Source organism: Mesorhizobium sp. M1088 (genome assembly GCF_040318575.1).
Lineage (GTDB): Bacteria > Pseudomonadota > Alphaproteobacteria > Rhizobiales > Rhizobiaceae > Mesorhizobium.
This window is the reverse complement of the sequence record NZ_JAMYMO010000009.1, coordinates 53718-109568: the sequence shown is the minus strand read 5'-3', so window position 1 is coordinate 109568 and position 55851 is coordinate 53718. Positions and strand designations below refer to the sequence as shown.

Here is a 55851-nt window from a genome sequence, read left to right as displayed (position 1 = left end):
AGCAAGCCATGACAATGAACGTTGCCGACTATGCCCGCGAATGCGCGGCGCGAGGTCTTCGCGGCGATTATTCGGTCTGCCGTGCCGATTTCACCGTGGCGCAGGGCTACAATTATAACGACGAAGAACAGGCGGTGTGGCGCACACTGTGCGACCGCCAGACGAAGCTGACCAGGAAGCTCGCCCATCATTCCTATCTCGATGGCGTTGCGGCGCTCGGCCTTCTCGACAAGATCCCGGATTTCGGTGCGGTCAGCGAGAAGCTGCGCAAGTTCACCGGCTGGGAGATCGTCGCCGTGCCGGGGCTCATCCCCGCCCAGCCGTTCTTCGACCACCTCGCCAACCGCCGCTTCCCGGTCACCAACTGGCTGCGAACCCAAAAGGAGCTCGACTACATCGTCGAGCCCGACATGTTCCACGATTTCTTCGGTCACGTGCCGATCCTGACGCAGCCGGTCTTTGCCGACTTCATGCAGATGTATGGCAAAAAGGCCGATAGCGTGATTGCGCTCGGCGGCGACGAGATGATCACCAGGCTTTACTGGTACACCGTCGAATACGGGCTGATACGCGAGCCGGGCCAGCCGCTGAAGGCTTTCGGCGCCGGGCTGATGTCATCCTTCACGGAGCTTCAGTTCGCGGTCGAAGGCGGCGAGGCGCACCATGTCCCGTTCGACCTGGAAACCGTGATGCGCACCGGCTACGAGATCGACAAGTTCCAGCGTGCCTATTTCGTGCTGCCGTCGTTCGACGCCCTGCGTGATGCTTTCGAGACCGCCGATCTTGCGGCGATCGTGGCGCGCCGCAAAGGCGAGCCAGCGCTCGACCCGGCGAGCCTATAGGCTGTCGGCTGTTTCCAAAGCCTCGGCCTTCAGCCGGGCCAGCTGGTCGCGCTGAAGGTCGAGCGACGCCGTGACGAAGCGCAGGATCGTGGCGAGTTCAGTGTCGCTGAATGTGGCGATCACCTTTTCCCCCTCCTGCGCGATCGCGCCATAATAGCGCGTCGATAGTTCTCGCGTGAGTTCCGTCGCCTCTATGACCACCTTGCGCCTGTCCTCGAGGCTGCGCGTTCGTGTCAGCAGGGCGCGTGCCTCCAGCCGGTCGATCAGCGCGGTGACCGCGGCCGGCGTCAACCCTGTTGCGGCCGCGACCTCGCCAGCCGATCGCGGGCCGCCATAGAGCAGCGCCAGGCAATGGCGTTCCGCCATACTCAGCCCAAGCTTATCGCCCACTGCCTCGTCATAAGCCTGCGTCGCGTCCTGCCAGCCCATAATGGCAAGGCTGATGGCGGTCTTCATGTCGGCCCGATTCATGCTTGACGAATTTATTTCGATCATCTAACTATCAAACTGCCTAACATTATGGCTATTATAGTAATATGCTGCATCAGGCGCAAGGCAAGGCCTGTCGCAGCCTGCAAGGAGTGAAACATGAATCAGACCCCGACGCGCGGCCCACTCACACCGGCCGAGGAGTTCAAATATGCCAAGCTGGCGATGGAGTGGTATGGCTGGGGCTCTCCCATTGGCCTTGGCATCGCTCTGGTGGCGGTGGCGGCGGCCGCCCTGCTGTTCCGCATCGCCATCTTCGGATTTTGACAGTCTGGCAGCGGCGCGGTTGAATGCAGCAGAAGGCTTAGGGCCGAGCTCAGGCGGCTTCGGAAATATCGCGGTCGATGATCGACAGATTACGGCCGCGATGCTTGGCCTCGTAGAGCCGCTGGTCGGCGGCGCGCATTAGCTCCGACACTGCGGCGTCTCTGCCGCAGGTGATGCCGCCAATACTGACTGTCAGCGGAACCGTTCGTTCGTCGACGGGCCGGAAACGGATACGCTCGACTTCACGGCGGATGCGCTCGGCGATGCGCCTGGCCTCGTGTTCGGTGGCACCAATCAGAAGGGCGCAGAATTCCTCGCCGCCGATGCGGCCAAGCACGTCGCCGCTGCGCACGCCACGCTCTATCGCGTTTGCAATCAGGAGCAGCGCATCGTCGCCGATCAGATGGCCGTAGCTGTCGTTGATGGTCTTGAAATGGTCGGCATCGACGATCAGCAATGCCCCGCGATCGGATTTGCGCCGGGAGCCGTCGAGAGCGGCAAAGAAACTTTCGCGGTTGAGCATGCCGGTCATGTCGTCGCGGCTCGCCTTTTCCGCCAAGCGCCTGTGCGCGGCGGCGAGTTGGGCATGGGCGCGGGCGAGCTCGCGATGCGCGGTCTGCAACCTTTCGCCCTGCCAGAACGTATAGGCGCCGACGCTCCAGGCCAGCGCGAGCGGGCACACGGTGGATGTCAGCCAGATGGTGCGATTGATCGGAAACCCCATTGCCGGCACGACGATCAGCGTCAGCAAAAGCGAGACCGCGACGGAGGCGAAAGCGATGGCGGCAGACTTTAGAAATATGCGATTCATCGCTTGCTCCCACTGGTCCGTCTTGGTTCCAGCAAAGCGCTGAATGTCACCTTTCGGCGATGCTTAAGATTTTAATCATGGCGCCATTTTTACCACCCAGGGCGCGCATAGGTTGTGGATAAACCTCCTGTTAGAAAGATCGTTTCGTGCCATAAGGACGTATGACGACACTTCCCGACCCCGCCCGCTTTGCCCATGTCACCGACTGGGTGTTCGATCTCGACAACACGCTTTATCCGCATCATTCGAATCTGTTCTCGCAGATCGATGTGAAGATGACCGCCTACGTCGGAGAATTGCTGACGCTGCCGCGCGAGGAAGCACGCAAGCTGCAAAAGGAGCTCTACCGCGAATATGGCACGACGCTGAACGGATTGATGACGCGCCACGGCATCGACCCCGACGATTTTCTCGAGAAAGTGCACGATATCGATTATTCCTGGCTGGTGCCCGATCCCGTCCTCGGCACCGCCATTCGCCAGCTTCCCGGCCGTAAATTCATCTTCACCAACGGGGATCGCCGGCATGCCGAACGCACCGCGCGGCAGTTGGGCATTCTCGAGCATTTCGATGATATTTTCGATATCGTCGCAGCCGGACTGAACCCGAAGCCGGCGCGGCAATCCTATGAGAAATTTGCCGAACTCCACGCCGTTACCGGACAAAATGCGGTGATGTTCGAAGATCTTGCCCGCAACCTGTCGGTGCCGAAATCGCTGGGCATGACCACGGTGCTGGTGGTGCCGCGCAATTTCGAGCCGACCTTCTCGGAAATCTGGGAACGCGACCCGGCCAACGAGGACGATGTGGACTTCGTCACCGACGACCTCGCCAGCTTTCTCACGGCGATCGTGGAAGTCCCTGCTTGAGGCAGCCGGCGCGCTTCAGGTCCTTGCTTGCATGTCAAAGTTTATAGAAGCGGCTGACGATCCCCCAGGCCTCGTCAGCGGTGTCGACGAAATCGATGATATCCTGATCGCCGGGTGTGATCGTGCCTTGCTCGGCGAGGAAATCGAGGTCGATCGCCTTTGCCCAGAAAGCCTTGCCGAACAGAATGACCGGCACGCGTTCCATGCGGCCGGTCTGGATCAGGGTCAGCGTCTCGAAGAACTCGTCCATCGTGCCGAAGCCGCCTGGAAACACCGCAACGGCCTTGGCACGCATGACGAAATGCATCTTGCGGACCGCGAAATAGTGGAAGTTGAAGCAGAGTTCCGGCGTCACGTAGGCGTTTGGCGCCTGCTCGTGTGGCAGCACGATATTGAGACCGATCGACGGCGCGCCAACATCGTCGGCGCCACGATTGCCGGCCTCCATGACACCCGGCCCGCCGCCGGTCACCACGACGAATTCGCGATAGTACGAGGTGGCCGACTGCTGTGAGCAGAGGCGGGCGAATTTGCGCGCCTCCTCGTAATATTTGCTGTTTTGCTCGAGGTTCTTCTTCTGCGTCTCGTTCTTGGCCGCCCAGGCTTCGCCGCCGGGCTCGGGAATGCGGGCGCCGCCGAACAGGATGACGGTCGATTGGATGCCGCGCTCGGCCAGGATCATCTCCGGTTTAAGCAGTTCGAGCTGCAGTCTGACCGCACGCAACTCGCGCCGCGTCATGAAATCGGGATCGTTCCAGGCCAGCCGATATGTCTCCGCGCGCGTTTGCGGCGTGTCCGGCACGCTTCTCGACCGCTCCAGATCCTCGTCCGAATGCGGCAGCGGCGTCCATCCCGCCTTTTCCATGGGAGTCATATTTGCTTTACCCGTCCAATCATTCACCTGCGCCGTCCCGTGACGCTGCCGCGATTGACCCTCCCCAAGCCTTCACATAGGGTCCGCGCGACTTTCAAACAGGTTAAGGCGCCGGCCCTTAACAGCTTGGTAATGGAGCGAATTCATGTCGAAGCCCGATCTCGCGAGCCTCGAGGAGATCATCGAGAACGCCTTCGAGGAACGCGACACGATTTCGACCGCAACCCGCGGCGAGACGCGCGAGGCCATCCAATCGGCGCTCGACCTGCTCGACCGGGGCGTCGCCCGCGTCGCCGAGCGGCAGGCCGACGGCAAATGGCACGTCAACCAGTGGCTGAAAAAAGCGGTGCTGCTGTCGTTCCGGCTCACCCCGATGGAGATCATAAAGGGTGGTCCCGGTCAGGCGGTATGGTGGGACAAGGTGCCCTCAAAATTCGACGGCTGGAGCGCCGTCGATTTTGAGAAGGCGGGCTTCCGCGCCGTGCCGTCGTCGATCGTGCGCCGCTCCGCCTATGTCGCGCCCGGCGCCGTGCTGATGCCGTCCTTCGTCAATGTCGGCGCCTATGTCGACAGCGGCACCATGGTCGACACCTGGGCTTCGGTCGGCTCCTGTGCCCAGATCGGCAAGAATGTGCATCTGTCGGGTGGCGTCGGCATCGGCGGTGTGCTGGAGCCGATGCAGGCCGGCCCTACCATCATCGAGGACAATTGCTTCATCGGCGCCCGTTCCGAAGTGGTCGAAGGCTGCATCGTTCGCGAAGGCTCGGTGCTCGGCATGGGCGTCTTCATCGGCCAGTCGACCAAGATCGTCGACCGTGCCACCGGCGAGATCTTCTACGGCGAGGTGCCGCCTAATTCCGTCGTCGTCGCCGGCTCGCTGCCGGGCAAGCCTTTTCCAAACAACGAGCCCGGCCCCAGCCTCTACTGCGCCGTCATCGTCAAGCGGGTCGATGCCAGAACCCGTTCCAAGACATCGATCAACGAATTGCTGCGCGATTGATCTTTCTCAACGAATACGGACGGAATTCGCTTGCCTGATAGATCAGACCTCATCTGGCTTTTCTTCAAAGCTTCGGGCCGCGTCAGCCGCGCGGCCTATTTTCTTGGAGGACTGCTGGTGGCCATCATACAGGCCTTCCCGCTCTACCGTTTCACGCTGGTGCCGGAAGGCACCACCGAGAGCAACATGTGGTCGTTCATTTTCTTCATCGCCTTCATTGCCTCGCTTTGGTCGAACGTGGTGCTGGCGGTCAAGCGGTTGCACGACCTCGACAAGCCGGGCGTTGCGGCGCTGGTGCTGTTCGTGCCGGTTGTCTCGATCATCGCTTTCCTCGTGCTTTGCCTGTTTCCAGGGCAACCCGGCCCCAACCGCTACGGCAAGCGCACCAACGCCCCGGCCGAACCCTGAGCACCGATCGGACATTTCGTCATGCGCTACCGCTCGCTTGATCCGAAACTGATCCTCGAAACCGCCGAACGGCTGGAAGGGCGCGTCGCCGAGCGCTTTCCCGATGCAGGCTTGCGCGGCGTCGCCGCCGAGCTCGTGTCGCTGTCGCGCGATCTGGCAAAGGCAGCCAAGGCGCTGGAGGCGCCGATCTGGTGGCTGCGCGGCCTCATCATCGCCGCCTTCGTCGTCGGAGCGCTGATGTTCCTGTTCGTCGGCACAATCCTGCCGCTCGGCCGCATCTCGGGAAACCACGATGCCTTCCAGTCGGTGCAAGGCATCGAAGCCTCCCTCAACATGATCATCCTCGCGGTGCTGGGCTTCCTGGCCCTGATTCGCTCCGAGGAGCGGATCAAGCGCAAGCGGGTGTTTCGCCAGCTCCACGGGCTGCGGTCGCTGATCCACGTCATCGACATGCACCAGCTGACCAAGGATCCGGCAACGCTTTCAGCCAGTTTCAAGCCGACTGCGCATTCGCCAGCCCGCATCACCAACGCCGCCGACCTTGCCCGCTATCTCGACTACTGCTCCGAAATGCTGTCGATCACCGGCAAGATCGCCGCGCTGTTCGCGCAATCGGTGAATGACGCCGTGGTCATCGACGGCGTCAATGACATCGAGAACCTGGCTTCGAACCTCTCGCGAAAGATCTGGCAGAAGATCACGCTGATCGAAACCCCTCATGGGCAGCCGGCACGTGCGGCGAAGACCGATCCCGAGCCGGGCCCGCCGCGCCGGCCTGCAGTCCGCAGACGACCGGGGCCGGCAAGCTAAAACCGGCAACCCGGCGGCAGATCCGCTAGAGCGGTTCATCGTTTCGCAGAAACGCCGAACCGCTCTATCTTTTTTGTTTTGACGCAATTCCGGACGGAAAACCGCTTCACACTTTTCCTGGAATTGCTCCAGAGCGGCGGAGCGGGGAGTTCCGAAAGCCCGGTTTGCGCCGGATGCTCTAAGCGAATGTTAATCACCCTGGCCCAGCATGCCGGCGAAGACTGTGTCGACCGGCACGGAGCGCTCGACTGGCAAGCGACCTATCCCTGATCACCAAGGAGCCGCGCAAAACGTGGAGCGCCGCCGCTCGCCTCTTTGCCTGGTTCTCTTCGCCGATGAAATTGGAACCGGAAGCTGTCCGCGCCCGGCTTCTCGACACCACCTTCGACCGCAAATTCGCAGTCCTGTTCGGCACCATCAGCGTTCTGTTGGTTGCAGTCAGCGCCGCTCTTGCCACCGGGGATTGGTGGCCCTACGCCTGGATTGCCGCCGACCTGATGCTTTTCACCGTCCGCGTTCTGCTGATGCGGGAATGCGAGCAGGCCCGCAGGCGCGGCTCGAAAGGGCCGCTGGCGGGCCTGATGGCAGCCAGCGGCGTCTGGTCGGTCGTTTTCGGCCTCGGCTGCTATGGCTGTGTTGCCAGCGGGAATATGGCGCTTTCCGTACTTGCCGCCTTGAATGTCGCAGGCGTCGTCGGCGTGGTGTCGTCACGCAATGCGGCGACCCCGCGCTTCGCCATATTCGTCATGTTGGCCGTAAGCCTGCCTTACGTGGTCGGTGCATTGTTTTCTGCGGCGCCCGGAATGCCGATCGTCGGAATTCAAACGCCGTTCTATGTGGTCGGCGTCATCATCGTGCTGCTTCAGAACCACGCAATCAATGCCCGCATGATCCGCGCCGAACTGGACAATCGCGACCTGGCCATCAAGGACGCGCTGACCGGCCTGCCAAACCGCATCTTCCTGCAGGAGAAATTGCGCGACATGTGCCGCGACCTTGCGGCGCCGGCCGCTAATGGCGGCAAGCCGTTTGCAGTGCTCAGCATGGATCTCGACGGTTTCAAACACGTCAACGACCGTTTTGGCCACGCCGTCGGCGACGTGCTGCTGCGCAAGGTGGCCGAACGATTGAAGCGGGGCTTCCGTCCGGGGGACGTGGTCTTCCGCATTGGCGGCGATGAATTTGTCATCCTTTTGCCCGCAACCTCGGAGATCGAGGCCACCTACCTGGCAAAGCGGGCCATCGAAAAGGTCTCGGTGCCTTTCGACCTCGGGGTCGGTTCCGCCATCCATGTCGGCTTGAGCGTCGGCAGCGCCTTCGCACCCGCCGACGGCGGCGATCCGGAAATCCTGCTCACCTGTTCCGACCATGCGCTGTACGAAGCCAAGCGCACCGGCAAGGGCCGTTACTGGGCGCCTGTGCGGGCTACGATTTGACGGACGCGACAACGGCTTCCGGCGACAGGCAGGGCGATCCGCCTCTTTCCTGCTCGACCGCGCGCACCAATGCCGTCACGCGCTTCAGCAACGGCGCCGGCGTGCCGGCCTTTTCGGCCAAACGCAAGGCCGCGCCTTGCAGTTCGCCGATCTCCGAGGGCCGGCGGCGCTGAAGGTCACCCCACATCGACGAACGCGCGGCCGGATCGATGGCAAGCATCCGACGCGCCAAGAACTTGAACAGCCAGTCGGGCAGGCGAAGCACTTTCGGCAGCAGCGCGGGACGCAGGCCGGCGATGCGAGCGGGTTCGATGCCTGTCGCCATCATTGCCGCCAATGCTTCGTCGATCTGGCCGGCCAGGATCAGCCGCCAGCGGCGATCGGCAAGCTCTGCCGCCAGCGGCAGGCCGGAAAGCGCCACCAGCGCGTTGTTGAGGTTGAGCAGCAGCTTGCCCCATAGCACCGCTTCGATGTCACCATGTGTGGCGACGGCAAAGCCCTCGACGTCGAGCAGTTCGTCAAGGCCTGTCGCGCCCTTTCGATCATCACCTTGCCGCCGCTGGCGCGGTGCAGGCGAAGCGGCAATTCGCCCTCCGGTGATTGGACCACGTTGAACGGCACCATGCCCGCGAGCACCCGCCGGGCGGTGAGATGGGCTCGCAACTTATCGGCATTGTCGACGCCGTTCTGCAGACTGAGTACCACCGCATCCGGTCGGGCATGGGCCGCAATAAGCCCGGCCATGTCTTGCGTCGCGCCGCTCTTGACCGTTAGCAGGATGACATCGGCACCGGGGAATGCCGCGGCCGGATCGGCGGTGACCGACAATGCCTCCGGCTTGACGGATCGGTCGCGGCCATCACGGTCGGTGATGCGCAATCCACCTTTTTGCAGCGCCTTCTCGATGCGAGGCCGCGCCAGCAGAACCACCTTTCGCCCGGCAAGTATCAGGCAGCCGCCGGCGTAGCGCCCGATACTGCCGGCACCGGCGATTACGATCGTCCTGCCATGCGTGATCATGCGATGGCCCTGTCCTGGTTGAGAGGCCTTGCCGCAACTTATACGGCATGAAAACCATAATGTCGGCGGCATGGCTGGCCCTTATGTCTGGCCGTGACAGGCCTTGCGCTTTCGACTATCGCTTTTGCCCATGACGCTGCCTACCGATCCGACCAGAAATCTGGCTGCTCTCATCCGCTGCGCTTCCGTGACGCCCGCCGAAGGCGGTGCGCTGAGCGCGCTGGAAGAAATGTTGAAGCCGCTCGGCTTTGCCGTCGAGCGCCCGGTGTTTTCCGAATCCGGCACACCTGACATAGAGAACCTTTACGCGCGGCGTTCCGGCAACGGCCCGCATCTGATGTTTGCCGGCCATACCGATGTGGTGCCGGTGGGCGATGAAACAGCCTGGACGCACCCACCCTTTGGCGCCGAGATCGCCAATGGCGAGATGTTCGGCCGCGGCGCCGTCGACATGAAGGGCGGCATTGCTTGTTTCGTCGCGGCGGTAGCGCGACATATCGCGCAGAAGGGCGGCCCGAAGGGGTCGGTCTCGCTGCTGATAACCGGCGACGAGGAAGGGCCGGCGATCAACGGCACGACGAAGCTGCTCGAATGGGCGGCTGCCAAGGGTGAGAAATGGCATGCTGCGATCGTCGGCGAGCCGACCAATCCCGACGCGCTCGGCGATATGATCAAGATCGGCCGGCGCGGCTCGCTCTCCGGCACGGTCGTCGTCAACGGCCGCCAGGGCCACGCCGCCTATCCGCAGCTAGCCGACAACCCGGTGCGCGGCCTGGTGACGCTGGTCGACGCCTTGCTTCACCCCGTCTTCGACAACGGAACAAGGGATTTCCAGCCGACCAATCTTGAGGTCACCTCCATCGACGTTGGCAACCCTGCCACCAACGTCATCCCGGCGAAGGCGGCGGCTACCTTCAATATTCGCTTCAACGACATATGGACCGCCGAGACGATCCAGGCCGAGATCCACAACCGCCTCGACCGGGCGGCGAAACGCAAGAAATACCGCGCCGGCAAGAAGACGCCGGTCGACTACGAGATCGTCTGGCGCGACGGTCCGAGCCACGTTTTCCTGACACGCGACGACAGGTTGATCGAGACGCTTGGCGGCTCGATCAAGGCGGTGACCGGCAGGAAGCCGGCGCTCTCCACCTCCGGCGGCACCTCCGATGCCCGCTTCATCAAGGATTATTGTCCGGTGGTCGAATTCGGACTGGTCGGCAAGACCATGCACATGGTCGACGAACGCGTGGCAATTGCCGACCTCGAGACGCTGACGCAGATTTATCTGCGCTTCGTTGAAGACTGGTTTGCGCAGGACATATCCTAGTGATGCTTTCAGCGGATGAAACCTACGCTTCGCTTGCCGGTGCCTGGCGGCTGATGCTCGGCAAGGCCGACGGATTTCGCCTGCTCGACCTTTCGGCGGACGGTTTCTGGAACTCCTTTTTTGCCATCGTCGTCGCGGCGCCGGCACTGATCGTCGGCTGGGTCGGTATTGCCAACGAGATCGGCGATCCCAACGCATTCGTCGGCCGTTTCAGCATGTTGATCCGCCTGGCCACCGTCGATATCGGCGCCTGGGTGCTGCCGCTCATAGGCCTCGCCCTGGTGGCGCCGCGGGTCGGCGTCGGCGGCCGTTTCGTCCATTATGTCGTGGCCAGCAATTGGGCCTCGGCGATCATCGCCTGGATGATGCTGCCATCGGCGTTGATCCGGCTTTTCCTGACGTCGGCCAGCGAAGTCTCCGGACTCGTGTCGCTGCTGTTATTCGCGCTGTCGATGGTATTGACCTGGCGGATGACCAACGTTGCGATCGGCAGGGGTGCGGCCACCGGCAGCGCCGTTTTTGCCGGCATGTTCGTGGCGTCGCTGATCGTCCTGTTCGGCCTGCAGGCGCTGCTCGGGATCAGCGTTCCGGATCAGCCAGGCGTCGGATAATCGACGCCGACGAGAAACAGCCCGTCGGGCGGCGCCACCTGACCGCAGGCCGCACGGTCGCGCGCCTCAAGCGCCGCCTTGAGGTCGGCAACAGTCCAGCCGCCTTCGCCGACACGTTTGAGCGAGCCGACCATCGAGCGCACCTGGTTGTGCAGGAATGACCGCGCCGAAGCGCGGACCTCAATGAAATCGCCCGCCCGGCTGACATCCAGCCGGTCGAGCGTGCGGACGGGGCTGGTGGCTTGGCACTGGGTCGAGCGGAAGGTGGTGAAATCATGCCGGCCAAGCAGCACCTTTGCCGCTTCGTGCATGGCACCGGCATCGAGCTGCTTCGGTACCCACCAGATCTTGCCCTTGTCGAGCGCCGCCGGCGCGCGGCGATTGACGATGCGGTAGAGGTAATGGCGGCTGATCGCCGAGAAACGCGCATCGAAGCCATCCGGCACGACGGCGGCCTTCAGGATGGCGATGCGCACCTTGGCCGCCTGCAGATGCGCGTTGACGGCGTCGCGCACCTTGTCGCCGGGCCATGCCTTGATCAGATCGACATGCGCCACCTGAGCGGTCGCATGGACGCCGGCGTCGGTGCGGCCGGCGGCGCGCAGCGAAACCTGCTCACCGCAGAAGTTCTCGATCGCCTGCTCGATCGCCTGCTGCACCGAAGGCTGGTTGGCCTGGCGCTGCCAGCCGGCGAAGAGACTGCCGTCATATTCGATGTCGAGGCGAAAACGCGGCATTCCCGGATCGAGGCGAAATCAGGCGGCGAGGGCTGAGCCGAAGGCCGAGGCGTAGACCAGCCTGCCGGTCTCGGGCGCCTCGCCCCAGGCAAGCGCCTGCAAAGCCTCGCTTTGGTAGTCGCTCTCGAATTTCGCTGCACGGGCGCGGCTGTAGCCGAAACGGCCATAGTAAGCGGGATCGCCGAGCACCACGGCGAGCGTCTCGCCAGCAGCCTTCAGGCGGATATGCGCCTCGCGGACCAGCGCACCGCCGATGCCGGTGCCGTGGAACGACGGCTCGACCGCCAAAGGAGCCAAAGCCACCGCCGGGAAGCTCTTGCCGCCATTCCGCACGAAAAGCCGTGAAAACAGGATATGGCCGACCACTTGCCCGTCTTCGTCCGCCACCAGTTCGACGACGGCATCACCGCCGGTGACCAGCGCGTCGACCAGTCCGGCCTCGGTCTGCTGGCCGAATGCGTGTTCTTCGACAAGGCGGATCGCCTCGCGGTCCCGCGGCGTCGCCGCGCGTATGGACATCATGCTCATGACAATTTCATTCCTTTTTCGAGCCTGGCCCCGCGCAGAAACTCCTGCGCGGCAATGGGCCTTGCGCCCGCACGTTGAACTTCGACCGGCCTGATCGCGCCTGACCCGCAGGCGACCGTCAGCCGGTCATCGAGAATTCCTCCCGGTTCGCCGGCGCCTTGCGAGAGCGTCGAGCGAAGCAGTTTCAGCCGTTCCACGCGGCCGCCGATTTCGGCCTCGCACCATGCACCGGGAAAGGGCGACAGGCCGCGAATCTGGTTGTGCACGTCGCCGGCAGGTCGCAGCCAGTCTATGCGAGTCTCCGATTTATCGATTTTCTTGGCGTAGGTCACCCCCACCTCCGCCTGTGTGGTAAATGTCAGCGTATTCCGCTCCAGCCGTTCGAGCGCTTGCACTATCAGCGAAGCACCCAAGACCATCAGCCGATCGTGCAGATCGCCGGCCGTCATGTCGGGTCCAATGGCGCATTTTTCAACCATTGCCACCGGGCCGGTGTCGAGGCCTTCCTCCATCCGCATCACCATCATGCCCGTTTCGGTATCGCCGGCCATGATGGCGCGCTGGATAGGGGCAGCGCCGCGCCAGCGCGGCAGCAGCGATGCATGGCCGTTGAGGCAACCGAGCCGCGGCGCCTCGAGAATGGGTTTGGGCAGAAGCAGCCCGTAGGCGACCACCACGGCGACGTCGGCACGCAACGCGCGGAACGCCTCCTGCTCCGCCTCGCCCTTCAGCGACACCGGCGACCGCACCTCGATGCCAAGCCGCTCGGCCTCGCGCTGCACCGGCGACGGCGTCAGTTCGAGCCCGCGCCGGCCGCCGGCGCGCGGCGGCTGCGTGTAGACGGCTGCCAACTCGTGCCCGGCCCCGGCAATCGCCCGCAGCGTCGGCACGGAGAATTCGGGCGTACCCATGAAGATGACACGCAGGGGCATTCGTCGACGCCTACCCCACCATCTTGCCCGGCGCCTTGTCCCTGGCGAGCTTCTTGAATTTCTTGACCACCATGTCGCGCTTCAGCTTGGAGATGTAATCGATGAACAGCACGCCGTTGAGGTGGTCGATTTCATGCTGCAGGCAGGTCGCCATCAGCCCCTCGGCCTCGATCTCCTGCAGCTTGCCGTCGCGATCGAGATATTTCACCCGCACCGCGGCGGGGCGCTCGACTTCCGCATAGTAATCGGGGATCGACAGGCAGCCTTCCTCATAGACCGAACGCTGGTCGGAGCTTTCAAGGATTTCGGGATTGATGAAGACGTGCGGCGCCGGCGTCTCGTCCTCCTTGGCGAGGTCGATCACCAGCATGCGCAAGGGTTCGCCGACCTGGATCGCTGCGAGGCCGATGCCGGGCGCGTCATACATGGTGTCCAGCATGTCGCCGGCCAGTTTGCGCAAATCGCCATCGACACGCTCGACCGGTTTTGAAACCTGGCGCAGGACGGGATCGGGGAGGATGATAAGCGGCTTGATCGACATGGCGTCTCACCTAAGACCTCGCAGGAAAAGCGTCAACCGGGACGCCTTCGGGTCGTTCACGTTTTGATCTGTGCCGGCAGACCGAATCATCTATGCTGTCGGCATGAACGATCTGGCCACCATCCTGTCCGAACCTGTCGCCCGCCTCGGCGCCACCACGCTCACGCTCGGCCATGCCCTGGGTTTCGGCGCAATGCTGTTCCTTGGACTGTTCGTCGCGCTCGTCGTTGCGCTGTGGCGATCGGCCAAGGCGCGTGCAGTGGCGGCCGCCGAAGCCGCCGACCACGCCCGCGACGCCGAGGCGCGGATGGCCGGCATTCTGCAATCCCAAGCGGAAATGCAGGGCCGCATGGGCGCCATCGCCGAAGTGTTCGGGGCGCGCCAGGCGGAACTGACACAGTCGATCGGCCAGCGTCTCGATGCCATGACCGGCCGCCTGGGCCAGACCATGACCGAGCAGACGAGATCGACGCATGAGAGCCTCGCCAAGCTGCAGGAACGGCTGGCGGTCATCGATATTGCGCAAGGCAACATCCAGTCGCTGGCCGGCCAGGTCGTGCAATTGCAGGCGATCCTTTCCAACAAGCAGACGCGCGGCGCCTTCGGCCAGTCGCGTATGGAAGCCATCGTCGCCGACGGATTGCCGCACGGCGCTTATGAATTCCAGGCGACCTTGTCGAATGGCAGCCGGCCCGACTGCCTGGTAAAGATGCCGAACGGCGCGCCGTCGCTTGCCATCGACGCAAAGTTTCCGCTCGAGGCGTGGAATGCCATCCGTGCCGCCGAAGGCGCCGACCTGCAGAAGTCCGCCGCACAGGCTTTCCGCCGCGACATCGAGGTGCATGTCCGGGATATTTCCGAAAAATACCTGATCCAGGGCGAGACGCAGGACACCGCCTTCATGTTCGTGCCTTCGGAATCGGTGTTCGCCGAAATCCACGAGAATTTCGAGGCCGTTGTCCAAAAGGCGCATCGATCGCGGATCGTCATCGTCTCGCCATCGCTTTTGATGCTGTCGATCCAGGTCATCCAGGCAATCCTCAAGGATGCCCGCATGCGCGAGCAGGCACACCTGATCCAGGGCGAGGTCATCCGGCTGATGGAAGACGTCTCCCGGCTCGACGAGCGGGTGCGCAAATTGCAGACGCATTTCGGCCAATCGGCCAAGGATATCGACGACATCCTGGTCTCGACATCGAAGGTGACCAGGCGCGGACAAAAGATCGAGGCGCTGGAGTTTGGCGTGCAGCCGGCGGAGGACACCGCTGGTTCGAATGGCAGCGGAGCAAAAGCGGAAAGCAGCCCGCGCGTCGCCGATTCGAAAACCGGGCAGTTGAGACTAAGGGTCGTCGAAGGCGACGATTGAGAGCTACGCCGGAACCGGAGGCTTCGCCCGGGTCTGGCGCTACTGCTCCTCGATGATGGTTGTGCCTTCGAATTCCGGCAGCCAATGCAGCGCCGAGCGGTGCCAGATCTGCTTTCTCGGCACCAGTTGCTCGCGCTGCCGTGCCGTGCCGACCCTGATACCGTAAACCTTCGGTCCCTCGCCCGCCGACGTGGCGTAGAGATGCGAGCCGCACTCACCGCAAAATGCCTGGGCGCGCTTGGCGCCGCTCGAACCGGTCTTGATATAGATCTTCGGCGTGCCCTTGGTGATCCTGTAATTGTCCTCGGACGCCGGCACGGTGACGCGAAAAGCCGTTCCGGTTAGCTTCTGACAATCGATGCAGTGACAAATGGTGGTCTTTTCCGGATCGACTTCGGCCTCGTAAGTGATAGCGCCACAATGACACGCGCCGTCGATTTTCATCTTCGTTCCTCCTGGAGCTTTTGCCTGCGATCATAGCCGGGACTGCCCGATGGCGCATCGATTTCCTCAAGCCATTTTCCTTAGGCCGGTTCTTGTCCGGATGCCCCCGCCAAGGCCTTGCTCCGGCGTTCCCAGGTGCCGGTGGTCTGCGGCTTGACGAACAGCCGCGTCACCTCCGGCATCTCCGCCTTCAGCCGCGTCTCGAGGCGCTCGACACAGGTCTCTATCTCGGGCGCCGACAAATGATCCTCGAACTCGATGCTCAAAGCGGCGACGATCTCCTGCGGACCCATATGCAGCGTCAGCACGCCATTTGCCCGTTGCACCGCCGGGTCCTGCTGGATGATGGCCAGCACCTCTGTTTGCACCTCGGGCGAGGCCGGCTCGCCGAGCAGCAGGCTCTTGCTTTCTCGCGCCAGGAAGATCGCGGTCGCGCCCAGGATCAGCGCGATGCCGATCGACGCGGCGCCGTCGAGCTTCGGCATGTCCAGCAATTCCGCCGCCAATATCCCGGCGAAGGCGACAACGAGGCCGAGAAGTGCCGCGCTGTCCTCGAAGAGTACGGTGTAGACACTCGGATCCTTGCTGAGCTGCACCGCCTCAAGCCAGCCGTGGCTGCCTTTTTGGTGGCGGAATTCCTTCAGCGCCACCAGCCAAGAGGTGCCTTCGAAGAGGAAGGAAAGGCCAAGGACAGCGTAGTTCACCTTGGCGTTGGCGATCGGCTCCGGCACCATGATGTGCGTCACGCCTTCGTAGAACGATATGCCGGCACCCAGTGCAAAGACGAGGAGCGCGACGATGAAGCTCCAGAAGTACAGCTCGCGGCCATGGCCGAGCGGATGCGTGCGGTCGGCCGGCCGGGCGGCACGGTGCATGCCGTAAAGCAGCAGGCTGCCATTGCCGGTATCGACGAGCGAGTGGACGCATTCCGAGAGCATTGCCGAGCTGCCCGTGAACAAGGCAGCGGCAAATTTGGTCAGTGCGATCGCAAGATTTCCGGCGAGCGCCGCATAGCTCACTTTTTTCGACCCGCCATGCGCCGCCATGGTGTGCTGCCTTGGTTGATGCACCGAGATTGGCGGAGCGCCCGCCCACGCTCCACAGTCCCCCACAACGCCCGAAGTGCCCAGTTGTTCACAAGGTCAGTTGTTCAAAAGGGCGGCGCGGGGCTATTCGACGACCTCGTCCGTCCAGACCTTGAAGCCAGCCAGCGCGCCCGGCCCAAAAATGTGGGTCAGCGGCACATCGGCGGCATCGCGTCCGGAGGCAATCAGGATGCGGCCGATGCGCGGCGCGTTGTTGCGCGGGTCGAACGCTTGCCAGCGGCCGCCGAGATAGACTTCCATCCAGGCGGCGAAATCCATGTCCGACCACGGCTTTGGCAGGCCGATATCACTGATATAGCCGGTGCAGTAGCGGGTCGGAATGTTCAGGGCGCGGCAGAAGGCAACAGCGAGGTGAGCAAAGTCCCGGCATACACCACTCTGCTCGCGATAGGCCTCGGCGGCGGTGCGCGTCGGCCGCGCATTGAAATAGTTGAAGACGATGTGGTTATGGACGAAGTCGCAGACCGCCTGGACGCGCGGAATGCCGAGCGGGGTGCTGCCGAACAGCCGCCACGCTTCATTCGACAGCACGTCGCTCTCGCAATAGCGGCTGGGCAGCAGGAACAGCAGCGTCTCCGACGGCAGATCGCGCACCTCGTGCTGCCACGCCGTCAGCTCGCGCGTCTCGAAGGAACCGGGGTCGCGGATCACCGCGTCCGTGCCGAACGCAAAGCGCCCGGCCGGCGCAACGAAACGGTTGCACCAATTGCCGAAACTGTCGCGGTAGCTCTCGATCGGCACCGGCGGGTTCGACGTCAGGAAGTCCGGCCGCTCAAGATCGGATGCGCGCGAATAATGGACATTTAGCATCGCGATCAGCGGTGTTTCCTGCGGGAAGTCGAAGCTCATCTGGCAACCGATGTGGATCCGCATTGTCGTCCTGACCGGCCTGCCTGATCATCAGCTGGCGAAACGCGAGGGCTGATGCTGCAGTGCGAAGAAGACCATGGCACGGACCGCTGCGGTTTACGAGGGAATTAGAAACCGGTTGACAGCCCATCGGCCAGGCGACTGCACGGCAGCGGCCTCTTGCAGTCGAACGTTTTCTCTTGTTTCACTTCGCCAGATATCAACTGGAGGAACGAATCATGGCTAAGGGTGCGATGAAGGCAGGCAAGGAGGCCCGCAAGCCGAAGAAGGACGCGAAGAAACCGGCTCCGGCGCCGGCCCTGAAGGCACCGCCGGTGAAGGCGATGAAGCTGAAGGACAAGTAGAGCCGCAGCTACCGGCTTATTTCGACCGGCCGCAAACGCGGCCGGTATGATTGTTCATTAAGCTCACGCGCATCCCCTTGGATGCGGCGAAGGCAATTTTTGCGCTTTTCAAGAAATCGGCCGAAAGCCATCGAAACGGAGCGTTCCGATGTCGTCGGTTTTCCTGTTCCTCGCTGGCCTGTTCGAGATCGGCTGGGCGATCGGCCTCAAATACACCGACGGATTCTCGAAGCCGCTACCGACCGTCCTGACGGTTGCCTCGATGATCGTCAGCCTGACCTTGCTCGGCCTGGCGCTGAAGGCGTTGGCGGTCGGCACCGCTTACGCGGTGTGGACCGGCATCGGCACGGCGCTGTTGGGGATATGGCTGCTCGGCGAGCCAGCGACGGCGATCAGGCTGGCCTGCATCGCGCTAATCGTCTGCGGCATCATGGGACTGAAGCTCGCGGCTTAGCCGATTCTGACAGACGAACGCGTTCGGGGCCGCTGCAAGGCGGCCCTGATTCTTGAATTCGGCTGATCAGTGCCGGAAGGCGCTATCGCGCGGAGAAGCCGGGCGGCGTCCTGCCGGTGCGCTGCTTGCGCGCGGCATAGCGTGCGTCACGCTTGGCCTTGCGTTCGGCCTCGTCGGCAAGAAAACGGGCGATGCGCTCGTTCTCTTCAGCTTCCCGGATCTTCGCTTCGGCCTGTGCTGCTTCTTCCGCGGCGATGCGTGCCGCTTCGGCAGCTGCCTCGCGCTCGGCTTTTTCGGCCGCTTCGCGCGCCAGCTTTTCCTGCTTCAGCTTGGCCTTTTCGGCCTCGCGTATTGCGCGGGCCTCGAGGATCGCCTTGCGCTCGGCCTGTCGTGCCAGCACCGCTGGATCATCTGCCGCCGGCTTTGCCTTGAAGCGCTCCAGAAGCGCCTTCTTTGCCTCGTTTGCGGCATTGCGCCGCTCGAAAACGTCTTTTTCCCTATAGATAGCCAAGTCCACTTCCCTGAAGTCAATTTGCGACGCTTACATACGCGTGAAAACCGAGAGTTCAAGCGCCAAAACGGTATGCCAGCCATGAAATTCTGATCTGTTGCAACCGGGAGACGCCATTTCGATTGAATTCGGCCGAAAGCACCCGCACTGTTCACCATCCAGGCATCTGGCGGGGCGGCGGACTGATCGCTACGTCTAGCGCCAAGACAAAACGCTGAGATGACAGTATGGAACTCGGTCTCTACACCTTCGCCGACGTCAGCCCGGAACCGGGTCCCGGTGCGATCGGTGCGCATGAGCGGTTGCGCAATTTGATCGAGGAGATCGAGCTCGCCGACCAGGTCGGGCTGGACGTCTTTGGTCTCGGCGAGCACCACCGTCCCGACTATGCTGCCTCGGCTCCGGCGGTGGCGCTGGCGGCGGCGGCCGAACGGACCAAGCGCATAAGGCTGACCAGCGCTGTCACCGTGCTGTCCTCCGACGATCCGGTGCGCGTCTTCCAGCAGTTTGCCACCCTCGATCTTCTGTCCGGCGGCCGTGCCGAGATCATGGCCGGGCGCGGCTCGTTCATCGAATCCTTTCCGCTGTTCGGCTACAATCTCGAAGATTATGACGAACTCTTCGCCGAGAAGCTCGACCTGCTGCTCGCCATCCGCGATCATGTCAAGGTGACCTGGTCGGGCAGTCTGCGCGCGCCGATCAATGATCGTGGCGTCTATCCCCGGCCCTTGCAGGACAAATTGCCGATCTGGATCGCCGTCGGTGGAACACCGCAATCCGTCGCCCGCGCGGGCGTGCTCGGGTTGCCGCTGGCACTGGCGATCATCGGTGGCGAGCCGGCGCGGTTCGCACCACTGTTCGACATCTACAGGGATGCAGCCAGGCGCACCGGCAACGACCCGGCAAGCCTTGCCACCAGTCTCAACGTGCACGGCTTCATTGCCGACAGCACGGACCAGGCAGCCGAGGATTTTTACGGGCCGCAGGCCGAGGTGATGAACCGCATCGGCCGCGAGCGCGGCTGGGGGCCGACATCGCGGGCACATTTCGACCAATCGCGCGGCCCAAACGGCGCGCTGTTCGTCGGCAATCCAGAACAGGTGGCCGAGAAGATCCTTGCCCAGCACAGGATATTCGGCAACGACCGCTTCCTGCTGCAAATGGCGATCGGCACCATGCCGCACGCCAAGGTGATGAAGGCCATCGAACTCTACGGAACCAAAGTGGCGCCGATCGTGCGCCGGGAAACTGCGAAGGCCGTTCCCGCCGTGGCGGCGCCGGTTGCCTGATTCCCAGTCACCTGATTCACCGGCAAGGCCGCGAGGCGGCTTTGCCGGTGACGCCGGCTAACGGAACCTTGAAGCGACAGAGGCGTTTTCGCCAACGGTCTGCACCAATCGCGGTGTGCCGCCGAGGGTCAGAATGAAAGCCGAACCCGACGCTTCGGGCGCAAGCGCTGCCGAAAGCCCGGATCCGCGCGTCGAGGCGCGGGCGGATGCGCATCTGATGCGTTCGCTGCTCGTCGGCATCTTCATCCTCATGGCGATCTACGCGCTTTACTTCGCCCGCGCCTTCTTCATGCCAGTCATTCTGGCTTTCCTGCTGGCGCTGACGCTGACGCCGATCGTTCGCTTCCTGCGCAAGCATGGCATGCCCGATGTCATTTCAGCGACACTGCTGGTGCTGCTTTCGTTCTGCCTCGTCGCCGTCGCGGGATATCTGCTCAGCGGCCCGGTCATCGATCTCATCAACAACACCTCGACGATCGGCCAGCAGCTTACCGAACGTCTGGCACAACTGCGCCGTCCGTTCGAAAGGATCGTGGAGGTTTCGCGTCAGATAGAGGGACTGACGCAGACATCCCAGGAGCCGGGCGTTCAGAGGGTGGCGATGGCGCCATCCGGTATTCTCTCGCAGGCCGCCGGCAATGTACTGTCGGCCGGCACCAGCGTCACCATCGTCTTCGTCCTGTCGCTGTTCCTGCTCGCCTCCGGCACGATGTTCTATGAAAAGATCGTCCAATCCTTCCCCAGTCTCAGCGAAAAGAAGCGGGCACTGCGTGTCGTCTACGACGTCGAACGTGAAATCTCGCACTATCTGCTTACCGTCACGATCATCAATACATGTCTCGGCGTGGTCATCGGGCTCGGCCTGTGGGCACTCGGCGTGCCAAACGCGCAGGTCTGGGGCGCGGCAGCGGCTCTGCTCAATTTCCTGCCCTATATCGGAGCGTTAATCACCATCACGCTGGTCACGATCATTGCGCTGATAAGCTTCGACACGATTTCCTACGCGCTGCTGGCGCCGGCCTTCGTCGTTCTATGCTACATCGTCGAAGGCCAGTTCGTGACGCCGACGGTGGTCGGCCGCCGTCTCGAAATCAACGCAGTGGCGATCCTCATCGCCATCGCCTTCTGGTCGTGGCTATGGGGTTTTGTCGGCGCGCTGCTGGCGGTGCCGCTGCTGGTCGTCATCAAGGTGTTCTGCGATCATTTCGACGGTCTCAGCCATGTCGGCAATTTCCTGGCGGCGCAACACACGGCAGCGATCGAGGACGAAGAGATTTCCGAGGTGAACAAGTAGCGGCTTAAAGGGTCAAAAGCGCCCCCCCGATGGTGCAGATCACGACCTTGCATCGGTCGCACGTCCGTTGTGCCCTCAGCGCTCCATCAACATTTTGAATTTGCCGCCTCGGCAACGGCTTCCTACATCCCTTCGGCCCACAGGAAACCCGCGCCGATGACCGTTCTTTCCGTTCTCGACCTGTCGCCGATCGTCGAAGGCAGCAACGCTTCACAGTCACTCGCCAATTCGCTCGATCTCGCCCGTCATGCCGAGCGGCTGGGTTACCGGCGCTATTGGCTGGCAGAGCACCACAATATGCCGGGCATCGCCAGCGCTGCCACCTCGGTGGTCATTGCCCATGTGGCCGGCGGCACCGATACGATACGCGTCGGCGCCGGCGGCGTCATGCTGCCCAATCATTCCCCGCTGGTCATCGCCGAGCAGTTCGGTACGCTCAACGCTCTGCATCCTGGCCGCATCGATCTCGGCCTCGGCCGGGCGCCCGGCACCGACATGGCCACGGCACGGGCGCTGCGCCGTAACCTCGACGCTGGCGCCGACAATTTCCCGCAGGACGTCGTCGAGCTGATGGGTTACTTGCAGCCGGCCGAAGACGGCCAACGCATCCGCGCAGTGCCCGGCGAAGGCGAAAAGGTGCCGATCTGGATTCTCGGTTCCAGCCTCTACGGCGCGCAGCTTGCCGCCATGCTCGGCCTGCCCTACGCCTTCGCTTCGCATTTTGCGCCGGCCGAGCTCGACCATGCTCTGGAGATCTACCGCTCGCGTTTCCAGCCTTCGGAGCAGCTCGACAAGCCTTATGTGATGCTCGGCCTCAACGTCTTCGCCGCTCCTTCCGATTCCGAGGCGCGGCTGTTGTTCACCTCGCTGCAGCAGGCCTTCGTCAATCTGCGCACCGGCCGGCCCGGCCGATTGCCGCCGCCGGTCGAAGGATATGAGCGCGAGCTCGATCCAATGGCCAAGACCATGCTCGGCCAAGCGCTTTCCTGCGCCGTCGTCGGCTCCCCGGAAACGGTCAGGCAAGGCATCGAGGCGTTTGTGCGCCGCACAGGGGCCGACGAGCTGATGGTCACAGCGCAGATTTTCGACCATGCGGCGCGGGTGCGCTCGTTCGAGATCCTGGCCGACGCTCACAAATCGCTGTCGGAAGCTGCCTGAGAGTTGGTTCGCCACTTGCCACTGTTGCGGGCAAGGCCGGCCTTAGGCAGGGACATCGCGAACGGGTGTGCGAAGACATAGCGAACAATTTCGCGCGTTTTGCGCGAAGGTTTTCGATCCGTCATGCTCGTCCGTTAGCGGGAAACGCGGCGTCCACTAAATGACGATCACCTTGGTGCCGATTGTGGCGCGGTCATAGAGATCGATGATGTCCTGGTTCATGAGGCGAATGCAGCCCGCCGACACAGCTTTGCCGATGGACCACCATTCAGGGCTACCGTGCAGGCGATATCCAGTGTCACCTTTCTCGTTAAAAAGATAGAGCGCCCGCGCCCCGAGCGGGTTCATGAGTCCGCCCTCCATATGGGCCGGTATGATGCGGCCTCGCTTCTGCTCGCGCACGATCATCGCAAGACGGCGCGCTCCAATCCGGCCATTCGCGCTTCCTCGCAACGTGAGCAGTGCCATGCCACTCGAAGCCCGCCTTGCCGACGCCGATTCCGTAGCGCAGCGCCTGACCGTCTCCCAACACGTAGTAGAGGAACTTCGCTCCTGTATCGACAATGATGGTGCCCGGCGCCTCTTCAGTCGCATAAGGCACTGTCTGCCGATGGAACTTTTGGTCAACTTTGTAGATCGGAACCGGCGGAACGCGAAAACCGGCGTCGGTGAGGCCGCCATAGGCCGAGGGGAAAGTCTTAAATGCGCCGCCGGTGGTGCAGCCGAAGAATGCGGCCATCCCAGCAAGTACCAGCCCGATTAGGATCGATTTCACGCGCATGACTCAAGCGGGCGCCCGTGTGGGCGATCAGCCGCATCTCGTCATATTCCTAAACCGACATGCTTCGATTGCCAAGATTTTCCTGACTGTCGGCTGGCTGATTGTTGGCCACTTGGCTCGATCGGCGCCCGTCCTTCAATTGCTCGGTTTTCGAAAGACGAACGCCCGTAGTGGCTGCGAAGGCCGGGGTCGGCAGGACAGAGGGAGCGCTGTCCGTCCGGCATTGCAAAGTTTCTGAACAGAGCCCAAGCGCTACGCGCTGACGCTCTGCGCAGTCGCACCTAGCGGACGGCATGAATTGCGGATCATCAAGCGTCCCTTGAGCGTCAGCTTGCGCGGCGGCGCATCCCTGTTTCCGGCGAGCCGGTCGAGCAGCAGATTGGCCGCCTGTTCGCCAATCGCCTGCACCGGCTGTGCGACCGTGGTCAATTGCGGCCGGAACACATCCGACCACGGAAAGTCGTCGAAGCAGGCGACCGAAATATCCTCCGGACAGGACAGGCCGATATCGCGAATGGCCTTCATGGTGCCGATCACCATCGGGTTGTTGGCCGAAAAGATGGCGCTCGGCCGGTCGTGCAGCGAAAGCAGCTGCATGGTGGCGTTGTAGCCGTCGACTTCATGGAAGTTGCCGAAGCGGACGAGTTCGGCCTCGGCCGGCAGGCCGGCGGCCTGGAGGGCCTCGCGGTATCCCGCCATGCGGTCATGCATCGGCGAGATATCGAACGAGCCGGAGATGTAGCCGATGCGCCGATGGCCGAGATCGATCAGGTAAGTGATGGCGTCGAACACCGCGCGCTGATTGTCGAGAACGACGGCATCGGTGTCGACACCCTGGCAAACACGGTCGAGCAGCACGACCGGCACATTGGCGTCGTCGACAATCCGTTTGAGGATCGCGCCGTCACCGACACGCGCGACGATCAGTCCGTCGACCATGCGGTCGAGCAACAGCCTGATCTGGTCGTCCTGCGTGTTCAGGTGCTCGTCGGTGCAGCACAGCATGACGGCGTAGCCGGCCCGGTCGAAAGCCTGCTGGATGACCGAAACCACGTCGGTAAAGAACGGATTGGTGATGTGTGGGACGGTGAGCCCGATGGTGCGTGTGGTGCCCATCTTCAGGCTGCGGGCAATGGCGTTGCGCTTGTAGCCGATGTCGCGGATCGCCTGTTCGATGCGCTGGCTGAGCTCGGGGCTGACGGTCGCGGTGCCATTGATCAGCGCCGATACGGTGGCCACGGAAACACGCGCGGCCTCGGCCACATGAAGCATAGTCGGGGCAGTGAATTTGCGCTGCTTTTTTCGTCCTGACGCTGTCATTTTCGAAACGTTTCACCACTCCACGGTAGCAATACGTACGGAATCTTATGATTTTGCGCAAGAATTGAAATGGAACAATCTCAGGCTCCAGATATTGCCTTGACATGATCGAAACGTTTAGATTAGCGTTTGAGGTGTTCGGTGACGACGGAGGGAGGCCGTCCTTGTCATGCAGCACGGCAATTCCATCCCTGCGCAAGGCGTTGTGGCGGACGGCTCGGCTATCGTGCTGAGCGCCGAGCACATCTCCAAGTCCTTCGGCGGTATCGCCGCGCTTGTCGATGTCGGCTTCGAACTGCGGCGCGGCGAGGTCCATGCGCTGATGGGCGAGAACGGCGCCGGCAAGTCGACGCTGATGAAGATCCTGTCCGGCGTCTATACGGACTATAACGGAACGGTCAGTATCGATGGCCATCCGGTGCGCTTTGCCGGCGTCCGCGAAGCCGAGCGCGCCGGCATCGCCATCATCCACCAGGAGCTGAACCTCGTTCCCGAACTTAGCGTCGCCGACAATATCTTTCTCGGCCGCGAGAAGCTGATCGCCGGGCTGATCGTCGACCGCAAGGCGAGCAGCCGCGCTGCCGGCGCGCTCTTGCAAAGGCTCGGCATCGAGCTCGACCCGGATGCGCGCGTCGGTGCCTTGCGCGTCGGCGAACAGCAGCTGGTCGAGATCGCCAAGGCGCTGTCGATGTCGGCGCGCATTCTGATCATGGACGAGCCGACCTCGGCGCTTTCGCCGGCCGAATGCCAGCGGCTGTTCCGCATCATCCGCCAGCTCGCCGACAGCGGCGTGGCGATCGTCTACATTTCGCACCGCATCGACGAGGTCATGCATCTGGCCAGCCGCGTCACCGTGTTTCGCGATGGACGCCACGTCCTGACGCGGGCGATGGACAAGCTCGACGAAGACGCCATAATTTCGGCGATGGTCGGGCGAAACCTGCTTGCTTCCTCCCAGGAGCACCGCATCCCCGGTGGCAACACGGTCCTGTCCGTAAGCGAGCTGTCGCTGTCGAAGCCCAATCGCAATGGTTGGCGCACCGTGCTCGATGGCGTCAGCTTCGATCTTGCCGCAGGAGAAATCCTCGGTATCGGCGGATTGCTGGGCTCGGGCCGTACCGAAATCCTGGAAACCATCTTCGGGTCCAGCGGCGGACGTGCCGGCGGTGAGATCAGGCTCGATGGCGAGGCAGTAGAAATCCGTTCGCCGCGCGATGCGCGCCGGCTCGGCATCGCCCTGGTCACGGAAGACCGCAAGACGCAAGGCCTGCATCTCGAGGCCTCGATCACCGACAATGTCGCGCTGCCGCTGGTCGGCGCGCTGGCGCGGTTCGGCGTGCGCTCGCTGGCCGGTGAGCAAGGGCTGGCACGGGACGCCGTCAAGGCGCTCGGCATTCGCTGCGAGACTGTCGAGCAGCCGGCCGGCACGCTGTCCGGCGGCAACCAGCAGAAGGTCGTCATCGGCAAATGGCTGGCGACGAGGCCGCGGGTGCTGCTGCTCGACGAGCCGACACGCGGCATCGATGTCGGTGCCAAGCGGGAAATCTACGATCTCATCTTCAAGCTGGCGCGAGACGGGCTGGCGATCGCCGTCATCAGCTCGGAATTGCCGGAGCTGCTGCATCTTTCCGACCGTATCCTGGTCATGGCCGACGGCCGCCAGACGGGAATCCTATCCCGCACGCAAGCCAGCGAGGAGGCCATCATGCGGCTTGCGGCGCCGCGACGGACGATGACGAGGCCTGCCGCATGAGCATTTTGCATATCCTGTCCCGGACGAAGCTCTATTGGGGCCTGATCGCCATCTTCCTGATCGGCGTGCTCGGCTCGCCGATCAGCTCCAAGGGCAACAACATCTTCCTGTCCTACGGCAACCTGCTCGATGTGCTGCGCCAGGTGTCGACCACCGGGCTGATTGCCACCGGCATGACTGCGGTGATCATCACCGGCGGTATCGACCTTTCCGTCGGCTCGCTGATGGCTATCTGCACGGTCGTCTGTGCCATGCTGCTGACGGTCCCCGGCGTGACGCCGGCGGTGGTGCTGGGGGTGCCGACAGTTGCCCTGGCAGCCCTTTGCCTCGGCATTCTCGTCACTCGTTTCATCCTGCTGAACATCGAAAAATCCCGCGCCGGCGCGCAGGCCACGCACGACATCAGGTTGGACAGCGTTCGCGGGCTGGTGACGCCCGGCATTGTCGGGGTGATCCTGTGCAGTCTGGTGCTGTGGTTCCTGCTGCCGCAGGTGGGCTCAAAATTCGGCGTGCTCGGCGTGCTGCTGGTGGCGCCTTGCGTCGGCCTGCTGTTCGGCGCGCTCAACGGCTTCATCATCGTCGCCGGGCGGCTGCAGCCCTTCATCGTGACGCTGGCGATGATGGTCACTGCGCTCGGCATCGCCCGGCTGACAGCCGGCCAGAACAATGCGGTGCTGCCGGTCTACACCGGCTCGAATGCCACCGCCGATTTCGAAATGCTGCGCTCGCTGGTATTCGGCGTGATCCCGATGCCGGGCCTGTTCTTCCTCGGCGCCATCCTGATCTACGGCGCCGTGCTGCGCTTCACCCCGTTCGGCCGCTATGTCTATGCGATCGGCGGCAATGAGGAGGCGGCGCGGCTGTCGGGCATCGCCGCAGGCCGCGTGAAGATCGCCACCTATGCCGTGTCAGGGCTGCTGGCCGGCATCGCGGCGGTGCTCTATGTCGCGCAATACCGGCAAGGCAAGCCTGATGCCGGCGCCGGCCTGGAGCTCGACGCGATCGCCGCCGTGGTCATCGGCGGCACCAGCCTGATGGGCGGACGCGGCAGCCTCACCGGGACGTTCTGCGGCGTGCTGATCTTCGGGCTGCTCTCCAACATCCTGCAGCTGCACAACATCAATTCGAACCTTCAGCTGGTGCTGAAGGGGATGATCATCATCGGTACCGTGCTCGTACAGGAGCGCAGTGCCGGTGATCTTCTCTTCTATCTGCGACTGCCCGGTGGGCAAGCGCACAAGGAAACGGCCGCGGCAAAGCGGCCGTCGCAAGAGACCGCGTCTCTGAATATTGGAGGAAACAAGAAATGAAACGACGTGAATTGTTGAAGCTCGCCGGGCTGACAGCGGCACTCCTGACCACGACCGCCATGCTTGCCGGCGGCGCCCATGCGCAGGACAAGAAGTGGAAGATCGGCTTCTCGCAGGTGACGACCATCGAACCCTGGCGCGCCCAGTTCAACAAGGACATCCTGGCCGAAGCGGCCAAGCATCCGGAAGTCGAGCTGATCATCACCGACGGCGAGGACAAGACCGAGAAGCAGGTCGCCGATGTCGAAAACCTTATCCGTCAGGAGGTCGATGCGCTCTTGGTATCACCGAAAGAATCCGCTGGCCTGACCGGTGTCGTGCAGCAGGCGATCGATGCCAAGATCCCGGTCTTCGTGCTCGACCGCAACGTCGAAACCAACGACTACACGCAGTTCGTCGGCGGCGACAACAAGCTGATCGGCCGAGCTGCCGGTGAATATGCCGTCGAGCTGCTTGGCGGCAAGGGCAAGGCCGTCGGCAACGTCGTCGAGATCTGGGGCGGCATGGGCACCCAGCCGGCACACGACCGCCATGACGGCTTCCATGAATTCACCGACAAGGAGCCGGGCATAAAATACCTGCTCGACCAGCAGTCGGGCGACTGGAAGCAGGACCAGGCCTACAACATCATGGCGACGGCGTTGCGCAACAACGAGAAAATCGATCTTGTCTACGGCCACAATGATCCGATGGCCTATGGCGCCTATCTTGCCGCCAAGGACGTCGGACGTGAGAAGGACATCAAGTTCATCGGCATCGACGGCCTGCCCAATGAAGGCGTGCAGCTGGTCGCCAATGGCGAGCTGACGGCGACGTTCACTTATGTGACGCCGGGCGCCGAAGGGCTGCGGCAGGCGATCAAGTTCCTGAACGGGGAGAAAGTGGAAAAGACCATCACCCTGCCGACGGAGAAGATCACCAAGGAAAATGCCGCCCAGATCCTGAAGGACAACGGCCTCTGAGACGAGGCTTTCCTGCCGGGCGTTCAGCGCCCGGCAGGAACAACAACCAAGCGCCGGCAGGCAGCAGATTAAGCCAGCTTGGCCAGCAGCTTCATGAAAATGGCCGCTTCCTTGGCAGAAAGCGGCGCCAGCGTTTCCTGCGTAATCTCACGGGCAAGCGGGATCAGCCGCTCGATCGCGTCGCGCCCCTCAGCGGTCAGATTGACCAGCAGGCGCCGTTTGTCGACTTCGTGTTTGCTAAGTTCGACAAAGCCACGCGCTCTCAGCCGGTCGATGACGCCCTTCACGGTCGCCGCATCCATGGCGATCAGGCTGCCAAGCTGGTTCTGCGAGGTCTCGCCGACGTCGCGCAATTTGGCCAAAGCGGCAAATTGCGGCGGCGTCAGATCGGCGATGTGTGCGGCGAAGATCGAGACATGGCGCTGATGCGCCTTGCGCAGGATGAAGCCGACCTGCTCCTGCAAGCGATAGTCGTTTTCGTCAGGCTCCTCGGCCTCGACCAGCTTGAGCCGATTGTCCTCGGCGCTCACCGCAGCCCATCCCATGCCTTAATTTCCTTGGCCGCCAGCCCACCCATGCGGTCGTGCACGCGCGGGCCGCAGGTCATGGCGAGGCAAAACAGGATCTCGTCGGGACGGGGGCCATCGCTGATGCCGATTTCCATGGCATCGAAATGGCTGCGCACATAGGCGGCGTTGATGTGGCCGAGCGGCACATCGAGCCGCGCGCCGAAGCCGCCGACCTTCTTTGCCGAGGGCACGATCGCCTTGGCGTCGCCGAGCCGTTCGCGCATGGCATAGCCGCCCGGCACATGCCACAGCGCGCCATGCTCCAGCTCGCCCGCCATGCCGACGATGGCGCCCTTGCCGTAACCGTCGATCTGTTTGACGTCGCCGCCCAATGCGGCAACAAGCCTGTCGGAGAGCAGCAGCCCGAGCGGCTTCAAATCCTCCATGGCGCTCTGCAGTTCCTCGACGTAATGGCCGGCGAACGGGTTCTTGACCACAGCCATGGCCGCCGCGCGGCGCCGCGGCACCTTCGCCACCGGCCCGCCTTCGTGAAAAATCTCTTCGGTCAGCACGGCGATCTTGCGGATCGGAAACTCAGGCATGAGCAATTTCCCTCTCTAAAACTTTATTGGCGAGCGCCATCGGATCTGCGATGCGCGCCTGACCGCCGAGGAAAAGTGCCGCGGCGGCAATCAGGCCGCGCCGCCGAAACTCCTCGGCAACGGCAAATCCGCCTTCCAGCGCGATAGCGATTTCAGCGGCGGAAAGCAGCCCCACGCCCTGCGTCACCAAACGGTCGCCGAGGTCGCTGTCAGGTGCGAGATCGCGCGCCCGTACGCGCCTAACGGCCGGATGACCGGGCAGGTCGACGGCGTTGGCGATCAAGGTCGCGGCGGCATCGGCTTCAGCACCCGTTCGCGCCAGCACCGTGACCGCGTCGGCGATGCCCAGCGAAAAGGAGCGGCCGCGCCAGCCGCTTGTCGCGACACCGCGGATCCCGTCTTCGGGGCGGATCGTGAGACGATCTGCCAACCCATGACCTGTCCCGGCAATGGCAATTATCATCGACTGCCCGTGGCCGAGATAGATCGCGCTGTCGCCGCCATTATTGACATAGGCGCGCTCGAGCCGGCGGCCGGCAAGCAGCGCGCCAAGCACTTCGTCGGCTACCGAGCCGGCGACGGCCGCCATCGGCGTGATGAATTGTTTCGCTAGCGGAACGACCGCCACTTCCATGCGGCGCGCCGTCGGGCCAGCGAAAGCACGTGGCCGCGAGGCGGCCGGGCGCCGCAGTTCGGGCAACTCTTCGACCAGTTCAACCAGGATTGTCTGGAAGCGCGCCACTGCCTGGCGATATGCGGCGCTGCATTCACTCGCCTCGCCGAATGCCTCGACGATCAGATCGATCGGCCCATGATTGAGGTGAAGCCTCCGGCCGTCCTCGAGCCAATGCGCCTGCGGGCCGTTCATCGCCCGGCCCCGTTTGCGGTCGCGCGACGCAACTGCGCCAGCGGCGGCCAGGGATTGTCACGGGGTGCGGCCGTGCCGCGGCGCGGATTGAGATATTCGCCGCCCTTGGCCAGGATATCGTCGACGCTGCGGATTTCGCCTTCGTAGCCGCCAAGCCTGACATAATCGTCGCGGTGCATGGTGAACTCGATCGGCGCCACCAGCGCCGGCGTCGGCACATAGCCGAAGGCGCCTTCCGGGACGCGGGTGACGTCGACCATCAGCGTGATGCCGCCGCCCGGCCAGACATAGACCGGCGCGCCGCCGACCGTCACGTAGGTCGTCAAGCCCTGCACCGAGCGGGTCAGATTGACCGGGTTCTCGGTGACGCCGGCGCGCAGCGAGCCGCCGGCGCCGCCGACGAAAAGCACGGTGCAGAGCGCCGGCTCGCAATTGTCCTCGATCAGTTCGACCGACTTCCGCAGCCGCTCCGGGAACGGTTTCTGGACCGGCTTCAATTCGTCGTCGAGCTCGTAATAGGCGAATTGCTCACCGGTGGTCGAGACCATCAGCAGCGACATGCCGGGGCGCGCACCCTTTTTGGCGTTCCATTCACCAAGGATCGACAGCGGGTCGGAAATGCTGGTGCCGCCCCAGCCGAGGCCGGGCTCCGACACCTTGAAATAACGGCCCGGCGTCGAACGGCGGCCGATGATCTTGATGCCGGTATCCCGCCAGCCAAGCACCTTGCCGGCCTGATGCTCGGAGACGACGCCGGTGATGTGGTCATCGACCACCACCACCTCGTCGACAAGGCCGCGCCATTGGGTCGCGAACATGCCTATGGTAGCCGAACCGCAGCCAACGCGCATGCGCTGCTCGAGCTTGCCGTCGATGACCGGCGGCTTGCCGGCTTCGACGATGACGGTGGCGCCGCCGTCGATGACGAGTTCAACCGGTTTGCGGTTGCACAGGGCGAGCATGGCGTCGCAGGTGGCGCGCCCTTCAGCCTTCGAGCCGCCGGTCAGATGATGTACGCCGCCCAGCGACAGCATCTGCGAGCCGTATTCGCCGGTCGTGACATGGCCGATCGCCTCGCCTTGGGCACGGACCGTAGCCGTTTCGGGGCCGATATGACGGTCGGTGTCGATCTTCACCTTGACGCCGCAATAGGAGAAGATGCCCTCGGTGACGACGGTGACCAGATCGACGCCCTCGACCTCCTGGCTGACGATGAAGGGCGCCGGCTTGTAATCGGGATAGGTGGTGCCGGCGCCGATGGCGGTGACGAAGCGGCGGCCGGTGTTGACCAGTTCGCCGTCCCATGCCTCGCCTTCTTCGGCAAAGGGTACGATTGCGGCGCCGGTCTCGGCCGCGTGGTCGAGGATGGTCAGTGGATCCATCCGCACGATCCTGCCGCCAACATTGCCGTAGCGATCGCAGGCGCCGGTGCGGCCATCGGCGATGTAGCACATGACTGGACAGGCATCGCAGCGGATCTTCTCGGCCACCAGCTTCTCGCCGGGATCGTGGGTCTCGAAGCGTTCGGCAAGCTCGCTCATCGGCGCGCCTCCTTGTCGAGGATGGCGGCGCGGATGCGGGTCGGCGTCGCCGGAATTTTGGTGACCAGCACACCGGTGGCGTGGCGGATGGCGTTGAGGATCGCCGGCGCCGTCGGGATCAGCACATGCTCGCCCAAACCCTTGGCGCCGAAGGGTCCTTCCGGATCCGGAACTTCTATCAGGATGGTCTCGATCGATGGCACGTCGCCGATCGTCGGGATCAGATAGTCGTGCAGGTTTTCGGTGCGCCCGGGGATGAATTCCTCCATCAGCGCCATGCCGATGCCCTGGGCGATGCCACCCTCGATCTGGCCCTCTGCCAGTAAAGGGTTGATGGCCTTGCCGACATCGTGAGCGGCGGTGATTTTTATAAGCTTCACGGTGCCGAGCCTGAGGTCGACCTCCAGTTCGGCGATCTGCGCGCCATAGCCATAGACGGCATAAGGCTTGCCCTGGCCCTTGGCATCGAGCGGCAGCGTCGGCGGGTCGTAGCTTTCCTCGGCGCGAAAGACAAAGCCTTCGGGGTCTGCCTTCAGCGAGGAAAGATCGACGCGGCGGGTCGCTTCGCCTTCCCTGATGCTCAGGCTTGTGCCGTCCAGCGCAATCGCCGCCTTTTCCGAGACATTGGCGAAACGCAAGATCTCCTCGCGCAAGGCGCGGCCGGCCTTTTCGGCGGCCTTGCCGGTGACGAAGGTCTGGCGCGAGGCCGAGGTCTTGCCGGCGTCGGGGGTGATCGCCGTGTCGGCGCCTTTCAGCATGAATTTTTCGAGCGGAAGACCCAACGCATCGGCGCAGATCTGCGCGATGACAGTGTTCGAGCCTTGCCCGATATCGACCGCACCCTGATGCAGGACGACTGCGCCCGATGCCGAGATGCCGACCTTGATGGTCGACGGATTGGGCAGCGAGGTGTTGCCGCAGCCGTACCAGCAAGAAGCGATGCCGACGCCGCGTTTTTTGATGCTGCTACCGGCATTGAACGCTTCGGCATCGCGAACGGCACGCTGCCAATGTGAACGGAGGGCCTCGAGGCAGTCGGCGATGCCGACGCCCGACTCGAGCCGCTGGCCGGTGACTGTTTCGGATCCGTTCCGAAGGCAGTTCTTCAGGCGAAAGGCGAGCCGATCCATGCCGAGCTTGTCGGCTAGGTCGTCATAGAGGGTCTCCTGCATGATCGTCGCCTGCGGCACGCCGAAACCGCGAAAGGCGCCGGCAATCGGGCCGTTGGTGTGGATGGCGCGGCCTTCGGCGCGATAGTTCGGCGTCGCATAGGGGCCGGAGGCGTGCACCGGCACGCGGTTGGCGACCGTCGGCCCCCAGCTGGCATAGGCGCCGGTGTTGAAATCGCCGGCGAAGACCATGCCGGTGACACGGCCGTCGGCATCGGCGCCGATGCTCGCTCTCATCAGAGCCGGATGGCGCTTGGTGGTCGAGATCATCGATTCGGTGCGGCTGTAGGCGAGCGCCGCCGGCCGGCCGGTTTTCATGGCGACGAGGCCGATGAGCGGTTGCAGCGAGACGTCGAGCTTGGAGCCGAAGCCGCCGCCGGTGGCGGTCGGCACGATGCGCACCTGTTCCGGGGCAAGGCCGAGCACTTTTGCCGTGTCGTCGCGGTCCATATAGGGCGCCTGCGTGCAGGCGACGACGACCAGCGTGTCGCCGTCCATGAAGGCATAGCCGGCTTCCGGTTCAATATAGGCGTGCTCGACATAGGAAGTGTCGATGGCGCCGGAAACGACGAAAGCCGCACCGGCGAGCGCGGCTTCGGGGTCGCCACGCTCGACGAAGCCGGAGGTGAGCAGGTTCGAGGGCCGGTTTTCATGGACCAGTTGCGCGCCGCCGGCCTGCGCTTCGCCAGTTTCCAGAAAATGCGGCAACTCGGTCCAACTGACAGGCAAATCGGCAAGGTCGAGATCGAGGATAGCCTCGCGTTCGCCGGCAACCAGGGCCACCGCCTCACCGCGAAAGCGCGAAACCCCTTCGGCCAGCGCCGGCTGGTCGGCGAAGGGCGCGATGACGCCGAAACAATTCTTTCCCGGAATGTCGGCGGCGGTGAAGACGCCGGCAATGCCGGGACGGGATTTCACCCAACTGCCGAGGTCGCCAAAAGTGAAAGCGGCACGATAATGCGGCGAGCGGACCACCAGCACCGACAATGCGTCGGCCGGGAATGAATCACCGCCGAATTTTTCGTCGCCGGTGACTTTCGGCAGGCCATCTACGCGGATCGGGGAGGAGCCGACGGCATGGCCAGAGGATGGCATGCGCGGATCGAGGCTGTCGGTGTGGCGCCAAGCATCCATCACCGCGGTGACGATCTTGCGGTAGCCGGTACAGCGGCAGAGCACGCCGCCCAGTGCATCCTGCGTTTCGGCCTCGCTCGGGCAAGGCGTCCTGTCCAGGAGTGCCGTTGCCGCGACCAGCAGGCCGGGCGTGCAGGCGCCGCATTGCGCTGCGCCATGGCTGAGGAACGAAGCCTGCAGCGCCGACAACCGGCCATTGGCGAGGCCTTCGACTGTCGTCACCACGGTGCCGGAGGCGGAAGCCGCGGGCATCAAGCAGGCGCAGACCGGCTCGCCGTCGACCAGCACCGTGCAGGCGCCGCAATCGCCGGCATCACAGCCGATCTTGGTGCCGGTCAGCCGCAACTCGTCGCGCAGCACCGCGGACAGCCGCCGCACCGGCGGCACACAAACGCTGACGGCGGCGCCGTTGACTTCGAAGGCGATGTCGGCGCGCTCCATGCCCATCAGGCCGCCGCCCTTTCGTCGGGAACAGCGCCCATCGCACCAAGCACGGCGCGGGCGACGATCTCGCGCGCAGCGTCCAGCCGATATTCGGCGCTGCCGCGCACGTCGCCGATCGGCGACAGCTCGTCCATCGGTGCGGATTGGATCGCAGTGGCCAGCGCGTGGCCGACGGGCCGGCCGCGTAGCGCCGCCTCGACACCCGCCAGGCGCCTGGCGACAACCGAGCAGGAACCGACGGCGACGGCCGCGTTCCTGACCATACCATCTTCGACGGCCAGGCGTGCGGCGGCCATGGCGATGGAGATGACGAGATAACGCCGCGCGCCGAGTTTCACGAAGGCGGAGCTGCCGGCGGTCGCGGGTTTGGGAATGCGGATTGCCGTGACCATTTCGCCGGGCTGCAGTGCGGTGCGACGGTTGCCGAGGATGAATTCTGCAAGGGGCAGATGCCGGGTCGCCACAGCGGAACGCAGTTCGACTTCGGCATCGAGCACCAGCAGCGCCGGCACGCCGTCGGCGGCCGGCGAGGCGTTGCAGAGATTGCCGGCAATCGAGGCAACGTTCTGGATCTGCACCGAGCCGACTTCCCGCGCCGCCTGCTTCAGCGCGTCGAAAGGCGCCGGCAGAGGATGGCGGACGAGATCGGTCCAGGTGGTGCGTGCGCCGACGAGCCAATGGTTTTCGGCTTCGGCAATGCCGCGCAATGCCACCAGGCCATTGATATCGAGGACATTGTCGCGGAAAGGCTTGCTGCCCTGTGCCGGATAGAAGTCGGTGCCGCCGGCGAGGATGCGCCATTGCCCTTCGCCCAGCAAAGCGAGGGCATCGTCGACCGTGGTGGGTTTTGCGTAACGGATCACGCTTTGCCTTCCCAGAATGGGCTTCCCGAGAGGGGATCCTGCCGAAAGATTTTCCCGAGCATTCAAGGCAGGAAATTCATTCGTATGCAAATGATATCAAGCCGGCAGGAATTGTCAAAGCCAGAGTTTGCACGACTGTTGGCACCGGTGCACCCGGAATGCGTTTGTTATGCCATGAGAGGTTGACGCAGCCGGCCATCTGGTCAAGTTTCTGCGTCCGGTCGCGTTTTTATTGGAGCCTAAGCTCAAGACCAAGAAAATAAGGAGGCTCCATGGCCGACGAAGCGCTTGTCGTTATCGACCTGCAGAACGATTTCTGCCCGGGTGGCGCCCTTGAAGTGGCCGGTGGCGACGAAATCGTGCCGTTGGTCAATGACCTAATCCGGCGGACCGAGCACGTCCTGCTGACGCAGGACTGGCACCCTGCCGGCCATTCGAGCTTTGCCTCCAGCCACCCCGGCAAGCACCCGTTCGAAACGATCGACGTGCCTTATGGCCACCAGACGCTGTGGCCGGATCACTGCATCCAGGGCAGCCTGGGATCGGATTTCCATTCGGGCCTCGCCTGGAGCAAGGCCGAGCTGGTGATCCGCAAGGGGTTCCGTCCTGCGATCGACAGCTATTCCGCATTCTTCGAGAACGACCGGACGACGCCGACCGGCCTTGCCGGCTATCTCCGGGATCGGAACATCGAGACGCTGACCCTGGTCGGCCTGGCGACGGATTTCTGCGTCGCCTTTTCGGCGCTCGACGCGGTCAAGCTCGGTTTTGAGACGTCCGTGCGGCTCGACGCCTGCCGCGGCATCGATCTCAACGGCTCCGTGGAGAGGATGCTGGGCCGGATGCGCGATGCCGGCGTGACACTGATTTGAACGTCATCCAGCCGAACCTGACAGACTTTTGAGGGGCTTCATGCGGTTTGCGGCGTTGACGGCAAGTGCTGCACTTATTGCAGCAATCTTTTCTCCGAGAGCGGTTCTCGCGGCCGAAGCGCACGAATTGCCGGGCGCCGCCATGTCGCTTTGGTGGGTGCTGCCGTTTGCCGGGCTATTGCTTTGCATCGCGACCGGCCCGCTGCTGTTCCATCATGCTTGGGAGCACCATTACGGCAAGATCGCTGCCTTCTGGGCAGCGTTGGTGATCGGGCCGCTGGCCATCGCCTTCGGCATCCCGTCCGCCACGCAGGCGGTGCTGCATGCGCTGCTCACGGAATACATGTCGTTCATCATCCTGCTGTTTGCGCTGTTCACCATTTCGGGCGGTATCTTCGTTGCCGGCAACATACACGGCACGCCGCTGGTCAATGCCGGGTTGTTGCTGGGAGGGGCGCTGCTTGCCTCGATCATTGGCACAACCGGCGCCTCGATGATCCTGATCCGGCCGCTCATCCGCGCCAACGACAACCGGCGCTTCAACGCCCATGTCGTCATCTTTTTCATCTTCCTGGTGTCCAACATCGGCGGGTCGCTAACGCCGCTGGGCGATCCGCCGCTGTTCGTCGGCTTTCTGCGCGGCGTCGATTTCTTCTGGACGACAGTTCACCTGCTGCCCGAGACGCTGTTCGTCGCCGGCGTGGTGCTGGCTGTTTTCTTGGCGATCGACATCATCATGCATCGCCGGGAGGAAGGCGCGCCGAAGATCAAGGATCCGACGCCCGACAGCAAGGTGCGCATTCGCGGCCTGGCCAACATTCCGCTGCTGGCCGGCGTAATCGCCGCGATCCTGATTTCCGCTGCCTGGAAGCCGGGAGTGAGTTTCTCTTTTCAGGGCGTCAGCCTCGAGCTGCAGAATCTGGTGCGCGACGCCGCCATCCTGATACTGGCCTTCACTTCGCTTGTCGTCTCGCCGAAGGAGTTTCGCGGCGCAAACGCCTTCAACTGGGGGCCGATTGCCGAGGTGGCGAAGCTGTTCGCCAGCATCTTCATCTGCATCGTGCCGGTCGTCGCCATCTTGCGGGCCGGGCTCGATGGCGCGCTGGCGCCGTTGGTGCTGCTGGTCAGTTCGCCGACCGGCGCGCCGGACAACCTTGCCTATTTCTGGCTGACCGGAGCGCTGTCGTCCTTCCTCGACAATGCGCCGACCTATCTGGTGTTCTTCGAGCTGGCTGGCGGCGATGCGCAGCATCTGATGACCGAGCTCGCCTCGACGCTGGCGGCGATCTCGGCAGGCGCGGTGTTCATGGGCGCCAACACCTATGTCGGCAATGCGCCGAATTTCATGGTCTATGCCATTGCCAGGCATCGCGGCATCAAGATGCCGAGCTTCTTTGGCTATATGGCATGGTCGGGCGCGGTGCTGATCCCGACATTCCTGCTTGCCGGCTTGCTGTTCTTTGCCTGATCAGCCGACGCCGACATAGCGACGGACCGCGGAGGGATCGGAACGCAGTTCCTCGACATCGACCGTCTCGCGGTTGCGGCCGTTTTCGATGAAACAAACGCGGTCTGCGACCGACAGCACGGCATCGACGCGCTGCTCGACAAGAATTGTCGACACGCCAAGCGCACGCAGCTTCGACACGGTTTCGCGGATCTTGGCGATCATCGACGGCATCAGCCCTTCGGTCGGTTCGTCGAGCAGGAGCACCTGCGGTTCCAGACACAGGGCGCGGGCCATGGCCAGCATCTGCTGCTCGCCGCCGGACAGCGTGCCCGAACGCTGCCTGAGGCGCTGGCGCAACAGCGGGAAGAGATCGAGCACGTTCTCGCGCGTCGCCTTGCCCTTGTTGCGGGCCATCAGGCCGATCTCGATGTTTTCCGCCACCGTCATCTCGGCGAACAGCCGCCGGCCCTGCGGCACGTAGGCGACGCCGGCCTTGGGCACCTCGTGCGCCGGCAAGCCGCTCAATTCCCGCCCTTCGAGCCGAATCGAGCCGGAGCTTACCGGCACCAGACCCATGATTGCCTTCAGCGTCGTCGTCTTGCCGGCGCCGTTGCGGCCGAACAGGCAGAGCACTTCGCCCTCGTTCAAGACAAGATCGAGGCCATAGAGCACCTGGACCTCGCCATAGAAGCAGTCGACCCCGGAGATCGTCAGTGCCTTGGACTGGGCCTCAGCCATGGGTCGTCCCCAGATAGGCGTCCTGCACCGCGGCATTGGCGCGGATCTGCTCGGGCGTGCCTTCAGCCAAGATCCTGCCGGCGTTGAAGACGGTGATGCGGTCGGCGAGCCGCATGACCACCGGCATGTTGTGCTCGATCAAAAGCACGGTGGCGCTATCGGCGATCTCGCGCACCAGCTCGATGAAATTGTCGATCTCGCTGTCGGCAAGCCCTTGCGTCGGTTCGTCGAGGATCAGCAGCCGCGGCTTCAGTGCCAGTCCCATTGCCACTTCCAGCAACCGCTGGTGACCGTAGGACAATTGCCCGGCAGGCATTTGCGCCCGGTCGGCAAGGCCGGTGCGCTCGAGAGCCGCCATGACGCCGGTGTGAACCGCGCCCTTCGAGCGGCCGTCGGTCAGCGTGCGCTGCACCGGCAGGGCAACATTGTCGTAGGCGCTGAGATTGGCAAAGACGCTGGTGATCTGGAACGTATAGGCGATGCCGAGGCGAACCCGGGCGTAGGCAGGCAGGCTGGTGATGTCGGCGCCGTCGAAGACGATCATACCCGACGAGGGCTGGATGCGGCCGCTGACCAGGCTGACGAAGGTGGTCTTGCCGGCACCGTTGGGGCCGATGATGGCGCGAATCTCGCCCGGTATCAGCGCGAAGTCGACGCCGTCGACGGCACGCAAGCCGTCGAAACTGCGCGACAGGCCTTTGGTGGTGAGCAGCGGCATCATGGCAACCACCCGAGCCAGCGCTGGCGGATGCTGCCGATAATGCCTCTCGGGAAGAACAGCACCAGCAGGATGAGCGCTATGCCGACGATCAGCAAATAGGCCGAGGTGTAGCCGCTGGCGACGTCGATGACATAATACATGAACAGCGTGCCGATCAGCGGACCGAGCGTGGTGGCGGCGCCGCCCAGCAGCACCCAGAGCAGCGGCAGGATGGAATATTGCACCGAGGCGAAGCTCGAGCCGACATAGCCGAACAGCAGCGCATAGGCCGCGCCGGAGGCCGCGCAGATGCTGCCGGAGATGACGACGGCGGCAAGCTTGCTGGAGAACGTATCGTAGCCGAGCATCTTGGTCCGCTCTTCGTTCTCGCGGATCGCGACCAGCACGCGACCGTAGCCGGAGCGGACTATCGCCAGGCTTATGAGCAGCACGATCGAGAACAGTGCCAGCGCGCTCATATAGCGCACGGTCGGGTTGGTGAGGTCGAGCGACGTGCTGCCCAGGACAAGGACACGCATCGGCTGCGGCACGACCATGCCCTGGTCGCCACCGGTCCAGGCAGCGAAATAGAGGATGACGAGATAGAATACCTGCGCGAACATCATAGTGACGATCATGAAGGCGACGCCGGAGGTGCGCAGCGCCAGCAGCCCGATCACCAGCGCGAGAAGCGCGCCGCAGGCAAGCCCGGCTGCGAAGGCGGCCGGCACGCTCCAGCCGAGATGGATGACGGCAAGGCCGGCGCCATAGAGCCCGGCTGAAAAGAACATGGCATGGCCGAGGCTGAGCAGCCCGACATAGCCGAACAGCAGATTGTAGCCCATGGCGAAGACCGCCAGCACCATGATGCGGGCGAGCAGGCCGTGATGGTATTCCGGCAGGACGAAGCTAAGCCCGAAAAGCAGGGCGATGACGCCGAGGTGCAGCGCATATGGCTTTGCCGGCGAAGCATCCTTCATCGTGATGTCGTCCCGAACAGGCCCTGCGGCCGGAACACCAGCACCATGGCGACGAGCAAGGTGGCGATGATCTTGGCCAGCGTCGGTGAGAAGAACACCGAGATGATGCCGTCGGAAAGGCCGATCAGCACCGCGGCGACGACCGTGCCGCGCAGCGAGCCGAGGCCGCCGATGATGACGACGATGAACGACAGCAACAGCGGGTCCTGTCCCATCAGATAGTGGGCCTGGCTGATCGGCACGATCAGCACCGCGGCGACAGCAGCCAGCATGGCGCCGAGCGCGAAAACACCGGCATAGACTCTGGTCACCGGGATGCCGAAGGCCTGCGCCGTCTCGCTGTCATATTGCGTGGCGCGCATGACGAGGCCGATTTTCGTGCGCGTCAGCACCAGCCAGGTCGCGACCAGCAGCAGCGCCGACGCGGCGATGATCGACAGCTTGTAGCCGGAATAGCCGAACCACGGCAGGAGGATGCGGTAGCTGAACGGCGGCTGAACCGGCCGCGCCTCCGGGCCGTAGAAGGTCAGTGCCAGTTGCTGGATGATGTAGAGCATGCCGATGGTGGCGACGATGGTGGCTTCCGGATTGTAGTTGAGCCGGCGCAGCACCAGCCGTTCGGCGAGCAGCGCGATCAGGCCGACGATCAGCGGCGCCAGCACCAGGGCGGCCAGGAAGCCGAGCGCCGGATGGCCAGATACCGCCGTTGAGATCGCCCAGGCAAGCACCGCGCCCAGCATGAAGAACTCGCCATGCGCGACATTGACGACGCGCATGACGCCGAACACCAGCGACAGCCCAAGCGCCGTCAGCGCCAGCACGGCGGAGGTGACGAGGCCTTCGAGAGCGGCGAGGAGCAGGTGAGGTCCGAAGTGCATCGGCTAAGCACCGGCGGATGCGCGAAGCACCCCCCTCTGGCCAGAGGGGGGTATCTTGGCGCTCACGCTTGCTGCAGCAGCCAAGCTCACAGCGTCTGCGTCGTGTAATCCCCCTCAGGCTCGTAGAGGCCGTCCTCGATCTTGGTCTTGTGGACGACATTCAGCCGGCCGCCTTCAACCTTGGAGATGTTCTGGATGCCAAAGCACTGGTGGATCTTGCCGTTGAAGGTTTTCGGCCCTTGCGGGTGCTCCGGCCCCTCGGCGAACTCGGTCAACGCCTCGGTCGCCTCGACCAGCTTGGCGCGGTCTTCCGGGCCCTTGTAGCCGGCATCCTCCATCGCCTTCTTGACGACGTAGAGCGTTTCCCAGCAGCCGAACATGTGCGCGGCGGTGGAGACGTCCTTGGGGTCGCCGACGGCGGCACCATTGTCGTCGATGCCGACGGCGGCGCGGTAGGCTTTCTGCGCAGGGGAGTCATCGGGCTGCGCATAACGCGGCGAGCCTTCCCAGAAATGGCTGCCGTCGAGGAATTCGAGGCCGGGGCTGTTGATGTCGGTGGCTTCGAGCGAATCGATGAAGCCGAACAATTGCGGCCGATTGGAGCCGTAGAACTCGCCGAGCTCCTTGACGAAGGTGAGCACCGCCGGGCCGACCATGACGTGGTAGATCACCTCGGTCTCCGCGGGGATCTGCGGGAAATATTTAGTGAAGGAGGATTCCGTCGGGGGGATGGCGATCTGGGCGATAACCTCGGCGCCTTGCGCCTTCAGGGCCGGCGGCAGGTAGTCGCGATGGTCGTAGCCGAAAGCGAAATCGGGGAAGATCTGCGTCACCTTCTTGCCGGCATTGGCGGCAATCCACGGCGCCATCGACTGGATCTGGCTCTTCACATCGGTGATGCCGGGCTGGAAGACGTAGCGGTTCAACTTGGTCGAGGCGACATGGTGGCCTTCGCTGACAACAAAATAGGGCATCTTGGCCTCGCCGGCGGCCGGCGCCGAGCCGATGACGACATGCGAAAACAGCGTGCCGTAGACGATATCGGTCTTGTGCTGAGACGCGAACTTGCCGACGACTTCGGCGCCCCGGCTGGGATCGGTGCCGTCATCCTCGATGATCACCTCGACGGGTCGGCCGTTGATGCCGCCGGCATCGTTGATCGCCTTGACGGCAGCCGCTGTGGTCTTCTCGTACCAGCGGCCATAGGCGGCGCCGATGCCGGTGCGGTGCGACTGGAAGCCGATCTTGATCGGCGCCGAGCTCTGCGCCTGGCTGTAACGCACGAAACCCGGCGCGACGGCAAGACCGGCGCCGGCGGCAAGGCCCTTCAGCGCCGTGCGGCGGGTGAGAGCGGATCTGGAGAGATCGAAAAACCCATTCTTGTCAGTCACGGCAGTTCCCCTTGTTTTTGAGCTTTGACCAATGGCTGTAGCAGGCAGGCCACTCTTGTTAAGAGGGGCGAAAATTGCATGTGTACAAACTAAATCACCAAAGCTCTGACGTGGCAAGCGAGCTTTCCCCAAGGTTCGATTGACGGCCATCGCACACCTCGTTCATCCGGCGCTCGGCGTCGCAAGCAGCCATAGGCCGAGGACGGTGTAGGCGATCATCAGCACGGTGAGCGGGAACTGGCTGAGCGCGGCGCGAGCCGGAATGGCGTGCAGCCGCCAGGCCAAGCCATGGGCGACAAGCACAGCAAGCATGTGGCCGCCAATGATGACGCCGGCCTGGAGGTTCCACAGCCACCACGCCGAGCCGGCGCCGGCGACAACGCCGGCTTCAATTGACATGTCTGCGGTACCGAACAGGTTCCAGCCAAGCGCAAACGGGTCGGAGAGAGCGGCAATTGCATATTGGCCGTCGACCAGCAGCGCCATCAGATAATGCGCGAAGTGGTAGGCGAGCGCGATCGGTACGATCGACCAGGCCAAAAGCCCGGCGGCGTGACCGAGCGAATGGTTGCTGCCGGCAAGGTGCTGGCCAAGAAAGACGGCTAGCGCGAACACGGCCGCAAGCACGGCAAAGCTCAGCACAAGGCCGAAGCTGCCGATGCCGATCAAAGCGGTGCGTCCAGGAAATTCCAGCGGATTGATGCCGAACCAGCCTAGCCAGAAGAAGGTTTTCGACAGGCCGTCGAAGGACACAGACGACAGCGCAAGCAGCAGGAAAGCGACGCCGCTGAGCGGTAGCCGCGCGCCACCGAGCAGCCTGGCACCCGGCCAGCAGAGTTTGAGCCGGCCGTCTTCATTGCGCTCGACGATGGCGAAGTGCGCTACCATGGAAAAGAACACCGTCAGGAACTCACCGCGCAGGCTCCAGTCGCGATATCCGAAGACCTGCATGGCGGCAAAGGTCAGCAGCCAATAGGCGCCGGCGGCCCAGGCCAGCCGCGCCGGATCGTCGGGCGCAGGGTCGATCAGCTCGAACCAGGCGAAGGCGAAGAACAGCAGGAAAGCCGGCCAATAGCCGAGCCGTTGGGGGAGCAGATACGGCTGCGTTCTGCCGGACAGGCGCGAGGCGACGCGGCATGGCCCGTACCAGGGGTTGAGCCACGACCAGAGATCGCCGGCGAGCCCCTGCAACAGAGCCAGGCCAACCCAGAGCAGCGTCCATACGGTCAGCGGCAGCGGATTGGAAAGCGGATCGCGGCTGCCGAACAGGCCGGCGGCAATCAGAATTGCAAAGCCGGCAAAGGATACCAGGCTGACGGCAGTCCGCGCGCCGTCGCCGAAGGCGAAAAGCGGCAGGCGTTTGCGCCAGAAGCGGTCGAGGGGGTCCGGCGGCAGTAGAGCCAGGACAAGGAAGCTGGCGGCAACCGCGAGCGCGCCACCGACGACGTAGTAGCCGGTGGGAAGCAGCAGGACATGGCCGCGGTCGGAGGCGTGGGCGAAGGCGGGCGTGGATGGGAATGCCAAGGAAGCGACGAGGCCGGGAAAGGGCCTGATTGCCGAAATGCAGCGCTCTACAGCGCCCCCCTCTGTCCTGCCGGACATCTCAAGCGGGGAGATCGGCGGTTCCGCCGTCGGCTCTCCTTCTGCAACTTCAGCAATTGGCGAAAGCAGCAATGAGGGCGCAATCTCCCCCCTCGCGGGGAAGATGTCCGGCAGGACAGAGGGGGGCGCGAAGGAACTCATACTACGCAAGAGTTCCCCTACTTCACACCTTCACCAACTGCTCCACGCGGTCCTTCTGGCCGAAGATGCGCAAATAGCGCTCGATCTCTTTCTCGTCGCCTGTCGACTTGGCCGGATTGTCGGAAAGCTTGACCGCCGGCCTGCCGTTGGCTTCGGTGACCTTGCAGACCAGCGAGATGGCGTCTAGCCGGTTGGTCTCGGTCGGCGCGCAGCCCTCGAAATCGTTGGTCAGGTTGGTGCCCCAGCCGAAGGACATGCGCACCTTGCCGCGGAAATGGCGATAGGTTTCCTCGATGGTCTCGACCTCCAGCCCATCCGAGAAGATGAGCAGCTTCTGCTTGGGGTCCTTGCCCTTTTCGCGCCACCAGGAAATGATTTTCTCGCCGCCTTCGATCGGCGGCGCGCTGTCGGGGCGGAAGCCGGTCCAGTCGGCGACCCAGTCCGGTGCATCGCGCAGGAACGCCGCGGTGCCGAAGGTGTCCGGCAGTACGATCAGCAGGTTGCCGCCGTAGTAGCGCTGCCAGTCCTGCAGCACGTTGTAGGGCGACCGTTTCAATTCCTTTTCCGAATTGGTGAGCGCGGCGAACACCATCGGCAGCTCATGCGCGTTGGTGCCGAGCGCCTCGAGATCGTTGTCCATGGCGAGCAGCACGTTGGAGGTGCCAGTGAAGGCCTCGCCGATGCCCTCCTTCAACGCTTCGACGCACCAGCGCTGCCACAGGAAAGAATGACGGCGGCGGGTGCCGAAATCCGAGATGCGGATGCCGGGCAGCGCCTTCAGCCGCTCGGTCTTGGCCCACATCTTGGCCTTGGCGCGGGCATAGAGCACGTCGAGCGCGAACGGCCCGAACGCCCGCATGGCCGCGCGAGATCGAAGTTCATTGATAATTGCCAGCGCCGGGATCTCCCACAGCGTCGTGTACATCCACGGACCGCTGAAGGCGAGTTCGTATTGGCCGTCGCGCTTGGAAAGCTCGTATTCGGGCAGCCGGAAATTTTCCAGCCAGGCGAGGAATTCCGGTTCGAATATCTGCTTGCGGCCATAGAAGGTGTTGCCGCCGAGCCAGATCATCTCCTTCTTAGAGAAGCGCAAGGTGCGGGCATGGTCGAGCTGCTCGCGCAGCTCCGTCTCATCGATCTCCTCGGCAAGGCGGACCGAGGTGGTGCGGTTGATCAGCGAGAAGGTGGCGTCGACCTTGGGATACATGCCCCAGATCATCTGCAGCATCAGAAGCTTGTAGAAATCGGTGTCGAGCAAGCTGCGGACGATCGGGTCGAGCTTCCAGGTGTGATTGTAGACGCGCCGCGCTATATCGGTCTTTGCCATCGCTTAATGCGCCTTCGTTGCTCGCTCTAGCTTTTGTCTAGCGCAATTCCGGACGGAAAACCGCTGCGCACTTTTCCTGGAATTGCTCCAAATGCCTCTTAGCATCGAATTTTTGAACGCGCCTCCCGCTTTGCGGGCTGGCCCGACAAAAAGAAGCCCCTGCTGCAAGCGGCGCCTACGGCAGTTTCGGCCTCAGGATGCGGTCTTGGCGCCGACCACCTTGAGCGCCGGACGCTTGCGGCGAATGCCGATGCGGCCTGCCACCGGTGCGTCAGCGCGGCGGTCGGCCTGTTCTTTCTCGGCAAACAGCCAGTCGATGAACAATTGCACGATCGGCGCCGACCGCATCTCGTTGCGGCAGACGACGTAGAAATCGTCGACGGCCGGCACGGAAAGACTGAACGGGGCGACAAGCAGGCCCCTGGCGAGCAGTCCGCTTGCCGTCACCGTATCGCCGAGCGCCACGCCATGGCCGTGAACCGCGGCCTCGGTCGCCATCCGCGCATCGCCGAGATGATGGCGACGGCCGCGCTCGAGGTCCAGCGCGTCGGCGGCGGCCAGCCAGGTATGCCATTCGCGGCCGTCGTCGCCATGCAGGAAGACGTGATCGGCGAGGTCGCGGACGGTGCGGATCGGGCGGTTGTTGATCAGCGTCGGGCTGACCACCGGGAACAGTTCGAGGCCCGACCATTTGCGCATCCAGCAGTCGGTCCAGCTGCCGTCACCATAGTGCACGCAGACATCGATGTGCGGTGCGCGGACGTCCTTGGCATCATTGGATGGGATCAGCGTCAGCCTGATATCCGGATATTGCGAGGTGAAGCTGCCCAGCCGCGGGATCATCCACAGCAACAGTAGCGCCGGCACGCAGGATACAGAGAGAACGCCGGTGCTGGCCGGTCTCGTCATGCGCTGCGTGGCGGCGGCAATGCCGTCGAAGGCGGTCGACACCGCCGGCAGCAACTCGGCGCCGTGCGGCGTCAGCTTCACCCGCTGACCGGCACGCTCGAACAGCTTGACACCCAACGATTGCTCGAGCGCCTTGATCTGATGGCTGATGGCGCCGTGGGTGACGTTGAGCTCAGCCGCCGCCTTGCTCAGCGAGGCGTGGCGCGCCGTCGCCTCGAAGGCGCGCAGCGGGTTGAGCGGTGGCAAACGCTTGGCCATTTGGACCCTAGGCTCTGTGAGATTTTCTCACAGATAACACCCTAACAATATCAATTGATTTTTCAATGCAGCTACGGGACACTTTGCCCAGGCATTGCATCAAGACGTGAAATCTGCAGGCAGCCGGCGGCTGCGGCTATCGAGGCCGCCGCCCGCGCGCCGCACCAGCCATGGAGGACCGACATGGGTTACGACCGCGGCAAGCTCGAAGCGTTGCGCCACAAATACGGCGAGAGCCATGGCGGCGAAATGTTCGACCCGAAATTCCAGCGTGTCGCCGAGAAGATCTTCTCCAAGACCGGCACGCGACTGGCGCCCTATTCCGGCATCCCGACCTTCCTCGCGGCGCCCTATCGTGAAATCGCCGCCGACAATCCGGATTTCGGCGATCTGCACGTGGCGATGATCGGTGTGCCGATGGATCTGGGCGTCACCAACCGGCCGGGCGCCCGTTTCGGGCCAAGGGCGTTGCGCGCCATCGAGCGCATCGGCCCCTACAATCATGTGCTGGAATGCGCACCGACGCATGAGCTGAAGGTCGCCGACATCGGCGACGTGCCGTTCCAGAGCCGCTACCGGCTGGAGACCAGCCATGACGACATCGAACGCCGCACCAACCAGATCGTCGACGCCGGCGTCCTGCCCTTGTCTGTCGGCGGCGACCATTCGATCAGCCACCCGATCCTGAAGGCGGTCGGCAAGAAGGCGCCGGTGGGCATGATCCATATCGACGCTCATTGCGATACCAGCGGCCTGTTCGACATGACCAAGTTCCACCATGGCGGGCCGTTCCGCAACGCGGTGCTGGACGGCGTGCTCGACCCGAGCCGCACCATCCAGATCGGCATTCGCGGCTCGGCCGAATATCTGTGGGAGTTCACCTATGAGTCCGGCATGACCGTCGTGCATGCCGAAGAGGTGACCGGCCTCGGCATTCCCGCCATTATCGAGAAGGCGCGCAGGATAGTCGGCGACGGCCCGACCTATGTCTCCTTCGACATTGACAGCATCGATCCGGCCTTCGCGCCGGGCACCGGCACACCGGAAGTCGGCGGGCTGACGACGCGCGAAGTGCTCGAGCTGCTGCGCGGCCTGAAGGGACTCAACATCGTCGGCGGCGACGTGGTCGAGGTGGCACCGCAGTACGACGCGACCACCAACACGGCGCACGCCGGCGCGCAGGTGCTGTTCGAGATCCTCAGCCTGATGGTCTTCAGCCCGGCAATCACCGGCAAGGCGGGCTGACACGCTCGACCATGATCCCGAAAGTGGGAACCGGTTTTCGGAGAAGATCATGGTCCACCAGAGAATCCAAGGGCGACCGCCGCGCTGGAGCCGGCGGTTGCACTCAAACAAACAAGCTTCCAGCAGGGGAATGACAATGACACTTCACATGAAACTCAAATCGTCCGTCGCCGCCGTGCTGATGCTCGGCGCGACGGGTCTTGCTTTCACCATCCAGGCCGCCAATGCCGACGCGATCGATGACATAGCCAAGGCCGGCGCCATCAATGTCGGCATCTTTTCCGACTTCCCGCCCTTTTCCTCGGCCAGCGCCGACATGAGCATCAAGGGCTACGACATCGACGTGGCGCAATCCATCGCCGACCAGCTCAAGGTCAAGCTCAATCTGGTCAGCGTGACCGGCCAGAACCGCATTCCGTACCTGACCGACAAGCGCGTCGACCTGCTGATGAGCGTCGGCTACTCCAAGGAGCGAGAGCAGGTGATCGATTTCGCCGCCGCCTACGCACCCTACTACATCGCCGTCATCGGCCCGGCAGCACTCTCGGTCAAAGGCAAGGAAGACCTTGCCAACAAGTCGATCGCCGTCAATCGCGGCACGCTGGAGGACACCTCGCTGACCGAGGCGGCACCCGCCTCGGCCGACATCCGCCGTTTCGACAACTATAATTCCGTCATCCAGGCGTTCATCTCGGGCCAGACCCAACTGATGGTGGTCGGCAACGATGTCGGCGCCCAGGTGCTCGCCCGGCAGGAGGAACTGAAGCCGGAGCAGAAATTCCAGCTTCTTACCTCGCCCTCGCATATCGGCCTCAACAAGAAGGAAGACCGCCTCAAGCAAGCGGTCAACGATGCGGTCGCCAAGATGCTGGCCGACGGCAAACTGGACGAAAGCTCGAAGGCCTGGCTGAAGACACCGCTCGATCCCGCCAATCTCAAGGATTGATCGCCGGTGACGTATAGCCTCGACTTCGGCTGGCTTGCCGGGGCGACAGGGGCGATCGCGCGCGGCGCGGCCACGACGATCCTGCTGATCACTGTCACCACGCTGGCGGGAACGTTGCTCAGCATCCTCGGCGCGGCAGGGCGGCGGAACGGTCCGCTGCTGCTCAAGCGGGCGATCGGCGTTTATGTCGAGATGATCCGCAACACGCCGTTCCTGGTGCAGCTGTTCTTCATCTTCTTCGGGCTGCCCAGCATCGGCGTCAGGCTCGATCCGGTGCTGGCAGCCATGTTGGCGATGACGCTCAACATGGCCGCCTACACGATCGAGATCGTTGGCGCCGGGCTCGACGCGGTGCCGCCCGGGCAGACGGAAGCGGCACTGGCGCTTGGGCTCAGGCCGCGCCAGGTCTTCATCAAGATCGTGCTGCCGCAGGCGCTCAAGGTGATCTATCCGGCGCTGACCAGCCAGATCGTCATCATGATGCTGGAATCCGCCGTGGTATCGCAGATCGCCGTTCGCGAGCTGACCTATGAAGCCGACATGCTGCAGGCGCGCACGTTCCGGGCTTTCGAGACCTATTTCGTGGTGACGATGGTCTACCTCGCCCTGTCGATTGGGCTGCGCCAGCTGCTGGTCGGCGGCGGCCGCCGGCTTCTCGGAGCCGGCGTGTCATGATCGAATTCACCTTCTGGGACATTCTGCGCAACCTGCTGCTGGCGGCGCGCTGGACGGTGCTCTTGTCGCTGGCCGCGTTTGTCGGCGGGGCCGTGGTCGGCATGATCGTGCTGTTCTTCCGGATCGCCAAGAATAAATGGGCGCGCCGGTTTGCCTCCGGCTACATCGCGCTTTTCCAGGGCACGCCGCTGCTGATGCAGCTCTTCCTGATGTTCTTCGGCTTGCCGATGCTGGGCCTGCGCATCGAGCCGTGGACCGCGGCGGTGCTTGGCCTGACCTTCTTCGCCAGCGCCTATCTCGCCGAGATCTGGCGCGGCGGCGTCGATGCGCTGCCGCGCGGCCAGTGGGACGCCGGCGCCAGCCTCGGCCTGCACTATCTGCATGAACTCCGGCTGATCATCCTGCCGCAGGCGTTTTCGATCACCCGCGCACCGACCGTCGGCTTCCTGGTGCAGCTGATCAAGTCGACCGCGCTGACCTCGATCATCGGTTTCGAGGAGCTGGTGAGGACATCCAACGCGATCAACAATGCGACCTTCGAACCGTTCAAAGTCTATGGGCTGGTAGCACTGATCTTCTTCGTCATGTGCTTTCCGCTGACGCAATACGCACGTTCGCTCGAGCAGCGGGCGGCGGCCCGCTGAGCGGGCGACCAGCAATTCAACGCCCGAATACCAGCGGCGGCGCGATCCTGTCACGCCGCAGCCAGCGCACCAGCAGGAGTGCCGCAACCACCGCCAGTCCCGACGACAGGCCGATCCAGATGCCGACGCCGTTGAAGCCGAAACGAAAGGCCAGCAGCACGCCGAGCGGCAGCCCGATGCCCCAATAGCCGATCGCGGCATAGATCATCGGCACCTTGGTGTCGTGCAGGCCGCGCAGCATGCCGCTGGCGACCGCCTGCGCACCGTCAAAAACCTGGAACAGCGCAGCAAAGGCGAGGAACGAGACGGCAAGCGCCACCACCTCGGCATTAGCCGGATTGCCCAGATCGATGAAGGCGCCGATCAAGAGATGCGGCCACAGGATCATCACCAGCCCCATCAGCGCCATGAAGGAGACACCGACGACATAGGCGGTCCAGCCAGCCCGGCTGACACCTTCCGGATTGCCGGCGCCGTGGGCAAGTCCGACGCGCACCGTCACCGCCTGGTTGAGGCCGAGCGGCACCATAAAGGTGACCGAGGCGATCTGGATGGCGATCGCATGGGCGGCAAGCGAAGCCGCATCGATCAGGCCCATGAGAAAGGCGGCCGCGTTGAAGATCGTCACCTCGAACGCCAGCAGGCCGGCGATCGGCAGGCCGAGCCGCAGCAGGCCCTTGAAGCGCGGCCAGTCGGCGCGCCAGAAGCGTCCGAACAGACGATAGCGCCGGAACTTCTTCTCAAGCATCACCACCATCGCCATGCCGGCGAACATCAGCGTGCTGGACAGAGTGGTGGCAAGGCCGGAGCCGGCGATGCCCATCGAAGGGATGCCGAGATTGCCGAACATGAACAGCCAGTTGAAGAAGGCATTGCAGGCGACGGCAACGAAAACGATGATCAGTGCCCAGCCCGGCCGCTCCAGCGCCGAAATGAACGAGCGCAGGACGATGTAGCCGAAAAAGGGCAGCACCGCCCATTCGAGCCAGCGCAGATAGATGCCGGCCTGGTGCGCCAACGCCGGTTCCTGACCCATGGCCAGCAACACGCTCTCGCCGTGCCAGAGAAGGGCCCATATCGGAATGCAAATGAGGATCGCCAGCCACAGACCCTGGCGCACGGTGCGGCGCAGGTCGCGCACCGAGTGCCGACGGCGGCCGAGCTCGGTCGCCATCATCGGCGAGGTCGCCAGCATCAGGCCGAGCCCGAAGATGAGCGGCATGAAGTAGAGGTTGGCACCAAGCGCACCACTGGCCAGCGTGTCCGGCCCCAGCCGTCCCATCATCATGACGTCGGTAGCGGTCATCGCGGTCTGGCCGAGATTGGTCAGCACCATCGGCCAGGCGAGCGCCAGCATCGCCCTGATTTCCCGACGCCAAAGGTTTTCCGGCGCGCGAGCGTCGGCTTCGATCGCAGACATTCTAGTTTTCCGCCTATCCGATTGCGGCACGTCGGCAAGAGCCGGAAGCCGCGTCTCAGCGCGGAAACGGCCATGATCGGCCGGATTCCGCATTACGGCGAGTTTGTCTATGAAATAGGCACCGGTGGCAAGAGGCTGACTTGCGGAAGGGTTAAGCCAGTCAGCTCCATGCAGGCTGTTGGAGAGGCTATGGAAGCCGCTATGGTCGCGGCAGATCCATTTGAAAGGCAGCCTGATGAGCACGTTTCCCGAAATCTATCTGGTTCGGCATGGCGAGACGGAATGGAGTGCGTCCGGAAAACATACCGGCCGAACCGACATACCGCTGACGCCGGTCGGCGAGGAAGCGGCAAGGCGGATCGCTGAGCGGCTCAAGGGCCTGTCCTTCTCGGCGGTGTGGTCGAGCCCGTCGCAGCGCGCCTTCAACACCTGTGCGCTGGCCGGCTTCGGCTCGTCAGGCGTGAAGAAGGACGATCTGGCGGAGTGGGATTATGGTGCCTATGAGGGATTGACCACCAAGCAAATCCTCGCCGAGCGCCCCGGCTGGCGTCTTTTTCGCGACGGCTGCCCGAGCGGCGAGTCCGCCACGGATGTCGGCTCGAGGGCGGACCGGATCGTCAGCCGGTTGCGCGAGGTCGGCAGCAATGTCCTGGTCTTCTCAAGCTCGCATTTCCTTAGAGTGCTGGCCGCACGCTGGCTCGGCCTGCCGCCGCAAGCCGGCGCGTTTTTCGTGCTGGATACCGCCAGCATAAGCGTGCTCGGTTATGAGCACGACCTTGACGAGCCGGTCATCCGGCGCTGGAACCAGAGATAGCAACCGATCCGATTTATCGGATCGCGTCCAGCGCCTGCCTTTGCCTGTGCATTTCGAGAAACACGCGGTAGTCGCGATCGAACCGGCCGGCGGCAGCCGGATTGGGCTCTCGCGTCCTGCCGCCCTGTTGCATGGCGACGCAGGCAGCGTTCAAATCGGGAAAAAGCCTGGCCGCGGTGGCGGCAATCATGCCGGTGCCGAGCAGCACCGCCTCGTCCGCCAGCGGCTCGACCACCGTGCAGCCGGTGGCATCGGCATAGAGCTCCATCAACAGCGGGTTCTTGGTGTGGCCGCCGGTGACGTGCAGCGTGTCGATCAGATAGCCGTTCTCGTTCAGCGCTTCCAGCACATGACGGACGCCAAGCGCGACGCTGACGGCGGTGCGCCAGTAGAGCTTGCACAGACTGTCGAAGGAGGCATCCAGCGTCAGCCCGCTGATGACGCCGACGGCATGCGGGTCGGCGAGCGGGGAGCGGTTGCCGTGAAAATCGGGCAGCACGTGCAGCCTTGCGGCGAGGTTGTCGCCCTCGGCGGCGCGCAGCTCGGCGACGCGGCGGGCAATTCTGGCATGCATGGCGGCATCCGGCTCGCCGCCAGCGCCATGCCAGCGGATGATGTGGTCGAGCAGCGCGCCGGTGGCCGACTGGCCACCTTCCGACAGCCACAGGCCGGGAAGGGCTGCGCCATAATATGGGCCCCAGACACCGGCGAAAGGCTGCGGATCGGGCGACATCGCCATGACGCAACTCGACGTACCTGCAATCAGGGCCAGATGGCGGCCGATGTTCGTCGCGTCACCGGCGAAACCGCCGAGCACGCCAAGCGCGCCGGCATAGGCATCGATGACGCCGGCGCCGACCCGGCATTTTTCGGTGAGGCCAAGCTCCGTCGCGGCTTGCGCGCCGAGCGGGCCGATATCGGCACCGACCGGGCTTGCCTTTTCCGGCAGGTTGCCGTGCTCAAAGACATCGCCGAGCCCGACGGCTTCGAAGAAGTCGCGCCGCCAGCCGGTCGCTTCATGGGCTAGATAGGTCCATTTGGCGGTCAGCGTGCATTGTGAACGGGAGAGCGAGCCGCTTGCCTTCCAGGTGAGGAAGTCGGTGAGGTCGAATAGATAGCCGGCTTCGTTCCATGTTCCGGGCAGGTTGCGCTTCAGCCACATCAGCTTCGGCGTCTCCATTTCCGGCGACATGACGCCGCCGATATAGTCGAGCACAGCGTGGCCGCTTTCAGTGCATTCGTCGGCCTCGGCAATTGCGCGATGGTCGAGCCAGACAATGGTGTCCCAGCGCCTTTCACCAGTGACGGACACGCTGAGCTGGCCGCCATGCCGGTCTCGCACCACCAGCGAGCAGGTGGCATCAAAGGAGATGCCGACGATATCCTCGGCCCGCACGCCCGCCTTTTCGCGGGCAGCGCGGACGGCCATGCACACCGCCGACCATATATCCTGCGAATCGTGCTCGGCATGATCGGCCTTCGGCTGTTGCATGGCGATCGGGTGCTCGGCGCGGCCGAGCAAGGCGCCACCGGTGTCGAGAATGCCGGCACGAGCGCTTCCGGTGCCGACATCGACCGCGCAAACGAAACTGTTGGTCAAGGTGTTCTTGCTCTCGCTCCCAGGCCTGCAATCAGATCGGGCAATTGCAGCATGTCAGCGAATATAAAGTCCGGCTCACTCGACGCAAGCCGCGCTTTCAATGCCGGGTTGCCGGTGTGCGAGCCGCCGGTGAAGGCAAGGACGCGCATGCCGGCCGCCCGCGCCGCTTCGATGCCGGCCGGGCTGTCCTCGACGACGAGGCAGTTTCGCGGGGCCGCTCTCATTTTATCTGCTGCATGGAGAAAGAGATCGGGCGCCGGTTTGCCCCGCGCCACCATGGCGGCGCTGAACAAATGCGGCTCCAGCAGCCCAAGCAACCCGGTGACGTCGAGCGCATAGCGGATGCGTTCCAGGGTGCCGGAGGAGGCGACGCAGCACGGTACGCCGAGCCTCGGCAGGACCTGTGCGATACCTGGCATCGGTTTCAGCTCCTCGCGGAATCTGCGCATCAGTTCGGAGCGCATCTCGGTCAGATGCTGCTCGGTGAGATCGAGCCCGAAGTCGCTTGCGAGGATTTCGCGGACGCTCTTCATGCTCTTGCCGAGGAAGTGCTCGTAGGCAATGTCCTCGCTGACGTTGCCACCGGCAAGCGCGATCATCTCCAACAATGCCGAGACGGACAGCATCTCACTGTCCACCAGCACGCCGTCACAGTCGAAAATGACCAGTTCAGGCGTCATCGCGCTGGATCGGCTTCAGAGGTCGCCGGCGAGATAGCGCGTCAGTGTCGCGCGCGCGCCGTCCGCCCACAGCAGTCTCAGCGCTTGGCCGAAGGCTTCAGCGAACGGCGGCGAGCGGCCGACATCGCCATAGATGTCCTCCATGGCAAGCCAGGCGGCAGGCATGTCCCTCGCCGCCTTGGCCGTCGCCTGCAACCGGCCCCAGTTCGGGTCGTTGGGCTCGGTGACGGCACCGGAATCCGTCGTGCCGAAGCAGTAGCGACACCAGAGCGCCGATTCCAGCGCAAGGCCGGTGACACTTTTGCCAGCCTTCAGCCGGTCGGTGATGGTCGGGATGATGAATTTCGGCTGGCGGTTGGAGCCGTCGAGGCAAAGCCGGCGTATGGTGTCGCCGATCTTCGGATTGGAGAAGCGGTGCTCGATGAGCTGGTAGTAATCTTCGAGGTCGGTGTCCGGAACCGGCGGCACGGTCGGGATGATTTCGTCATGCTCGAGCTTGTCGAGGAAGCCGCGTACCAGCGGCTCCTGCATCGCCTCATGGACGAAATGGATGTCCATCAGCCCGGCCGGATAGGCGATGGTCGCATGGCCGCCGTTGAGGATGCGGATCTTCATCAGCTCATAGGGCGCGACGTCGCTGACGAACTGCACGCCGACTTTTTCCAGCGGCGGGCGGCCGTCGGTGAAACGGTCCTCCAGCACCCATTGCTTGAACGGTTCGCAAAACACCGGCCAATTGTCGTCGAGGCCGAACTCGCTGGAGAGAATGCCGCGCTCGCGGTCGGTGGTGGCCGGCGTGATGCGGTCGACCATGCCATTGGGAAAGGTAGCGTTCTCGCTCACCCAGTTTGCCAAACCTTCGTCGATCAGCCGCGCAAGGCCGATGACGCCATCTGAGGTGACGTGGCCGTTATGGGGAATGTTGTCGCAGGACATGATTGTGAAGGGCACGATACCGTCGGCGCGGCGGCGCAGCAGCCCGGC

At 63.6% G+C, this 55851-nt stretch carries 55 protein-coding genes and 2 pseudogenes (1 of these 57 cut by a window edge); 25 read left to right on the top strand and 32 right to left on the bottom strand.

Annotation, left to right across the window (positions count from 1 at the left end; translation table 11 throughout):
- The first annotated feature begins 8 nt into the window (after positions 1 to 8).
- On the top strand, positions 9 to 842 hold the full coding sequence (gene phhA, locus NKH49_RS14245) for a phenylalanine 4-monooxygenase (RefSeq protein WP_352615014.1): 834 nt from the start codon (positions 9 to 11) through the stop codon (positions 840 to 842).
- Here the strand turns inward: phhA and NKH49_RS14240 are convergent.
- Entirely contained in the window at positions 837 to 1337 is a 501-nt protein-coding gene (locus NKH49_RS14240) for a MarR family winged helix-turn-helix transcriptional regulator (RefSeq protein WP_352615016.1), read from the bottom strand. The two genes, phhA and NKH49_RS14240, sit on opposite strands and share 6 nt — an antisense overlap.
- Positions 1338 to 1430: 93 nt before the next feature.
- On the opposite strand from NKH49_RS14240, the gene NKH49_RS14235 reads away from it, so the two are divergent.
- Entirely contained in the window at positions 1431 to 1598 is a 168-nt protein-coding gene (locus NKH49_RS14235; protein ID WP_352455979.1) for a hypothetical protein, read from the top strand.
- Between the two features lie 49 nt (positions 1599 to 1647).
- On the opposite strand, the gene NKH49_RS14230 is transcribed toward NKH49_RS14235, so the two are convergent.
- Positions 1648 to 2409: a GGDEF domain-containing protein gene (locus NKH49_RS14230; RefSeq protein WP_023677477.1), complete on the bottom strand. Its 762-nt coding sequence runs from the start codon at positions 2407 to 2409 to the stop codon at positions 1648 to 1650.
- Between the two features lie 161 nt (positions 2410 to 2570).
- Between NKH49_RS14230 and NKH49_RS14225 the strand changes: the two genes are divergently transcribed.
- Entirely contained in the window at positions 2571 to 3278 is a 708-nt protein-coding gene (locus NKH49_RS14225) for a pyrimidine 5'-nucleotidase (protein ID WP_352455977.1), read from the top strand.
- A 34-nt stretch (positions 3279 to 3312) separates the two neighbouring features.
- Here NKH49_RS14225 and NKH49_RS14220 read toward each other — a convergent pair whose 3' ends face one another.
- Positions 3313 to 4152 carry an LOG family protein gene (locus NKH49_RS14220; RefSeq protein WP_352455976.1) on the bottom strand — a complete coding sequence of 280 codons (840 nt, stop codon included), beginning with the start codon at positions 4150 to 4152 and terminating at the stop codon, positions 3313 to 3315.
- 145 nt (positions 4153 to 4297) lie between these two features.
- On the opposite strand from NKH49_RS14220, the gene dapD reads away from it, so the two are divergent.
- The 4 genes from dapD to NKH49_RS14200 all read left to right on the top strand — a co-directional run bounded on the left by dapD (position 4298) and on the right by NKH49_RS14200 (position 7806).
- A complete protein-coding gene (gene dapD / locus NKH49_RS14215) occupies positions 4298 to 5152 on the top strand; it encodes a 2,3,4,5-tetrahydropyridine-2,6-dicarboxylate N-succinyltransferase (RefSeq protein ID WP_023677474.1) in 855 nt (284 codons plus the stop codon).
- Positions 5153 to 5182: 30 nt separating this feature from the next.
- Positions 5183 to 5560, top strand: coding sequence for a DUF805 domain-containing protein (locus NKH49_RS14210; protein ID WP_352455974.1), 378 nt, complete (start codon positions 5183 to 5185; stop codon positions 5558 to 5560).
- Between the two features lie 21 nt (positions 5561 to 5581).
- Positions 5582 to 6370 carry a hypothetical protein gene (locus NKH49_RS14205; RefSeq protein ID WP_352455973.1) on the top strand — a complete coding sequence of 263 codons (789 nt, stop codon included), beginning with the start codon at positions 5582 to 5584 and terminating at the stop codon, positions 6368 to 6370.
- A 335-nt stretch (positions 6371 to 6705) separates the two neighbouring features.
- A complete protein-coding gene (locus tag NKH49_RS14200) occupies positions 6706 to 7806 on the top strand; it encodes a diguanylate cyclase domain-containing protein (protein ID WP_352539949.1) in 1101 nt (366 codons plus the stop codon).
- Here NKH49_RS14200 and NKH49_RS14195 read toward each other — a convergent pair.
- Positions 7796 to 8826, bottom strand: a pseudogene (locus tag NKH49_RS14195) (2-dehydropantoate 2-reductase). The gene NKH49_RS14200 and the pseudogene NKH49_RS14195 sit on opposite strands and share 11 nt — an antisense overlap.
- Positions 8827 to 8956: 130 nt before the next feature.
- Between NKH49_RS14195 and dapE the strand changes: the two are divergent.
- Positions 8957 to 10156, top strand: coding sequence for a succinyl-diaminopimelate desuccinylase (gene dapE / locus NKH49_RS14190; RefSeq protein ID WP_352615021.1), 1200 nt, complete (start codon positions 8957 to 8959; stop codon positions 10154 to 10156).
- A gap of 2 nt (positions 10157 to 10158) precedes the next feature.
- Complete coding sequence (locus tag NKH49_RS14185; protein WP_352615023.1) at positions 10159 to 10767, top strand: transporter; 609 nt, start codon at positions 10159 to 10161, stop codon at positions 10765 to 10767.
- On the opposite strand, the gene truA is transcribed toward NKH49_RS14185, so the two are convergent.
- Genes truA through def form a run of 4 tightly spaced genes read right to left on the bottom strand, consistent with a single transcriptional unit; the run spans position 10749 to position 13505 of the window.
- Positions 10749 to 11504: a tRNA pseudouridine(38-40) synthase TruA gene (gene truA, locus NKH49_RS14180; RefSeq protein ID WP_352615025.1), complete on the bottom strand. Its 756-nt coding sequence runs from the start codon at positions 11502 to 11504 to the stop codon at positions 10749 to 10751. The two genes, NKH49_RS14185 and truA, sit on opposite strands and share 19 nt — an antisense overlap.
- An 18-nt stretch (positions 11505 to 11522) precedes the next feature.
- Entirely contained in the window at positions 11523 to 12032 is a 510-nt protein-coding gene (locus NKH49_RS14175) for a GNAT family N-acetyltransferase (protein WP_352615027.1), read from the bottom strand.
- The gene (fmt, locus tag NKH49_RS14170; protein WP_352615146.1) at positions 12029 to 12958 is read right to left on the bottom strand and encodes a methionyl-tRNA formyltransferase; all 930 of its coding nucleotides are present in this window, start codon (positions 12956 to 12958) and stop codon (positions 12029 to 12031) included. The genes NKH49_RS14175 and fmt overlap by 4 nt, the downstream gene beginning before the upstream one ends.
- 16 nt (positions 12959 to 12974) lie before the next feature.
- Positions 12975 to 13505, bottom strand: a complete 531-nt coding sequence (gene def / locus NKH49_RS14165; protein WP_352455964.1) for a peptide deformylase — start codon at positions 13503 to 13505, stop codon at positions 12975 to 12977.
- Positions 13506 to 13608: 103 nt separating this feature from the next.
- Between def and NKH49_RS14160 the strand changes: the two genes are divergently transcribed.
- A complete protein-coding gene (locus tag NKH49_RS14160; protein ID WP_352615029.1) occupies positions 13609 to 14871 on the top strand; it encodes a DNA recombination protein RmuC in 1263 nt (420 codons plus the stop codon).
- Between the two features lie 39 nt (positions 14872 to 14910).
- Here the strand turns inward: NKH49_RS14160 and NKH49_RS14155 are convergent, their stop codons facing one another.
- The 3 genes from NKH49_RS14155 to NKH49_RS14145 all read right to left on the bottom strand — a co-directional run bounded on the left by NKH49_RS14155 (position 14911) and on the right by NKH49_RS14145 (position 17294).
- Positions 14911 to 15315, bottom strand: coding sequence for a GFA family protein (locus NKH49_RS14155; protein ID WP_023676952.1), 405 nt, complete (start codon positions 15313 to 15315; stop codon positions 14911 to 14913).
- Between the two features lie 80 nt (positions 15316 to 15395).
- Complete coding sequence (locus tag NKH49_RS14150) at positions 15396 to 16361, bottom strand: cation diffusion facilitator family transporter (protein ID WP_352926341.1); 966 nt, start codon at positions 16359 to 16361, stop codon at positions 15396 to 15398.
- 123 nt (positions 16362 to 16484) lie between these two features.
- Positions 16485 to 17294, bottom strand: coding sequence for a transglutaminase-like domain-containing protein (locus NKH49_RS14145; RefSeq protein WP_352539942.1), 810 nt, complete (start codon positions 17292 to 17294; stop codon positions 16485 to 16487).
- 215 nt (positions 17295 to 17509) lie between these two features.
- Between NKH49_RS14145 and NKH49_RS14140 the strand changes: the two genes are divergently transcribed.
- The gene (locus NKH49_RS14140; protein ID WP_013528464.1) at positions 17510 to 17635 is read left to right on the top strand and encodes a hypothetical protein; all 126 of its coding nucleotides are present in this window, start codon (positions 17510 to 17512) and stop codon (positions 17633 to 17635) included.
- Between the two features lie 148 nt (positions 17636 to 17783).
- Positions 17784 to 18089 (top strand): DMT family transporter, encoded by a 306-nt coding sequence (locus tag NKH49_RS14135; RefSeq protein ID WP_352539941.1) that lies wholly within the window; start codon positions 17784 to 17786, stop codon positions 18087 to 18089.
- 82 nt (positions 18090 to 18171) lie between these two features.
- Here the strand turns inward: NKH49_RS14135 and NKH49_RS14130 are convergent, their stop codons facing one another.
- A complete protein-coding gene (locus NKH49_RS14130; protein ID WP_352615033.1) occupies positions 18172 to 18600 on the bottom strand; it encodes a DUF6481 family protein in 429 nt (142 codons plus the stop codon).
- A 227-nt stretch (positions 18601 to 18827) separates the two neighbouring features.
- Between NKH49_RS14130 and NKH49_RS14125 the strand changes: the two genes are divergently transcribed.
- The 3 genes from NKH49_RS14125 to NKH49_RS14115 all read left to right on the top strand — a co-directional run bounded on the left by NKH49_RS14125 (position 18828) and on the right by NKH49_RS14115 (position 22341).
- The gene (locus tag NKH49_RS14125) at positions 18828 to 19889 is read left to right on the top strand and encodes an LLM class flavin-dependent oxidoreductase (protein WP_352615035.1); all 1062 of its coding nucleotides are present in this window, start codon (positions 18828 to 18830) and stop codon (positions 19887 to 19889) included.
- A gap of 133 nt (positions 19890 to 20022) precedes the next feature.
- Entirely contained in the window at positions 20023 to 21183 is a 1161-nt protein-coding gene (locus NKH49_RS14120) for an AI-2E family transporter (protein ID WP_352472364.1), read from the top strand.
- Positions 21184 to 21339: 156 nt separating this feature from the next.
- Positions 21340 to 22341 carry an LLM class flavin-dependent oxidoreductase gene (locus tag NKH49_RS14115; protein ID WP_352615037.1) on the top strand — a complete coding sequence of 334 codons (1002 nt, stop codon included), beginning with the start codon at positions 21340 to 21342 and terminating at the stop codon, positions 22339 to 22341.
- A 156-nt stretch (positions 22342 to 22497) separates the two neighbouring features.
- Here NKH49_RS14115 and NKH49_RS14110 read toward each other — a convergent pair.
- Both NKH49_RS14110 and NKH49_RS14105 read right to left on the bottom strand, forming a co-directional pair.
- Positions 22498 to 23080, bottom strand: a pseudogene (locus NKH49_RS14110) (L,D-transpeptidase).
- Positions 23081 to 23374: 294 nt separating this feature from the next.
- On the bottom strand, positions 23375 to 24394 hold the full coding sequence (locus NKH49_RS14105) for a LacI family DNA-binding transcriptional regulator (RefSeq protein WP_352449454.1): 1020 nt from the start codon (positions 24392 to 24394) through the stop codon (positions 23375 to 23377).
- 217 nt (positions 24395 to 24611) lie between these two features.
- Here NKH49_RS14105 and NKH49_RS14100 point away from each other — a divergent pair, with 217 nt between their 5' ends.
- Genes NKH49_RS14100 through NKH49_RS14090 form a run of 3 tightly spaced genes read left to right on the top strand, consistent with a single transcriptional unit; the run spans position 24612 to position 28467 of the window.
- Positions 24612 to 26195 carry a sugar ABC transporter ATP-binding protein gene (locus tag NKH49_RS14100; RefSeq protein WP_352615041.1) on the top strand — a complete coding sequence of 528 codons (1584 nt, stop codon included), beginning with the start codon at positions 24612 to 24614 and terminating at the stop codon, positions 26193 to 26195.
- Positions 26192 to 27505, top strand: coding sequence for an ABC transporter permease (locus NKH49_RS14095; protein WP_023676963.1), 1314 nt, complete (start codon positions 26192 to 26194; stop codon positions 27503 to 27505). The genes NKH49_RS14100 and NKH49_RS14095 overlap by 4 nt, the downstream gene beginning before the upstream one ends.
- Positions 27502 to 28467, top strand: a complete 966-nt coding sequence (locus tag NKH49_RS14090; RefSeq protein WP_352615043.1) for a substrate-binding domain-containing protein — start codon at positions 27502 to 27504, stop codon at positions 28465 to 28467. The genes NKH49_RS14095 and NKH49_RS14090 overlap by 4 nt, the downstream gene beginning before the upstream one ends.
- Before the next feature lie 68 nt (positions 28468 to 28535).
- On the opposite strand, the gene NKH49_RS14085 is transcribed toward NKH49_RS14090, so the two are convergent.
- From NKH49_RS14085 to NKH49_RS14060, 6 genes are read right to left on the bottom strand one after another with little or no spacing between them, the layout of a single operon-like run.
- The gene (locus NKH49_RS14085) at positions 28536 to 28997 is read right to left on the bottom strand and encodes a MarR family winged helix-turn-helix transcriptional regulator (RefSeq protein WP_352506064.1); all 462 of its coding nucleotides are present in this window, start codon (positions 28995 to 28997) and stop codon (positions 28536 to 28538) included.
- Positions 28994 to 29578, bottom strand: a complete 585-nt coding sequence (locus NKH49_RS14080) for an amino acid synthesis family protein (protein WP_352506039.1) — start codon at positions 29576 to 29578, stop codon at positions 28994 to 28996. The genes NKH49_RS14085 and NKH49_RS14080 overlap by 4 nt, the downstream gene beginning before the upstream one ends.
- Complete coding sequence (locus tag NKH49_RS14075; RefSeq protein ID WP_352615045.1) at positions 29571 to 30446, bottom strand: UPF0280 family protein; 876 nt, start codon at positions 30444 to 30446, stop codon at positions 29571 to 29573. The genes NKH49_RS14080 and NKH49_RS14075 overlap by 8 nt, the downstream gene beginning before the upstream one ends.
- Positions 30443 to 31987: a 6-hydroxynicotinate reductase gene (locus tag NKH49_RS14070; RefSeq protein ID WP_352615047.1), complete on the bottom strand. Its 1545-nt coding sequence runs from the start codon at positions 31985 to 31987 to the stop codon at positions 30443 to 30445. The genes NKH49_RS14075 and NKH49_RS14070 overlap by 4 nt, the downstream gene beginning before the upstream one ends.
- The gene (locus tag NKH49_RS14065; protein WP_352615048.1) at positions 31984 to 34737 is read right to left on the bottom strand and encodes a molybdopterin-dependent oxidoreductase; all 2754 of its coding nucleotides are present in this window, start codon (positions 34735 to 34737) and stop codon (positions 31984 to 31986) included. The genes NKH49_RS14070 and NKH49_RS14065 overlap by 4 nt, the downstream gene beginning before the upstream one ends.
- Positions 34737 to 35597: an FAD binding domain-containing protein gene (locus NKH49_RS14060; protein ID WP_352615050.1), complete on the bottom strand. Its 861-nt coding sequence runs from the start codon at positions 35595 to 35597 to the stop codon at positions 34737 to 34739. Before NKH49_RS14060 ends, NKH49_RS14065 begins: the two co-directional genes overlap by 1 nt.
- Before the next feature lie 272 nt (positions 35598 to 35869).
- Between NKH49_RS14060 and pncA the strand changes: the two genes are divergently transcribed.
- The gene (gene pncA / locus NKH49_RS14055; RefSeq protein WP_023676971.1) at positions 35870 to 36469 is read left to right on the top strand and encodes a bifunctional nicotinamidase/pyrazinamidase; all 600 of its coding nucleotides are present in this window, start codon (positions 35870 to 35872) and stop codon (positions 36467 to 36469) included.
- A gap of 40 nt (positions 36470 to 36509) precedes the next feature.
- Positions 36510 to 37937: a sodium:proton antiporter gene (locus NKH49_RS14050; protein WP_352615052.1), complete on the top strand. Its 1428-nt coding sequence runs from the start codon at positions 36510 to 36512 to the stop codon at positions 37935 to 37937.
- Here the strand turns inward: NKH49_RS14050 and NKH49_RS14045 are convergent, their stop codons facing one another.
- From NKH49_RS14045 to gcvA, 8 genes are all read right to left on the bottom strand, one after another.
- Positions 37938 to 38657: an ABC transporter ATP-binding protein gene (locus NKH49_RS14045; RefSeq protein ID WP_352472376.1), complete on the bottom strand. Its 720-nt coding sequence runs from the start codon at positions 38655 to 38657 to the stop codon at positions 37938 to 37940.
- Positions 38650 to 39378: an ABC transporter ATP-binding protein gene (locus tag NKH49_RS14040; protein WP_352615053.1), complete on the bottom strand. Its 729-nt coding sequence runs from the start codon at positions 39376 to 39378 to the stop codon at positions 38650 to 38652. Before NKH49_RS14040 ends, NKH49_RS14045 begins: the two co-directional genes overlap by 8 nt.
- Complete coding sequence (locus NKH49_RS14035) at positions 39375 to 40337, bottom strand: branched-chain amino acid ABC transporter permease (RefSeq protein WP_352615055.1); 963 nt, start codon at positions 40335 to 40337, stop codon at positions 39375 to 39377. Before NKH49_RS14035 ends, NKH49_RS14040 begins: the two co-directional genes overlap by 4 nt.
- A complete protein-coding gene (locus NKH49_RS14030; RefSeq protein ID WP_352615057.1) occupies positions 40334 to 41215 on the bottom strand; it encodes a branched-chain amino acid ABC transporter permease in 882 nt (293 codons plus the stop codon). Before NKH49_RS14030 ends, NKH49_RS14035 begins: the two co-directional genes overlap by 4 nt.
- Positions 41216 to 41301: 86 nt before the next feature.
- Entirely contained in the window at positions 41302 to 42606 is a 1305-nt protein-coding gene (locus NKH49_RS14025; RefSeq protein ID WP_352615059.1) for an ABC transporter substrate-binding protein, read from the bottom strand.
- Positions 42607 to 42768: 162 nt separating this feature from the next.
- Positions 42769 to 44208 (bottom strand): hypothetical protein, encoded by a 1440-nt coding sequence (locus tag NKH49_RS14020; protein WP_352615061.1) that lies wholly within the window; start codon positions 44206 to 44208, stop codon positions 42769 to 42771.
- A gap of 163 nt (positions 44209 to 44371) precedes the next feature.
- Positions 44372 to 45676, bottom strand: coding sequence for a nicotinate phosphoribosyltransferase (gene pncB / locus NKH49_RS14015; protein ID WP_352472380.1), 1305 nt, complete (start codon positions 45674 to 45676; stop codon positions 44372 to 44374).
- 192 nt (positions 45677 to 45868) lie between these two features.
- Complete coding sequence (gene gcvA, locus NKH49_RS14010; protein WP_023676980.1) at positions 45869 to 46843, bottom strand: transcriptional regulator GcvA; 975 nt, start codon at positions 46841 to 46843, stop codon at positions 45869 to 45871.
- Between the two features lie 183 nt (positions 46844 to 47026).
- Between gcvA and speB the strand changes: the two genes are divergently transcribed.
- The 4 genes from speB (at position 47027) to NKH49_RS13990 (ending at position 50353) form a co-directional block, all read left to right on the top strand.
- Positions 47027 to 48088 carry an agmatinase gene (gene speB / locus NKH49_RS14005; RefSeq protein ID WP_352615063.1) on the top strand — a complete coding sequence of 354 codons (1062 nt, stop codon included), beginning with the start codon at positions 47027 to 47029 and terminating at the stop codon, positions 48086 to 48088.
- A gap of 136 nt (positions 48089 to 48224) precedes the next feature.
- The gene (locus NKH49_RS14000; RefSeq protein WP_352615065.1) at positions 48225 to 49034 is read left to right on the top strand and encodes a transporter substrate-binding domain-containing protein; all 810 of its coding nucleotides are present in this window, start codon (positions 48225 to 48227) and stop codon (positions 49032 to 49034) included.
- A gap of 6 nt (positions 49035 to 49040) precedes the next feature.
- Positions 49041 to 49709: an amino acid ABC transporter permease gene (locus NKH49_RS13995; protein WP_352615067.1), complete on the top strand. Its 669-nt coding sequence runs from the start codon at positions 49041 to 49043 to the stop codon at positions 49707 to 49709.
- Positions 49706 to 50353 carry an amino acid ABC transporter permease gene (locus NKH49_RS13990; RefSeq protein ID WP_352539924.1) on the top strand — a complete coding sequence of 216 codons (648 nt, stop codon included), beginning with the start codon at positions 49706 to 49708 and terminating at the stop codon, positions 50351 to 50353. Before NKH49_RS13995 ends, NKH49_RS13990 begins: the two co-directional genes overlap by 4 nt.
- A gap of 16 nt (positions 50354 to 50369) precedes the next feature.
- On the opposite strand, the gene NKH49_RS13985 is transcribed toward NKH49_RS13990, so the two are convergent.
- The gene (locus tag NKH49_RS13985; protein WP_352615069.1) at positions 50370 to 51773 is read right to left on the bottom strand and encodes an MATE family efflux transporter; all 1404 of its coding nucleotides are present in this window, start codon (positions 51771 to 51773) and stop codon (positions 50370 to 50372) included.
- Positions 51774 to 52005: 232 nt separating this feature from the next.
- Here NKH49_RS13985 and NKH49_RS13980 point away from each other — a divergent pair, with 232 nt between their 5' ends.
- Positions 52006 to 52587 (top strand): histidine phosphatase family protein, encoded by a 582-nt coding sequence (locus tag NKH49_RS13980; protein WP_352615148.1) that lies wholly within the window; start codon positions 52006 to 52008, stop codon positions 52585 to 52587.
- Positions 52588 to 52600: 13 nt separating this feature from the next.
- Here NKH49_RS13980 and NKH49_RS13975 read toward each other — a convergent pair whose 3' ends face one another.
- The 3 genes in view from NKH49_RS13975 to NKH49_RS13965 are tightly spaced (at most 15 nt apart) and all read right to left on the bottom strand, a layout consistent with a single transcriptional unit that may run on beyond the window.
- Positions 52601 to 54187: an FGGY-family carbohydrate kinase gene (locus NKH49_RS13975; protein ID WP_352615071.1), complete on the bottom strand. Its 1587-nt coding sequence runs from the start codon at positions 54185 to 54187 to the stop codon at positions 52601 to 52603.
- Complete coding sequence (locus NKH49_RS13970; RefSeq protein ID WP_352449475.1) at positions 54184 to 54867, bottom strand: HAD family hydrolase; 684 nt, start codon at positions 54865 to 54867, stop codon at positions 54184 to 54186. The genes NKH49_RS13975 and NKH49_RS13970 overlap by 4 nt, the downstream gene beginning before the upstream one ends.
- Before the next feature lie 15 nt (positions 54868 to 54882).
- Positions 54883 to 55851: the 3' portion of a mannitol dehydrogenase family protein gene (locus NKH49_RS13965; protein ID WP_352615073.1), read on the bottom strand. The gene runs 510 nt beyond the window's last position; the window shows 969 of its 1479 coding nt (coding positions 511–1479); its start codon lies off the right edge, out of view — the gene reads right to left on this strand; its stop codon occupies positions 54883 to 54885.

Coding starts and splice junctions, on each gene's coding strand:
- NKH49_RS14150 (WP_352926341.1), bottom strand. CDS start 16,361: ATGGCGGCGCATGGCGGGTCGAAAAAAGTGAGCTATGCGGCGCTCGCC.
- NKH49_RS14205 (WP_352455973.1), top strand. CDS start 5,582: ATGCGCTACCGCTCGCTTGATCCGAAACTGATCCTCGAAACCGCCGAA.
- NKH49_RS14200 (WP_352539949.1), top strand. CDS start 6,706: ATGAAATTGGAACCGGAAGCTGTCCGCGCCCGGCTTCTCGACACCACC.
- NKH49_RS13970 (WP_352449475.1), bottom strand. CDS start 54,867: ATGACGCCTGAACTGGTCATTTTCGACTGTGACGGCGTGCTGGTGGAC.
- NKH49_RS14090 (WP_352615043.1), top strand. CDS start 27,502: ATGAAACGACGTGAATTGTTGAAGCTCGCCGGGCTGACAGCGGCACTC.
- NKH49_RS14045 (WP_352472376.1), bottom strand. CDS start 38,657: ATGGCTGAGGCCCAGTCCAAGGCACTGACGATCTCCGGGGTCGACTGC.
- NKH49_RS14145 (WP_352539942.1), bottom strand. CDS start 17,294: ATGCGGATCCACATCGGTTGCCAGATGAGCTTCGACTTCCCGCAGGAA.
- NKH49_RS14230 (WP_023677477.1), bottom strand. CDS start 2,409: ATGAATCGCATATTTCTAAAGTCTGCCGCCATCGCTTTCGCCTCCGTC.
- NKH49_RS13990 (WP_352539924.1), top strand. CDS start 49,706: ATGATCGAATTCACCTTCTGGGACATTCTGCGCAACCTGCTGCTGGCG.
- NKH49_RS14080 (WP_352506039.1), bottom strand. CDS start 29,578: ATGCCTGAGTTTCCGATCCGCAAGATCGCCGTGCTGACCGAAGAGATT.
- NKH49_RS14070 (WP_352615047.1), bottom strand. CDS start 31,987: ATGAGCGAGCTTGCCGAACGCTTCGAGACCCACGATCCCGGCGAGAAG.
- NKH49_RS14050 (WP_352615052.1), top strand. CDS start 36,510: ATGCGGTTTGCGGCGTTGACGGCAAGTGCTGCACTTATTGCAGCAATC.
- dapE (WP_352615021.1), top strand. CDS start 8,957: ATGACGCTGCCTACCGATCCGACCAGAAATCTGGCTGCTCTCATCCGC.
- NKH49_RS14135 (WP_352539941.1), top strand. CDS start 17,784: ATGTCGTCGGTTTTCCTGTTCCTCGCTGGCCTGTTCGAGATCGGCTGG.
- NKH49_RS14000 (WP_352615065.1), top strand. CDS start 48,225: ATGACACTTCACATGAAACTCAAATCGTCCGTCGCCGCCGTGCTGATG.
- NKH49_RS14030 (WP_352615057.1), bottom strand. CDS start 41,215: ATGCACTTCGGACCTCACCTGCTCCTCGCCGCTCTCGAAGGCCTCGTC.
- NKH49_RS14095 (WP_023676963.1), top strand. CDS start 26,192: ATGAGCATTTTGCATATCCTGTCCCGGACGAAGCTCTATTGGGGCCTG.
- pncB (WP_352472380.1), bottom strand. CDS start 45,676: ATGGCAAAGACCGATATAGCGCGGCGCGTCTACAATCACACCTGGAAG.
- NKH49_RS14020 (WP_352615061.1), bottom strand. CDS start 44,208: ATGTCCGGCAGGACAGAGGGGGGCGCTGTAGAGCGCTGCATTTCGGCA.
- NKH49_RS14185 (WP_352615023.1), top strand. CDS start 10,159: ATGCTTTCAGCGGATGAAACCTACGCTTCGCTTGCCGGTGCCTGGCGG.
- NKH49_RS14175 (WP_352615027.1), bottom strand. CDS start 12,032: ATGAGCATGATGTCCATACGCGCGGCGACGCCGCGGGACCGCGAGGCG.
- gcvA (WP_023676980.1), bottom strand. CDS start 46,843: ATGGCCAAGCGTTTGCCACCGCTCAACCCGCTGCGCGCCTTCGAGGCG.
- NKH49_RS14235 (WP_352455979.1), top strand. CDS start 1,431: ATGAATCAGACCCCGACGCGCGGCCCACTCACACCGGCCGAGGAGTTC.
- NKH49_RS14120 (WP_352472364.1), top strand. CDS start 20,023: ATGAAAGCCGAACCCGACGCTTCGGGCGCAAGCGCTGCCGAAAGCCCG.
- NKH49_RS14160 (WP_352615029.1), top strand. CDS start 13,609: ATGAACGATCTGGCCACCATCCTGTCCGAACCTGTCGCCCGCCTCGGC.
- truA (WP_352615025.1), bottom strand. CDS start 11,504: ATGCCGCGTTTTCGCCTCGACATCGAATATGACGGCAGTCTCTTCGCC.
- NKH49_RS14065 (WP_352615048.1), bottom strand. CDS start 34,737: ATGGGCATGGAGCGCGCCGACATCGCCTTCGAAGTCAACGGCGCCGCC.
- speB (WP_352615063.1), top strand. CDS start 47,027: ATGGGTTACGACCGCGGCAAGCTCGAAGCGTTGCGCCACAAATACGGC.
- NKH49_RS14125 (WP_352615035.1), top strand. CDS start 18,828: ATGGAACTCGGTCTCTACACCTTCGCCGACGTCAGCCCGGAACCGGGT.
- NKH49_RS14140 (WP_013528464.1), top strand. CDS start 17,510: ATGGCTAAGGGTGCGATGAAGGCAGGCAAGGAGGCCCGCAAGCCGAAG.
- def (WP_352455964.1), bottom strand. CDS start 13,505: ATGTCGATCAAGCCGCTTATCATCCTCCCCGATCCCGTCCTGCGCCAG.
- NKH49_RS14040 (WP_352615053.1), bottom strand. CDS start 39,378: ATGATGCCGCTGCTCACCACCAAAGGCCTGTCGCGCAGTTTCGACGGC.
- NKH49_RS14100 (WP_352615041.1), top strand. CDS start 24,612: ATGCAGCACGGCAATTCCATCCCTGCGCAAGGCGTTGTGGCGGACGGC.
- NKH49_RS14105 (WP_352449454.1), bottom strand. CDS start 24,394: ATGCTTCATGTGGCCGAGGCCGCGCGTGTTTCCGTGGCCACCGTATCG.
- phhA (WP_352615014.1), top strand. CDS start 9: ATGACAATGAACGTTGCCGACTATGCCCGCGAATGCGCGGCGCGAGGT.
- NKH49_RS14155 (WP_023676952.1), bottom strand. CDS start 15,315: ATGAAAATCGACGGCGCGTGTCATTGTGGCGCTATCACTTACGAGGCC.
- NKH49_RS14240 (WP_352615016.1), bottom strand. CDS start 1,337: ATGATCGAAATAAATTCGTCAAGCATGAATCGGGCCGACATGAAGACC.
- NKH49_RS13985 (WP_352615069.1), bottom strand. CDS start 51,773: ATGTCTGCGATCGAAGCCGACGCTCGCGCGCCGGAAAACCTTTGGCGT.
- NKH49_RS14220 (WP_352455976.1), bottom strand. CDS start 4,152: ATGACTCCCATGGAAAAGGCGGGATGGACGCCGCTGCCGCATTCGGAC.
- NKH49_RS14225 (WP_352455977.1), top strand. CDS start 2,571: ATGACGACACTTCCCGACCCCGCCCGCTTTGCCCATGTCACCGACTGG.
- dapD (WP_023677474.1), top strand. CDS start 4,298: ATGTCGAAGCCCGATCTCGCGAGCCTCGAGGAGATCATCGAGAACGCC.
- pncA (WP_023676971.1), top strand. CDS start 35,870: ATGGCCGACGAAGCGCTTGTCGTTATCGACCTGCAGAACGATTTCTGC.
- NKH49_RS14115 (WP_352615037.1), top strand. CDS start 21,340: ATGACCGTTCTTTCCGTTCTCGACCTGTCGCCGATCGTCGAAGGCAGC.
- NKH49_RS14035 (WP_352615055.1), bottom strand. CDS start 40,337: ATGAAGGATGCTTCGCCGGCAAAGCCATATGCGCTGCACCTCGGCGTC.
- NKH49_RS14075 (WP_352615045.1), bottom strand. CDS start 30,446: ATGAACGGCCCGCAGGCGCATTGGCTCGAGGACGGCCGGAGGCTTCAC.